52 protein-coding genes are annotated in these 56,842 nt (G+C 63.2%); 22 read left to right on the top strand and 30 right to left on the bottom strand.

What is annotated here, in order from left to right; translation table 11 throughout:
* Positions 1-37: 37 nt before the first annotated feature.
* Complete coding sequence (locus K7H91_RS17595; RefSeq protein WP_230721535.1) at positions 38-823, top strand: ThuA domain-containing protein; 786 nt, start codon at positions 38-40, stop codon at positions 821-823.
* Positions 824-839: 16 nt separating this feature from the next.
* Positions 840-1,931, top strand: a complete 1,092-nt coding sequence (locus K7H91_RS17590) for a Gfo/Idh/MocA family protein (protein ID WP_230721534.1) — start codon at positions 840-842, stop codon at positions 1,929-1,931.
* A 79-nt stretch (positions 1,932-2,010) separates the two neighbouring features.
* Here the strand turns inward: K7H91_RS17590 and K7H91_RS17585 are convergent, their stop codons facing one another.
* Positions 2,011-2,766, bottom strand: coding sequence for a Crp/Fnr family transcriptional regulator (locus K7H91_RS17585; protein WP_230721533.1), 756 nt, complete (start codon positions 2,764-2,766; stop codon positions 2,011-2,013).
* 317 nt (positions 2,767-3,083) lie between these two features.
* Here K7H91_RS17585 and K7H91_RS17580 point away from each other — a divergent pair, with 317 nt between their 5' ends.
* Positions 3,084-4,151: a glycosyltransferase family 4 protein gene (locus K7H91_RS17580; protein ID WP_230721532.1), complete on the top strand. Its 1,068-nt coding sequence runs from the start codon at positions 3,084-3,086 to the stop codon at positions 4,149-4,151.
* Positions 4,152-4,169: 18 nt separating this feature from the next.
* On the opposite strand, the gene K7H91_RS17575 is transcribed toward K7H91_RS17580, so the two are convergent.
* From K7H91_RS17575 to K7H91_RS17545, 7 genes are all read right to left on the bottom strand, one after another.
* Positions 4,170-5,690: an aldehyde dehydrogenase (NADP(+)) gene (locus K7H91_RS17575; protein ID WP_230721531.1), complete on the bottom strand. Its 1,521-nt coding sequence runs from the start codon at positions 5,688-5,690 to the stop codon at positions 4,170-4,172.
* Between the two features lie 12 nt (positions 5,691-5,702).
* Positions 5,703-6,839, bottom strand: a complete 1,137-nt coding sequence (locus K7H91_RS17570) for a fumarylacetoacetate hydrolase family protein (RefSeq protein WP_230721530.1) — start codon at positions 6,837-6,839, stop codon at positions 5,703-5,705.
* A 98-nt stretch (positions 6,840-6,937) separates the two neighbouring features.
* On the bottom strand, positions 6,938-7,888 hold the full coding sequence (locus tag K7H91_RS17565; protein WP_230721529.1) for an alpha/beta hydrolase family protein: 951 nt from the start codon (positions 7,886-7,888) through the stop codon (positions 6,938-6,940).
* Between the two features lie 20 nt (positions 7,889-7,908).
* Complete coding sequence (locus tag K7H91_RS17560; RefSeq protein WP_230721528.1) at positions 7,909-9,111, bottom strand: CaiB/BaiF CoA transferase family protein; 1,203 nt, start codon at positions 9,109-9,111, stop codon at positions 7,909-7,911.
* A gap of 71 nt (positions 9,112-9,182) precedes the next feature.
* On the bottom strand, positions 9,183-10,151 hold the full coding sequence (locus tag K7H91_RS17555) for a Bug family tripartite tricarboxylate transporter substrate binding protein (protein ID WP_230721527.1): 969 nt from the start codon (positions 10,149-10,151) through the stop codon (positions 9,183-9,185).
* Positions 10,148-11,725 (bottom strand): tripartite tricarboxylate transporter permease, encoded by a 1,578-nt coding sequence (locus tag K7H91_RS17550; protein WP_230721526.1) that lies wholly within the window; start codon positions 11,723-11,725, stop codon positions 10,148-10,150. The genes K7H91_RS17555 and K7H91_RS17550 overlap by 4 nt, the downstream gene beginning before the upstream one ends.
* The gene (locus tag K7H91_RS17545) at positions 11,722-12,168 is read right to left on the bottom strand and encodes a tripartite tricarboxylate transporter TctB family protein (protein ID WP_230721525.1); all 447 of its coding nucleotides are present in this window, start codon (positions 12,166-12,168) and stop codon (positions 11,722-11,724) included. The genes K7H91_RS17550 and K7H91_RS17545 overlap by 4 nt, the downstream gene beginning before the upstream one ends.
* A 124-nt stretch (positions 12,169-12,292) precedes the next feature.
* Here K7H91_RS17545 and K7H91_RS17540 point away from each other — a divergent pair, with 124 nt between their 5' ends.
* From K7H91_RS17540 to K7H91_RS17530, 3 genes are all read left to right on the top strand, one after another.
* Positions 12,293-13,240: a LysR family transcriptional regulator gene (locus tag K7H91_RS17540; RefSeq protein ID WP_230721524.1), complete on the top strand. Its 948-nt coding sequence runs from the start codon at positions 12,293-12,295 to the stop codon at positions 13,238-13,240.
* Between the two features lie 155 nt (positions 13,241-13,395).
* Complete coding sequence (locus tag K7H91_RS17535) at positions 13,396-13,938, top strand: biliverdin-producing heme oxygenase (protein ID WP_230721523.1); 543 nt, start codon at positions 13,396-13,398, stop codon at positions 13,936-13,938.
* On the top strand, positions 13,935-16,457 hold the full coding sequence (locus tag K7H91_RS17530; RefSeq protein WP_230721522.1) for an HWE histidine kinase domain-containing protein: 2,523 nt from the start codon (positions 13,935-13,937) through the stop codon (positions 16,455-16,457). Before K7H91_RS17535 ends, K7H91_RS17530 begins: the two co-directional genes overlap by 4 nt.
* Before the next feature lie 17 nt (positions 16,458-16,474).
* On the opposite strand, the gene K7H91_RS17525 is transcribed toward K7H91_RS17530, so the two are convergent.
* The 3 genes from K7H91_RS17525 to K7H91_RS17515 are packed head-to-tail and all read right to left on the bottom strand — an operon-like array spanning position 16,475 to position 18,137.
* Entirely contained in the window at positions 16,475-16,837 is a 363-nt protein-coding gene (locus tag K7H91_RS17525) for a helix-turn-helix domain-containing protein (RefSeq protein WP_230721521.1), read from the bottom strand.
* Positions 16,834-17,391, bottom strand: coding sequence for a Smr/MutS family protein (locus K7H91_RS17520; protein WP_230721520.1), 558 nt, complete (start codon positions 17,389-17,391; stop codon positions 16,834-16,836). The genes K7H91_RS17525 and K7H91_RS17520 overlap by 4 nt, the downstream gene beginning before the upstream one ends.
* 44 nt (positions 17,392-17,435) lie before the next feature.
* Entirely contained in the window at positions 17,436-18,137 is a 702-nt protein-coding gene (locus K7H91_RS17515; RefSeq protein WP_230721519.1) for a Tim44/TimA family putative adaptor protein, read from the bottom strand.
* Between the two features lie 172 nt (positions 18,138-18,309).
* Here K7H91_RS17515 and K7H91_RS17510 point away from each other — a divergent pair, with 172 nt between their 5' ends.
* Together K7H91_RS17510 and secB are read left to right on the top strand one after the other, a co-directional pair.
* Positions 18,310-18,834, top strand: a complete 525-nt coding sequence (locus K7H91_RS17510) for an FxsA family protein (RefSeq protein WP_230721518.1) — start codon at positions 18,310-18,312, stop codon at positions 18,832-18,834.
* 105 nt (positions 18,835-18,939) lie between these two features.
* The gene (secB, locus tag K7H91_RS17505) at positions 18,940-19,425 is read left to right on the top strand and encodes a protein-export chaperone SecB (protein WP_230721517.1); all 486 of its coding nucleotides are present in this window, start codon (positions 18,940-18,942) and stop codon (positions 19,423-19,425) included.
* Positions 19,426-19,526: 101 nt separating this feature from the next.
* Here the strand turns inward: secB and K7H91_RS17500 are convergent, their stop codons facing one another.
* From K7H91_RS17500 to betI, 13 genes are all read right to left on the bottom strand, one after another.
* Positions 19,527-20,963: an aldehyde dehydrogenase family protein gene (locus K7H91_RS17500; protein WP_230721516.1), complete on the bottom strand. Its 1,437-nt coding sequence runs from the start codon at positions 20,961-20,963 to the stop codon at positions 19,527-19,529.
* 28 nt (positions 20,964-20,991) lie between these two features.
* Positions 20,992-22,062: an ABC transporter ATP-binding protein gene (locus K7H91_RS17495; protein WP_230721515.1), complete on the bottom strand. Its 1,071-nt coding sequence runs from the start codon at positions 22,060-22,062 to the stop codon at positions 20,992-20,994.
* 42 nt (positions 22,063-22,104) lie between these two features.
* Complete coding sequence (locus tag K7H91_RS17490) at positions 22,105-22,812, bottom strand: GntR family transcriptional regulator (protein WP_230721514.1); 708 nt, start codon at positions 22,810-22,812, stop codon at positions 22,105-22,107.
* Positions 22,813-22,850: 38 nt separating this feature from the next.
* The gene (locus tag K7H91_RS17485) at positions 22,851-23,705 is read right to left on the bottom strand and encodes a carbohydrate ABC transporter permease (RefSeq protein WP_230721513.1); all 855 of its coding nucleotides are present in this window, start codon (positions 23,703-23,705) and stop codon (positions 22,851-22,853) included.
* Entirely contained in the window at positions 23,702-24,643 is a 942-nt protein-coding gene (locus K7H91_RS17480) for a carbohydrate ABC transporter permease (protein ID WP_230721512.1), read from the bottom strand. Before K7H91_RS17480 ends, K7H91_RS17485 begins: the two co-directional genes overlap by 4 nt.
* 84 nt (positions 24,644-24,727) lie before the next feature.
* Positions 24,728-25,192, bottom strand: a complete 465-nt coding sequence (locus tag K7H91_RS17475) for a hypothetical protein (protein ID WP_230721511.1) — start codon at positions 25,190-25,192, stop codon at positions 24,728-24,730.
* A 7-nt stretch (positions 25,193-25,199) separates the two neighbouring features.
* A complete protein-coding gene (locus K7H91_RS17470; protein WP_230721510.1) occupies positions 25,200-26,798 on the bottom strand; it encodes a GMC family oxidoreductase in 1,599 nt (532 codons plus the stop codon).
* Between the two features lie 31 nt (positions 26,799-26,829).
* Positions 26,830-28,056 carry a mandelate racemase/muconate lactonizing enzyme family protein gene (locus K7H91_RS17465; protein WP_419197493.1) on the bottom strand — a complete coding sequence of 409 codons (1,227 nt, stop codon included), beginning with the start codon at positions 28,054-28,056 and terminating at the stop codon, positions 26,830-26,832.
* A gap of 177 nt (positions 28,057-28,233) precedes the next feature.
* Positions 28,234-29,580, bottom strand: a complete 1,347-nt coding sequence (locus K7H91_RS17460; protein WP_230721555.1) for an ABC transporter substrate-binding protein — start codon at positions 29,578-29,580, stop codon at positions 28,234-28,236.
* A 214-nt stretch (positions 29,581-29,794) separates the two neighbouring features.
* Entirely contained in the window at positions 29,795-31,474 is a 1,680-nt protein-coding gene (betA, locus tag K7H91_RS17455; protein WP_230721508.1) for a choline dehydrogenase, read from the bottom strand.
* Positions 31,475-31,822: 348 nt separating this feature from the next.
* Positions 31,823-33,286 (bottom strand): betaine-aldehyde dehydrogenase, encoded by a 1,464-nt coding sequence (betB, locus tag K7H91_RS17450; RefSeq protein ID WP_230721507.1) that lies wholly within the window; start codon positions 33,284-33,286, stop codon positions 31,823-31,825.
* Between the two features lie 3 nt (positions 33,287-33,289).
* Positions 33,290-34,807, bottom strand: a complete 1,518-nt coding sequence (betC, locus tag K7H91_RS17445; protein ID WP_230721506.1) for a choline-sulfatase — start codon at positions 34,805-34,807, stop codon at positions 33,290-33,292.
* Positions 34,804-35,394: a transcriptional regulator BetI gene (betI, locus tag K7H91_RS17440; RefSeq protein WP_230721505.1), complete on the bottom strand. Its 591-nt coding sequence runs from the start codon at positions 35,392-35,394 to the stop codon at positions 34,804-34,806. Before betI ends, betC begins: the two co-directional genes overlap by 4 nt.
* A 185-nt stretch (positions 35,395-35,579) precedes the next feature.
* Between betI and choX the strand changes: the two genes are divergently transcribed.
* The 3 genes from choX (at position 35,580) to choV (ending at position 38,576) form a co-directional block, all read left to right on the top strand.
* Positions 35,580-36,521, top strand: a complete 942-nt coding sequence (gene choX / locus K7H91_RS17435) for a choline ABC transporter substrate-binding protein (RefSeq protein ID WP_230721504.1) — start codon at positions 35,580-35,582, stop codon at positions 36,519-36,521.
* 178 nt (positions 36,522-36,699) lie between these two features.
* Positions 36,700-37,536: a choline ABC transporter permease subunit gene (gene choW, locus K7H91_RS17430; RefSeq protein ID WP_230721503.1), complete on the top strand. Its 837-nt coding sequence runs from the start codon at positions 36,700-36,702 to the stop codon at positions 37,534-37,536.
* Positions 37,536-38,576, top strand: coding sequence for a choline ABC transporter ATP-binding protein (gene choV, locus K7H91_RS17425; RefSeq protein WP_230721502.1), 1,041 nt, complete (start codon positions 37,536-37,538; stop codon positions 38,574-38,576). Before choW ends, choV begins: the two co-directional genes overlap by 1 nt.
* A gap of 57 nt (positions 38,577-38,633) precedes the next feature.
* Here the strand turns inward: choV and K7H91_RS17420 are convergent, their stop codons facing one another.
* From K7H91_RS17420 to K7H91_RS17395, 6 genes are all read right to left on the bottom strand, one after another.
* Positions 38,634-39,626 carry a WavE lipopolysaccharide synthesis family protein gene (locus K7H91_RS17420; RefSeq protein WP_230721501.1) on the bottom strand — a complete coding sequence of 331 codons (993 nt, stop codon included), beginning with the start codon at positions 39,624-39,626 and terminating at the stop codon, positions 38,634-38,636.
* Positions 39,627-39,780: 154 nt separating this feature from the next.
* The gene (locus tag K7H91_RS17415) at positions 39,781-40,119 is read right to left on the bottom strand and encodes a hypothetical protein (RefSeq protein ID WP_230721500.1); all 339 of its coding nucleotides are present in this window, start codon (positions 40,117-40,119) and stop codon (positions 39,781-39,783) included.
* Complete coding sequence (locus tag K7H91_RS17410; RefSeq protein WP_230721499.1) at positions 40,116-40,856, bottom strand: hypothetical protein; 741 nt, start codon at positions 40,854-40,856, stop codon at positions 40,116-40,118. Before K7H91_RS17410 ends, K7H91_RS17415 begins: the two co-directional genes overlap by 4 nt.
* Entirely contained in the window at positions 40,853-41,503 is a 651-nt protein-coding gene (locus K7H91_RS17405) for an HAD family hydrolase (RefSeq protein WP_230721498.1), read from the bottom strand. Before K7H91_RS17405 ends, K7H91_RS17410 begins: the two co-directional genes overlap by 4 nt.
* A gap of 2 nt (positions 41,504-41,505) precedes the next feature.
* A complete protein-coding gene (locus K7H91_RS17400) occupies positions 41,506-42,132 on the bottom strand; it encodes a phosphodiesterase (protein ID WP_230721497.1) in 627 nt (208 codons plus the stop codon).
* Complete coding sequence (locus tag K7H91_RS17395) at positions 42,132-42,875, bottom strand: glycosyltransferase family 2 protein (protein WP_230721496.1); 744 nt, start codon at positions 42,873-42,875, stop codon at positions 42,132-42,134. Before K7H91_RS17395 ends, K7H91_RS17400 begins: the two co-directional genes overlap by 1 nt.
* A 335-nt stretch (positions 42,876-43,210) precedes the next feature.
* Between K7H91_RS17395 and K7H91_RS17390 the strand changes: the two genes are divergently transcribed.
* The 11 genes from K7H91_RS17390 (at position 43,211) to K7H91_RS17340 (ending at position 56,746) form a co-directional block, all read left to right on the top strand.
* Positions 43,211-44,212 carry a Gfo/Idh/MocA family protein gene (locus K7H91_RS17390; protein ID WP_230721495.1) on the top strand — a complete coding sequence of 334 codons (1,002 nt, stop codon included), beginning with the start codon at positions 43,211-43,213 and terminating at the stop codon, positions 44,210-44,212.
* A 1-nt stretch (position 44,213) separates the two neighbouring features.
* Positions 44,214-45,788 (top strand): acyl CoA:acetate/3-ketoacid CoA transferase, encoded by a 1,575-nt coding sequence (locus K7H91_RS17385; protein ID WP_230721494.1) that lies wholly within the window; start codon positions 44,214-44,216, stop codon positions 45,786-45,788.
* Positions 45,789-45,975: 187 nt separating this feature from the next.
* On the top strand, positions 45,976-46,743 hold the full coding sequence (locus K7H91_RS17380; RefSeq protein WP_230721493.1) for an enoyl-CoA hydratase/isomerase family protein: 768 nt from the start codon (positions 45,976-45,978) through the stop codon (positions 46,741-46,743).
* Positions 46,744-46,745: 2 nt separating this feature from the next.
* Complete coding sequence (locus K7H91_RS17375; RefSeq protein WP_230721492.1) at positions 46,746-48,263, top strand: aldehyde dehydrogenase family protein; 1,518 nt, start codon at positions 46,746-46,748, stop codon at positions 48,261-48,263.
* Between the two features lie 99 nt (positions 48,264-48,362).
* Positions 48,363-49,619 (top strand): ABC transporter substrate-binding protein, encoded by a 1,257-nt coding sequence (locus K7H91_RS17370; RefSeq protein ID WP_230721491.1) that lies wholly within the window; start codon positions 48,363-48,365, stop codon positions 49,617-49,619.
* Between the two features lie 301 nt (positions 49,620-49,920).
* Positions 49,921-50,823, top strand: coding sequence for a carbohydrate ABC transporter permease (locus K7H91_RS17365; protein ID WP_230721490.1), 903 nt, complete (start codon positions 49,921-49,923; stop codon positions 50,821-50,823).
* A complete protein-coding gene (locus K7H91_RS17360; RefSeq protein ID WP_230721489.1) occupies positions 50,820-51,701 on the top strand; it encodes a carbohydrate ABC transporter permease in 882 nt (293 codons plus the stop codon). Before K7H91_RS17365 ends, K7H91_RS17360 begins: the two co-directional genes overlap by 4 nt.
* A 5-nt stretch (positions 51,702-51,706) precedes the next feature.
* On the top strand, positions 51,707-52,816 hold the full coding sequence (locus K7H91_RS17355) for an ABC transporter ATP-binding protein (RefSeq protein ID WP_230721488.1): 1,110 nt from the start codon (positions 51,707-51,709) through the stop codon (positions 52,814-52,816).
* A gap of 2 nt (positions 52,817-52,818) precedes the next feature.
* Positions 52,819-54,303 carry a GMC oxidoreductase gene (locus tag K7H91_RS17350; protein ID WP_230721487.1) on the top strand — a complete coding sequence of 495 codons (1,485 nt, stop codon included), beginning with the start codon at positions 52,819-52,821 and terminating at the stop codon, positions 54,301-54,303.
* The gene (locus K7H91_RS17345) at positions 54,300-55,052 is read left to right on the top strand and encodes a 3-ketoacyl-ACP reductase (RefSeq protein ID WP_230721486.1); all 753 of its coding nucleotides are present in this window, start codon (positions 54,300-54,302) and stop codon (positions 55,050-55,052) included. Before K7H91_RS17350 ends, K7H91_RS17345 begins: the two co-directional genes overlap by 4 nt.
* Before the next feature lie 113 nt (positions 55,053-55,165).
* Positions 55,166-56,746, top strand: a complete 1,581-nt coding sequence (locus K7H91_RS17340; RefSeq protein ID WP_230721485.1) for a GMC family oxidoreductase — start codon at positions 55,166-55,168, stop codon at positions 56,744-56,746.
* The last annotated feature ends 96 nt before the right edge of the window (positions 56,747-56,842 follow it).

The raw sequence follows: 56,842 nt of genomic DNA, 5'->3' as shown, positions 1-56,842 counted from the left end.
CCGCGCCGCGCCAATCCGGAAAAAATGGATATCAGACATGACCATCAGAACCCTTGTTTGGGGCGAAAACGTCCACGAGCAGACCAACGAGACCGTGGCCGAAATCTATCCCCGCGGCATGCATGCCGCCATCGCCGAAAGCCTGAACCGCAATGACGGCATCAAGGCGGACACCGCCGTTCTCCAGGACCCCGAGCACGGCCTGACGGCCGAGCGGCTCGCTGCGACCGACGTCCTGCTGTGGTGGGGCCATGCCGCCCATGGCGACGTGTCCGACGCGGTTGCCGAGCGTGTCTGCGAGGCGGTCTGGAGCGGGATGGGCATGATCTTCCTGCATTCGGCGCATTTTTCCAAACCGTTCAAGCGGCTGATGGGCACGGCCTGCAATCTCACCTGGCGCGAAGCCGGCGAGCGCGAGCGGCTGTGGGTGACCTCGGCCAACCACCCGATCGCCGAAGGCGTCGGCCCGAGTTTCGACCTTGAGAACGAGGAGATGTATGGCGAGCCCTTCGGCGTGCCGGAACCGCTGGAGACCGTGTTCGTGAGCTGGTTCCAGGGCGGCGAGGTGTTCCGCTCCGGCCTCACCTACAAGCGCGGCGCCGGCAATGTGTTCTACTTCCGCCCCGGCCACGAGACCTATCCGACCTATCACGACGCCAATGTCCAGCGCGTGATCGCCAATGCCGTGCGCTGGGCCCATAACCCGGCCCGCCGTATCGCCGATCCCACCGCGGCGCCCAACGTGCCCGTCGACAAGGCGCCCGAAAAGATCACCGAGCGCGGTGCCCGCCTGCACAATCCCGGCGAAGACGGTTTTCGCTGACCACGGAGACAGCCCCATGAACAAGACGAAGAAACCGGTACGAGTGCTGATCGTCGGCACCGGCGGCATGGCGCGCGTTCATGCCGAAGCCTTTGCCGAAATAGACGGCGTCAGCGTGGTGGCGGGCGTCGATCCGCGCGCCGAGGTGCTCGCCGCGTTCTGCGACAAACACGGGATCGAAGGCCGCTACGCCACGCTTGCCGAGGCGATCGAGCAGTGCGATTTCGACGCCGCCTCGGTGGTGACGCCCGACGGCCTGCATTATGCCACGACCATGCCGCTGATCGCGGCCGGCAAGCATGTTCTGTGCGAAAAGCCGCTGAGCACCGACTACGCCTTCGCCTCCGAGATGGCCTCTGCCGCCGAGGCAGCGGGCGTCGTCAACATGATCAATCTCAGCTACCGCAATGTCGCCGCGCTGCAGAAGGCCGCCGACATGATCGCCGCAGGCGAGATCGGCGCGGTGCGCCATTTCGAGGCCTCCTACCTGCAGAGCTGGCTGACGCAGTCCGTCTGGGGCGACTGGCGCACCGAGCCCGGCTGGCTCTGGCGGCTTTCCACCGCGCATGGCTCCAAGGGCGCGCTCGGCGATGTCGGCATCCATATCGTCGATTTCGCCACCTTTGCCGCCGGCTCCGCGCCGCATTCGGTCTCCTGCCGCACCGCCGTGTTCCACAAGGCCCCTGACGACAGGATCGGCGAATATGTCCTTGATGCCAATGACAGCTTCGTCATGCATATGGACCTTGCCAATGGCGCGATCGGCACGATCACCGCATCGCGTTTCGCCTCTGGCCACCACAATGACCTCCGCCTCCGGATTTACGGCGACAAGGGCGGGCTGCAGGTGCTGTTCGAGCGCAATGAGAGCCGTTTGCGCGCGGCCATCGGCCCGGATGCGCTTGCCAAGGAGGAGTGGAGCGATATCGACTGCCCGCCGGTCGCCACGATCTACCAGCGCTTCATCGCCGCGATCCGCGGCGAGGCGCCGGCCGAGCCGACCTTCCTGCGCGGCGCGGAACTGCAGCAGGTCCTCGACCTCGCCGGCCGCTCCCAGGAGATGGGAAGCCGTTCGCTGACGCTCGAGGCGGTCGCGGAACCCTCATGAAACCGTTGCGCCCAGGTAAAATTAACTGGATTTCAGTTTATTTAAACTAACAGGCTGAAAACAAAGAGATTTGACATATTCAAGCCTCGACGGGCGTTCCGTCGGGAAACCAGGATGTGTCGAGCTTGGTATGGCGGTCGGAGAAGTCGCAGATGCGCTTCATCCGGTCCTCCTCGAGGATTTCCACCGAGCCGTTGGAGCGGCGGATCAGGCCGTCCTTTTCGAGCGCGGTGAAGCTGCGGCTAACATAGACATTGGTGAGCCCCAGTACATCGGAAATCTCGGTCTGGTTGAGCGGCAGCCGGAAGGTCGTCGTCATCGTCGTGTTGGTGATGCGCAGCCGGGCCTGGAGGTCGAGCAGCAGATAGGCGATCCGCTCGCGTGCGCTCATGCGGCCGATGGCGCGCAGGAAATCGATCATGATCACCTGGTTGCGCACCGCAAGCGCAAACAGCAGCGCGGCAAGCTGCGGCGCACGCTTGAACACCTCGTCGAGATCCTTTTTCGGAAACGGGCAGAGCCGGACGTCTTCGGCGGCCCTCAGCACCGTCGTGCGTTCGGTAAAGGCGATATCGGGAAAACCGACGATATCGCCCGGATGGTGGATCTCCACGATCTGCCGGCGGCCATCCTTCAGGTCGGCATAGCTGTAGAGCCAGCCCTTCTTAACCACATAGAGGTGAATATTGTGGTCGCCCTCCTGATAGACCTCGTCATTCCTGGCGAAATCCTTTTCCTCGCGTTCGAAGCGGGCGATGCTCTCAAGCGAGGCCTCGTCGAGTTCGGCATAATGCGAGAGCTTCTGGGCCAGACAGCTTTTCGTGTGCGCGTTCATCTTTCCAAAACCTTCCGGCGGAGCGACAGTGGTGACATGCTCGCTGCCACTGCAATTATGGCCGAATGATGGCAGCCTCTGCAATCATCATGCTCGGTTGAGGCGATACTTTATGCGCGCCGTCCTCGTTTTCAACGTAATTTTAGGCGATTTGAAACCAGTTTAATGCGCGCCTTTTCGAAACAGTACAGGTACATGACAAACAAGGAGGGCCTGATGTCGGAACTGCCATCGGGTCACAAGAAGCACTTCGCGGCCGGGCGGGTCCTGTTGATCGCGAAAATCCTTCAAAACGAACAAAGAAAGGAGGCACTCTCATGTCCTCCGCCATTGCTGTTATAGACCCTTATTGCCTTACGCCCTATACGCTCGGCTCGCTGGAAGCCGGGGCACTCAGCGGCGCGGAATCGATCGCCATGCGCGTTGCGAAAGCCCATGGCAGAAATTTCCGGTTTCACTTCTACCAGAACGGCCGCATCGATATCGACCGCGATGCCTGCGGCTTCTACCGGCCGCTCGGTTCGCTGAAGGCGGACGATCTCGGCGGCGTTCAGGCGATCGCGGTGATCAGCTCATGGAAATCGGCGTTGAAGGCGCGCAAGCTCAATGCGCACGCCCCGATCTTCCTCCGACTTCATTCGAACCCGGGACGGCATAACCGCCGCATGGGCGAAGCGCTTGCCGACGCCGACATCGAGATCGTCTGCGTCTCTCATGCGCATGCGCGCCATGTGAGCGAATTTCTGAGCGCGGAAAACGACAGGCTGCCGAAGATCACCACGGTCTACAACCCGGTCGATGATCATCTAGCACCCGATAACACGCGGCGCGACGTGAACCGGCTGTTCTTTCCCGGCGCGCCGCTCAGGGGAATTTCGGAGGTTCTCGCCAAATTTGAATTGGTTCGCCAGCAACGCCCCGAGCTGAAGCTCGATATCGCCGAAGACGGCAACAAGATCTGGCCTGATGGCGCGCCGCCGGTGGGCGTAACCTTTTTGGGGCGGCTCGATCATGGCGAGATGATTGACCGGATGCGTCGATCGCTTTGCGTCTTCTATCCCCAGACACGGTTTTTCGAGCCCTTCGGCCTACCGCTTGCCGAGGCCAATGCGGTCGGCACGCCGGTGCTCGCGGATGAGGGGCTGGCGGTCAATCACGAAATTCTGGGCGGCGACGGCCAATGCGTCGACACCGGCGACATCGCCGCGATTGTAAGCCGGCTCGACGCCTGGCGCGAGACGCCGCCGAAGGTTACGGCCGCGCCGCATTACCGCATTTCCCATATCGCCGAGTTGTGGCGACAGAAGCTGACCGGGTCGCTTCAGTCGCCGCAGGGCGGCCCCGTGCCCATGGATGCCGCGGCTGCAGCACCCGCTTCGCGGTAACTTCAGCCGCCGCCGGTGTTACCCGGTATGCCGCAAATCCTCCGGCAGCAGCGCCGTCGGCATGTTCTGATAGCAGACCGGCCGCAGGAAGCGGCGTATCGCCATGGTGCCGACCGAGGTGCCGCCGAAAATTGTGGTCGCCGGGTAGGGCCCGCCATGGACCATGGCATCGGCAACGGCGACCCCGGTCGAGAATCCGTTGGCGAGCAGCCGGCCGGCCTTGCGCTCCAGCACCGGCAGCAGCGAGCCGGCGAACTCGGCATCATCATGATCCATATGCAGCGTGCAGGTCAGCTGGCCCTCCAGCCGCTCGGCGACAGCCCGCATCTCCTGGGCGTTCGATGCCACGACAATGATGCCGAGCGGGCCGAAAACCTCATGGGCGAGCGCCGGGTTTTCGATGAATGCCGCGGCTGAAACCTTGTAGAGCGCGGGCGCGGCCTTGCGCTGATCCGCCTCCAACTTGACCAGCGTTTCGACCCCGGATGCATGGGCAACAGCATCGCTGCCCTTGCGGAAGGCCTCGGCTATGCCGTCGGTCAACATCGTGGCCGCGCCGACCCTGCCAAGCTCCTCTGCCGCCTCTTCGGCGAACCGGTCGGCCTCGGGACCGGCCAGCGTCACCATCAGGCCCGGATTGGTGCAGAACTGGCCGACGCCCATGGTCAGCGATCCGGCCCAGCCTTTGGCGATCTCGCTCCCGCGATTGGCGAGCGCGTCCGGCAACAGGAAGTTGGGGTTGACCGAGCCAAGCTCGCCGAAGAACGGGATCGGCTCGTCGCGACGGGCGCAAAGATCGAACAGCGCCTTGCCGCCGGCAAGCGAGCCGGTGAAGCCGACCGCCTTGATCAACGGATGGGTGACAAGCATCGTGCCGGCCTCGTGCGAGGCGCCCTGAAGCAGGGAGAACACGCCCGGATGAATGCCGCATTTCTCCGCCGCCGCGGCAATCGCCTCGGCCACGATCTCGCCCGTTCCGGGGTGGGCGGGGTGGCCCTTGACCACCACGGGGCAACCGGCGGCGAGGGCGGAAGCGGTGTCGCCGCCGGCCGTTGAAAACGCCAGCGGGAAATTCGACGCGCCGAACACAGCCACGGGGCCGATCGGGCGCTGGATCATCTTCAGGTCCGGCGTGGGCGGGGTCGCCTCGGGATTGGCGGCGTCATGCCTGCGGTCGAGATAGTCGCCGTCCATGATATGGCGCGCGAACATGCGGAGCTGGCCCGTCGTGCGGCCGCGCTCGCCCTCAAGCCGCGCCTCCGGCAGGCCGGTTTCCGCCATGGCGATCGCGGTGATGTCGCTGCCGCGCTTTTCGATCTCGTCGGCGATCTTGTTCAGGAATTCGGCGCGGGTTCGGCGCGAAGTGTAACCATAGTCCCAGAACGCGGCCTCGGCGGCCTTTGCCGCCTCGTCCACCAGCGCCTCATCGGCTTCGAAGTATTCGAGCGGCTTTCCGGTCACCGGCTGTGAGGTAAAGCGTTTGGCGGTTTCTTTCCATTCGCCGCCGACCAGGTGCCGGCCATGTGGTTCGAAAGTCATAGATGTCTCCATTCAGATGAGGTCGCGTTCGCTAAGATTCGTCATCAGCGCGCGAATGCCAAAAGTCCACGGCGGGCATGCCGTCGAAAGGCGTACGGTATTGGTGAGCCGGCCAAGCCCCTGGGCTTCGATCGTAACCCTGTCGCCGATCTTGTGTGTGAAGCCCTCGCCCTTCACGTCTCGGTCCTCGGTGGGCGCAAACAGCGTGCCGAGGTAAAGCATGAAGCCGTCGGGATATTGATGATGCGTGCCGATGGTCTGGGCGACGAGCAGTTCCGGGTCGCGGCTGATTTCCGACATCGATGAATGTCCCGTCATGGTGTAGCCGTCCTCGCCCTCTACCGTCAGCCTCAATTCCGCCCGGCGCACATCGTCGAGCTTGAAGCGGTCATCGAACAGCCGGATCATCGGCCCGATCGCCGCCGAGGCATTATTGTCCTTCGCCTTGCCCAGCAGCAGGGCCGAGCGGCCCTCAACATCGCGCAGATTGACGTCATTGCCGAGCGCGGCGCCGACGATGCGGCCCGTCGAAGATACAGCGAGAACAATCTCGGGCTCCGGATTGTTCCATTGCGAGACCGGATGAAGGCCCACATCCGCGCCGGGACCGACCGAGGACAAAACCTGCGCTTTCGAGAACACCTCCGCATCCGGGCCGATGCCGACCTCGAGATACTGGCTCCACAATCCTTCCTCGATCAGAGCCTCCTTGACCCGGGCGGCAGCCGGGGAGCCGGCCTCCAGGTTTTTCAGGCTGTCGCCGATCTTCTCGCCGATGCGGGCGCGGATGGTTTCCGCCTTTTTCGGATCGCCGGCGGCCTTCTCTTCGATCACGCGCTCGACCATGGAGCGCGCAAAGGTAACGCCGCACGCCTTGATCGCCTGCAGGTCACAGGGGCTCAGCAGATGGACCGGGTCGCCGGGACGCGCCGCTGCGATGTCATCGAGCGGACCGAGAAACCGGCCTTCTGCGTTGCGGACATAAGCAACGGGGTCCGCCATCTCGCAAATGTCGCGCACCGTTGGCGCCGCTCTGTCGGTTATGTCGAAGAGCGCGCCGTCGCGCAACGTTACGATTGCGGGTCCATTGGCCTCCGCAAGCCAGACGCGGCCGATGTAGACGCCGGTTGGGTCGTCGATAATGCTCATCCCTGCCTCCCTTGGGTATGGCCTGCAAGAATGCGCAAAATCTTAACTGACGCAAGCACCCTCCCCGGTAGTTACGCCTGGCCGGCTGCAGGAAAGCCTTACTTGCGCATGAACTGCGCGGGCCAGTCGACGATGCGGTCTTCAAGCGCGGTAAGCCATGCGCGCGCATTTTGGTCATCCGCAAGATGGGCATCGAGGAAGGCGAGGGTCAGCATGGAGACCGCTTCGCGCTGGTCGGGGTGGCCGGGGGTCGGGTCGTTATCGGTCATGCCGCCGAGAAAATGATCGGCCTCATGCAGCACGGCGAGGTATTTTTCGCCTTCCGGAGCGTGATGAAACGGTTCGGTCTTCCAGTTCCAGTCCTGCCCCTTGGCGCCGCCATCGAGGGTTCCGGTCACCGTCAGCACGGGCCCGTCCATCGCGGCCCAGGAGCCCTCGCGCAGGCCCTGCTGGCCGCGACCCTGGCCGCTCAGCAGCACGGCGGCCGCAAACCTTGGATCCCGAAAGCTGCGCGGGCCTTCGCCCGGCATGTCGATTTCCGCGCCGGCGAGCAGCTGCGAGGTATAGGCGCCGAAGGAATGGCCGGCGATGGCGGTGGGCAGGGTCGTGGACGACGCGCCGATGGTTTTTTCCCGGATTTCCGCCAGATTGTCCATGATGGCGGTGACGATCCGGATCCGCTCCATCCAGTAATGCGGCGTGAGCAGAATCTGGAACATCCGGTCTCTCAGCGGCGGAAAGATGATCCACTTTGAAACTTCCGGCCCGTCGGGCGCGAAGCCGAGCTCGCGCGCCACAGCTTCGAGCGCGGCCACGCCATCGGCAAAGGTCGGATGGATGACGAGATAGCCATGGCTTGCCAGAAACGTGGAAAGTTCGACATGATCGCCGCCGTGGCCGCCGAGCCCGTGGCAGAAAATGACGATGCCCTTCGCCTGCCCTTCGGCGGGAAAACGGCAGACGAGCGGAAGGCGCGCGTCCCGGTCCTTTATGTCAAACCGGACGGTGTTGACGGCGCCGTCCCGGCCCGGCCAATCCTTTGCATCCATTGTCTTTCCTCACTCTCACCTCAGATCGCCCCGGCGCCGCGCAATGCGTCGATCTCGCCGTCCGAAAGGCCGATTCCCTTTAGCACGCCCGCGGTGTCGGCGCCGAGTTCGGGGGGCGGCGCATGCGCGGTCACCGCCTCGCCATTGGCGCGGAAACTCATCGACGGCACATGGATCGGCCCGTCATGGCCTTCGATCCGGAATTCGGAGAGCAGGCCGCGCGCGGCAATATGCGCTTCCGAAAGGGTTTCGTCGAGACTGCGCACCCTGGCGGCGGGAACATCGACTTTTGCCAGCAGGGCCTCCCATTCATCCGCCCTACGCGTGAGGAAGGTGGCGTTCAGCGTTTCGCGCAATGAGGCCGCGTTCTCCTTGACGGCGGTGGGCGTATTCCAGCGCTCGTCGGCGAGAATGTCGTCGCGGTCGATTGCCTTGCAGAGCCTAATGAACTGCGGCGCGTTGTTGGCCGCAAGCATGAGTACCCCGTCCCTTGTCTCGAACGCGCCCGAGGAGGGGCTGGCGCTCCAGGCCTCGTTGCCGCTCTGGGTCGGCATCCATCCGGCGGTCATGTGCTGGGTCATCAGCGAGGCCATCAGCATCAGCGCGGTATCGAGCATGGCGACGTCGACCTCGACCGCCTTGCCGGTGCGGGCGACCTCCAGCAGCCCGGCCATAATCGCCTGCGCGGCATTCATGCCGGTTGCGAAATCGATATAGGGCGCGCCGACCTTGGTCGGGCCATCGCCGGGCTTGCCGGTGGTCAGCATGATGCCGCACATGCCCTGGATGACGTGATCATAGGCGGGCCTGGCGCTCCACGGTCCGTTCTGGCCATAGGCGGAGATCGAGCAATAGACGATATCCGGCTTGATCGCCTTCACGACCTCGAAGCCGAGGCCCAGCCGCTCGGCGACGCCGGGCTTGAAATTTTCCACGAAGACATCCGCGTCCGCGATCAGCTTCTTGGCGATTTCGAGACCCTTCGGATTTTTCAGATCGAGCGTCACGGATTTCTTGTCGGCGTTCTGGGTCAGGTAGCTCGAGGCCATGCGCCGCTCGGTCAGCTCCGGCAGCAGGCCGCCGATGCGGGTCCAGTCGCCCTCGCCCGGCTTTTCGATCTTGATCACTTCCGCGCCCATCAGGGCCAGTTGATAGGTGGCATAGGGGCCGGCCAGAACCTGGCTCAAATCGATCACCCTGACGCCCTTGAGTGGCTGAAACATAACGGATTTCCGGTCTTGGGAGAGGAGCGCCGCGCGATCGCGCGACGCGATTTCGTTTGGCAGGCGGCCTGCTATTGCGCCGCCTGCTTGGCGGTCTCGATGATCTGCCTGTTCTTGTCGTAGGAAGAGTGTATTTCCTGATACGCCTCGTCGACACCCAGGAACTTGATCGGGATATCGGCAGCAGCGGTGATCTTCTGGAAGCTCTCATCGGTTTCGGCGAAGGAAAGCGCTTCGGCAAGGCGGTCGAGGATCGCCCGGGGCGTTCCCTTGGGCAGAAACAGCGTAGTGCGCGAATCCATCGCCATCGGATAGCCCTCCTCATCGATGGTCGGAACATCCGGCGCGGACGGGTGGCGGAAAGTTGTCAGCGCCGAGATCGTCTTCAGCTCTTCCGGATAACGATAGTGAATGCCGCCGGAAAACGCCGCCGCCACCTGGTTGCCGAGCAGTGCATTGATCATCTCGCTGCCGCTCTGCAGCGGAACGATATTGACGTCGATATCATTCTGCTTGCTCAGCGCCTCGATGTAGAGCCGCGCTTCGGGGCTCAGCGCGCCGAAGCTGGAGCCCGGATTCTCCTTGGCCCATGCCAGATATTCGGTGAGGTTGCTGTAGGGGCTGTCCTTACGGGCGGCCATGCCGACCTGATAGGCGGTGATCATGCCGGCATATTCGAAATCGTCCGCGGTGAAGTTGATGCCCTCCATGATGAAGGGCGACGTATTCACCACCGAATTCGACTGGAACAGCATGGTATAGCCGTCCGGCTTGGCCTTGGTCAGCTCGCGCGCGGCGACAGCTCCGCCGGCGCCCGGCTTGTTGGCGATATTGATCGGCTGGCCGAGATGATCGGACATGACCTGAGCGGCCGCGCGAGCGACCAGATCGGTCTGGCCACCGGCGCCGTAGCCCACCAGCATGGTGATCGGCCGGTCGGGATAGGCATCATCGGCGAAAGCCGCGCCGGAGAGACTGGCAAGGCCGATGGCCGCGCCGCTGATAAGGCCGAGCAGGCCCCGTTTGGTAATCGATTTCATCGCTCATCCTCCCTTTTGATTGCGAGAAATTCCTCGTCCTCCCGGTCTTCGCGACCGGTAAAATCATGCGCGTCGTGCCTGCCGACTGACGCCGCCATCTTGCTGCCATGGCCGATCCACCAGGCGACCACCACGGTCAGCACCAGGAACACGACCGCGATCGGGTGCTGCAGCAGATTGAGCGCTTTGTGATCGAGCAGTTGCAGCGACTGGCGGAAGCTCAGCTCCAGATTGGGGCCGATGACGAAGCCGATCAGGAAGGTCACGAAGGAAAAATCGAGCTTGCGCGCGAAGAACCCCACAACCGCGAAGGCGAGCATCACATAGATCGAGAAAATGCTGCCGGTTTCCATATAGGCGCCGATGCTGCACAACAGCAGCACGCCCGGAATGATCAGCCGCATCGGCGCCTTGATGATCTGGGCGAAGACGCGCTGGCCAAGATAGCCGATCGCCAGCATGATCACGCTGGCGCACAGCATCGCGGCATAGACATCGGCAACGAGCCGCGGCTGCTGCTGGAACATCAGCGGGCCGGGCGTCAGCCCGTGCAGGATGAAGGCGGCGATCAGGATCGCGGCGATGACGCTGCCGGGAATGCCGAGCGCGAACAGCGGGATCAGGCTTGCCGGCACGACCGCGTTGTCCGCGCTTTCGGCGGCCGCCACGCCCTCGATCATGCCCTTGCCAAATTTCTCCGGCGTCTTGGAGGCCTTGCGGGTGGCGCCATAGGACATGAACGAGCCGACGCTGGCGCCAAGACCCGGCAGGATGCCGACGACCGAGCCGATCAGCGTGCCGCGCGCGATCGCGGGAAAGCAGCGACGCCACTCCGACCACAGGATCACGCGGTCTTCGCGCCTGTCGCTGTCGCGGATCTGGTCCGTCGCGGAATCGAGCGCCTTGAGATTGCCCGCCTGCACCACCATTTCGGCAACCGCCAGCATGCCGATTGCCATCGGCACCAGCTTGATGCCGTCATCGAGTTCCAGCAGACCGAAGCTCATGCGCGGCACGAAGGTCTCGGTCTCGAACCCGATCGTTGCGAAGAAGATGCCGAGCGCGCCGGCAATCAGCCCCTTGGTCATCGAGGTGCCGGAAAGCCCGCCGATAAAGGTGAGCGAGAACAGCAGGATCGCGCAGAGCTCCACCGGACCGATCAGAAGCGCATAGCGCGCCAGCGGAGCGGCCAGCAGGATCAGGATGATGGTCGAGAGAAAATCGCCGATCACCGAGGCGAACAGCCCCATTTTCAGCGCCTTCTGCGCCTTGCCCTGGCGCGCCAGCGGATAGCCGTCCAGCGCGGTCGGCGCCGAGGACGGTTCGCCGGGCGTGTTGAGCAGGATGGCGGAGACCGCGCTGCCCGCGCCGCTGCCCTTGGCGATGCCGATCAGCATGCCGATCGCAGCCGGCGGCGTAAGATAGAAGGTCAGCGGAATGGCGACCGCCACGCCGGTGCCCTTGCCGAGCCCCGGCAGCGCGCCGACGACATAGCCGATGAACACGCCGAGCGCGACCCAGACCAGCGTGGCCGGGTGCAGGACATCCTGAAAACCGAGAAGGATATGGCTCATAGAATGCCCGTCCCAAGCAGCTTGTAAAACAGCAGCCAGACCGCAATCAGCAGCCCGGCGGTCATGCCGATGATCACCAGCGGTCGCCGCTCGCCCAGAAGCAGCAGGCTCGCCGCCACCAGGAAGATACCGCCGGCAAGCGGGGCGAGAAGCAGGTAAAGCGCGATCGAGATCAGGAACACCGCGCCGATCTTGACCAGCGCCAGCGCTTCCCCGCGCGTGATCGTCGGCTCGGCGTCCTCCGGCGTGGGTTTGGCGCGCAGATTGGAAAACGCCAGAAAGGCCGACAGCACGACCACGACGATCATCATCATGTTCGGCACGAGACGGGGCGACATCATGCCGTCAGGCCCCTCGCCGATCCCTTTCGGAATGATGAAGACAAGCGCAAACAGGCCCAGAAGAGCCAGAACAACGCCGGAAACGATATTGGCGCGTCTCAATTTTTCCTCCCGATCGGTGACGCGTCGGCGACAAACGCCTGCCGTCACTCTCCTCGGTTGCACTATTTGCCGATTTAGCCAAAAGAAATAGTAGAAACTTTCTTCAATATGATAAGTTGTGCTTATGGCTAGTGCATCACACCGACTCGATGGCCTGCGTTTCAGGCATCTGCGCCTCCTCGAACTGATCGACGAGCATCGCTCCCTGCGCGCCGTCGGTCAGGTCCTCAACCGGACCCAGCCCGCCGTTTCGCAAATGGTGAAGGATCTGGAATATGCCTTCGGCGTCGAGCTGGTGGCGCGGTCGGTGCGCGGCGTCGAGCTGACGCCTGCCGGTCGCGTCGCCCTGGAACGAGCCCGTTCGGGCCTCTCCTCCCTCGACCATCTCATGGCCGAACTGAAGACCAGCCCCTCGCCGATCGTCAGGATCGGCGCCAATCCGGCGCTGAACTTCAACCTCCTGCCTGCGGCGCTCAAAATTCTCGATGCCGAAAGGAGCGCCGTCCGCTACCGCATATCGGTCGGCGTCGTCGGCGATGTGTTGCGCGAGCTCTGGGACGGCCGGCTCGACTGCTATGTCGGGAGGATCGACTGGAACCATATCCCGAAAAAGGTGGTGCCGGTGTTGCGCCACGACCCACTGACGCGCTCCGATCTTGTGATTGCCTGTTCGAAGAACCATCCGCTGGCGGGACGAACCGATATCGACATCGCCGAACTGGCAGCGTGGCCGTGGTTGCTGCCGCCCGAAGAGAGCAATAATCGCGTCGAGCTCGAAACGGAACTGCGCAACCACGGCGTGATCCTTCCACAGCCGATGCTGGAGCTCAACGCCGGCCCTGGTTCGCTGCTCACGCTGACCCATGAAATGCAGGTGCTGACGCTCACGCCCCGTTTCATGCTCGAAAGCCGGCTCGCCGGCGGCGAGGTCGTTGCGCTCGATATTCCCGGTTGCACGCTGCCGCAGATTCAGGTCGGCTTCCTTACGCTCGCCGAACACGAAACCATGGCCTCCGTCAGGGCCTTCCGCGAGGCCCTGCGTCAGGCCGCCAGGGCGCTTACGGGCGAATAGAGCCGGCCCTGAAAACCCGCCAATAGCGACCCGTTTTAATCTGGTTTAAAGCCCGCCCCTGCCTGTCTCCCTCATAATCGCAAACGTCTGGCGCGGCCCGCATTATTCGTCTAAAGGTCACGTTTCCCGTATATTAAATTCTTCTAAAGTGGCGAATGGAACTGCTTGCCGAACTGCGAAACAATACCAGCGACCTGCATCAGCGCCTCGATCGCGCGGTCAGCCGCACCCCGTTCGCCTCGCCCGAAGGCTATCAGCGTTTCCTGCTGATGCATGCCCGCGTGCTGCCTCAAGCCGAGCGCTGGCTTGCCGCCCAGCCGCTCTATGCGACGCTTCCCGGCGACAGGCTGCGCACGGCGGCGCTCGCCCGCGATCTTGAGGCGCTCGCGCTTTCAATGCCGGCAGGCGCTTGCGTTGCGGGCAACAGCAGCTCGGTCGCGGGTCTGGCCTATGTGCTGGAAGGCTCGCGGCTTGGCGCGCGTTATCTGCTTGGCCAGTTGGCGAAGGCCGGCGCGTCCTATCCCGTCGCCTTCCTGCGCCATGGCGAGGGCGAGAATCACTGGACGTCTTTTCGGGCCTGGCTTGCCGCCCAACCCGCCAACCAAAGCGCCGTCGCAACGGCCGTAACGTCAGCCAGGGCGCTTTTCGATGCCTATCTGGAGGCCGTTTGCCATCTTGAAGGAGAACAGGCGCAATGAACGACCGGGTCGATCTGACCAATTGCGATCGCGAGCCGATCCATCTTCTCGGCCGCGTGCAGGAATTCGGCTTTCTGGTCGCCGTCGCGCCCGACTGGACGATCTCGCATGTCTCCGAAAACATCGGCAATTTTCTCGCCGTCGCGGCAGCGCCGTTGCTTGGCCGGCAGGCAGAGGCGCTGTTGCCGGCGGAGACGATCCACACCATCCGCAACCGCCTGCAATTCCTCAACCCGCATCGCGGCGTCGAGGTGATCTATGACCTCAGCATCGCCGGTTCCGAGAGCCGGTTCGACGCCTCGGTGCACCGGTTCGAGGACACCATCATCATCGAGTTCGAGCCCGCCACCCCGGTGGAGGGTGCTGCCACCGACATGGCCAATGTGCGCAACGCCATCGACCGCATGGCCGAGCTTCCGTCCTTCGCCGCAGTTTACAGCCACACCGTCCGTTTCGTGAAGCTGATCACCGGTTTCGACCGGGTGATGCTCTACAAGTTCGGCGCGGATGATACCGGCGAAGTGGTGGCGGAAGCCAAAAGGCACGATCTCGAACCATTCCTGAACCTGCGTTATCCGGCCACCGACATTCCCAAACAGGCGCGCGCGCTCTATGTCGAAAACCCGATCCGGCTGATCGCCTCGGTCGCCGACGAGGGCGCGCCGATCCTTGCCCTTGACGGCGAGGTGCTGGACCTTTCGGGAAGCCGGCTCAGAAGCGTGTCGACCATCCATCTCGAATATCTGCGCAACATGAATGTCGGCGCCTCGATGTCGATCTCGGTGATCGTCAACGGCGCGCTGTGGGGGCTGATCGCCTGCCACCACGGCAAGACCCATGTGCCCTCGATGCGCCTTCGAAACGCCGCGCTGCTGTTCGGCCACATGCTGTCTCTGATCCTGCAGACCCGGCTTTCAGCCGAAGAGCGCGCCAATGACGAGGTGGTGCACCGGCTGACGACGCATATTTCCCGCACGCTTTCGAAAGACGCCACCACGCCGGAACTGCTGCATTCTTCCGCCGAATCCTTCGCCGACATTCTCAAGGCCGATGGCTACGCCGTGGTGCAGGAGGAGAGGGTCGTGACCGGCGGCGACGCGCCGGAGCCGGCCAATATCCTCGCGCTCTGCGACCATCTGAACGCGCTGCCCGGCAACGCCGTCTACGCCAATCACGAGATCGGCACATTCATGCCAGACGCGGAGCGCCTTGTCGAAAAGGCGGCCGGCGTGCTGTCGATCCCGATCTCGCGCTCGCCGCGCGACTATCTGCTGTTCTTCCGGGCCGAACTGGTGCAGCAGGTCAACTGGGCCGGCAATCCGGAAAAGCCGGTGAGCTACGGCCCGAACGGCGCCCGGCTGACGCCGCGCAAGAGTTTCGAGACCTGGCAAACGACGGTGCGCGGCCAGAGCGCGCCGTGGTCCGCCGCCGATATCCGCGCCGCCTCGCAATTGCGGATCATGCTGCTGGAAGTCGTGCTGCGGCTGACGGAGGAGGCCGGGCGCGAGCGCAAGCTTGCCAATGAGAAGCAGGAACTGCTGATCGCCGAACTCAACCACCGGGTCCGCAACATTCTGGGCCTGGTGCGCGGCCTGATATCGCAGACCAGCGTCGGCGCGATCTCCACCAGCGAACTGGTCGCCAAGCTCGATGGCCGGGTGCAGACGCTGGCGCGCGCCCACGACCAGATCACGCGCCACCACTGGGCCCCGGCCGCGCTGACGGAACTGATCGAGGCGGAGGCAGAAAGCTACCTCCTCGACAGAAAGACGCGGCTGGAAACCACCGGCCCCAACGTGCTTCTGACGTCGAAAGCCTATACCGCGATGGCGCTGGTGATCCACGAGATGATGACCAACTCCGCCAAATACGGCGCGCTGTCATCGGCGCGCGGCACGGTCAGGGTCGACTGGAGCCTCGGCCCGGACGAAAGTCTCCAGATCGACTGGCGCGAGATCGGCGGACCGCCGGTGAAAGCGCCAAAACGCCGGGGCTTCGGTTCGACGATCATTGAGCGCACCATACCGTTCGAGCTTTCCGGCCGGGCCGATATTTCCTATCGTCTGGAAGGCGTGACGGCCGCGTTCTGGCTGCCAGCCGAACATGTGGTTGCCGAGGAGCCGGAACCGGCGCCCGCCGCCGTTGAACAGGTCTCCGCGCCGAGCGCCTTCACGCCGCCGAAATCGGTTTTAGTGGTCGAGGACAATCTGATGATTGCGCTGGATGCCGAGATGATCTTCGAAAGGCTCGGCAGTCTGGAGACCGTTATCGCGCCGACGGTGGAAGCCGCGGTGGGCATGCTTGACCGGCGTGACAGCCCCTTCGACTTCGGCCTTCTCGACATCAATCTCGGCAACGAGACCAGCTTCGAGGTGGCGCGCCGGCTGCAACGGGATGGCGTGCCCTTCGTGTTCGCCTCCGGCTATGGCGACAGCCTGACGCTTCCCGAAGGCCTCGAGGATATCCGCATCCTGTCCAAGCCCTACGACAAGGACATGATCAGGGGGCTGTTCGGTTAATCGAGACCGGCAACGCCTCAGCGTTTCAGGCGCTTTTGAAGAACGGCTTCCAGTTCCGCCACTGCATCCTCATCCAGCCGGCCGATACTGCGCGACAGATGGTTGGCGAAGGCGGTGTGGGCGGAGGGCAGGCCGATCGTGTCGATCACGACGCGCGGATCGGACTGATCGGCGATTTCGAAGAACGCCTCGGCATCGTCCCAGATGATGTGGAAATAGCCGGCGACCCGCTGCAGGAAATCGAAGCTCGGCTTGCCGCGCCGTCCGTGCTCGAGCGCGGATAGATAGGCGGGCGAAACGCCGATCGCCTCGGCCATCTGCTTTTGCGTCACGCCGCGCTGTGCCCGCAATGCGCGCACGGCATCGCCGAAGGGGGTCATGCCGCCCCTCCCTTCCGACGGGCAAGACGCACATAAAGCGCGCCTTCGCCGCCATGCTGGCGGGCGGCGGTCTCATAGGAGGAAATCAGCGGCCGAAAATCCGGTAGCGAGAACCACAGCGGCACGGTGCGCTTCAGCACGCCATCGCTGCCAAGCGACGCGCCCTTGCCGGTGATCACCAGGATATGGCGATGGCCGCGCTCATGGGCGCGGCGCAGAAAGGAGAGTAGCAGCGCATGGGCCTCGTCCTGAAACAGGCCGTGAAGATCGATGCGGGCATCGATGCCGATGCGCCCGCTGGCGAGCTTTCTCTTCACCGGCCGCTCCAGCGGATGGTGGCGCGGTTCCTTTGGCTGCCGGAGCGCAAGCGGCGAGACGCCGGCGCGCGGCGGTTCGGCCTTTATGGGTGCGGGCGCCTTCGGGCTCATCATTTCCGCGAAACTCTCGGCGGCCGCCTCGGGCCTTTCCGCCTTGCGGCCGGGAAGCGGCCGCGCCGTGCGGGCCACCTTGTTCCACAATTCGCGTTCCTCGGACGAGAGCTTGCGCCGGCTCATCAGTCGAACTCCCGTCAGGCGGCAGGCGCCGCCGGATCAATCGCCTATTCGGAGGCCGTGGCGATCAGCTTCCAGTTCGGATCGCGCGCCTTGGTGTCGCGGGCGAAGGTCCAGAGATCCCGGATTTCCGCGATTTCCTCGGGGTCGCCGTCGACCACCTCGCCATCCCGGCCATAGGTGGCGGAGATCATCTGGCTGACAATACGGAGCGTGATCCGGGCTTCGGTCTTTTCGACCTCGGCCTCGGTAATCTCCGCCTTTTCGATGCCGACGAAATTCGCCCTGACGGTCTCACCCTTGGCCTCGCGCTCGCTGATGGCGGCGTTGAAGCCATCATAGACTTCCTTCGACAAAAGATTCTTGAGGCTGCGGCGATCGCCTTCGGCAAAGGCCATCACGATCATCTCGTAGGCCGAGCGCGCGCCCTTGAGGAAGGCGTCGGGATCGAATTGCGGATCGGCCGCGGCAATCGCCTGGAGGCCGGAATTGACGTCGCTTCCCGCTGGCGCGATCCTGTCGATCGCGGCCTTGCGTGCGGCTTCCTGTTCTTTCTCGACGCCCGGCAGCGTGATCACTTTGCCCTCGCCGCGCGCCGCCTCCGACGCATCGGCGCGCGAACGCACGGGCGTCTGCTCGTAGCGCGGCTTTTCATTGCCGGTGCGGCGGCCGAGAACGTTGCGAAGCTGGAAGAAAATCACCACAGCCGCAATCAGGAAGAAGAGGGTTATCAGATCGCTTGTGCCCATTTCGTCGTACCCGCGGCTTTCCTTGTTGTTTTCCTATCCCCATATAGACTTCACAGGGCCATGATTCAAATGTAACACATCGGATTATCAAGCGCATTTCCCATGGGCCGCGAAAAGGGAAAGAAAGCCAGAAAAAACAAGCTGGAAAAGACAAGCCAGACAGGAAAACGACTTGCCGCTTCTTATTGCCATCATTCTCTACCCGTTCATTGAAATCGCGGGCTTCATCATCGTCGGTCGCGCGATCGGCCTGTTTCCGACGCTCGGCCTGATCATGCTGACCGCCGTGATCGGCGCGATCCTGTTGCGCATCCAGGGTTTCAGCGTTTTGCAGAGGCTCAACCAGGATGTCCGCGACGGCGGCAATCCGGGCCGCGACCTCGTCCATGGCGGCATGATCGTGCTCGCCGGCATCCTGCTGCTGATCCCCGGTTTCGTCAGCGATATCTGCGGTTTCCTGCTGTTTGTCCCGCCGTTTCGCGATTTCGTGTGGAAGCGGATGAGCCGCAACATGGTGGTGGTTTCCGAGCGCTCCGCCGGGTTCAGCTACACGACGCGCGAGCCACCCCGCCGCGAAGGTCCGCGCGAGGGGCCGAAAGTGGTCGATCTCGATGCCGATGATTTCTCCCACGATCCGGATCCGAACTCGCCCTGGGCGGGCAAGGACAAGCCCGACGACAACGACAAGCCCAAATAGGCTGAAATGCAGGCCTTCACGGCCCGAACCGCCGGCACGAAGGGTTGTACGCCCGCCGGCGAGATGCTAATTCGCACACAACGACATTACTCGAAAGGACGCGCAATGGCCGAGGAAAACGGAGCGGCGGAGAAGAAGCCGAGCCCTGCACTGAGCATTCTCACCCAGTACATCAAGGATCTTTCCTTTGAAAATCCGGGAGCTCCCGCCTCGCTGCAGAAGCGCGACGGCCAGCCGGCAATCAATATCTCGGTCAATGTCAACGCCAATCCGCTCGGCGACGACACCTACGACGTGCTGCTGTCGCTGAAGGCGGAAGCCAAGTCGAACGACAAGCCTATGTTTCTGTGCGAACTGGTCTATGGCGGCGTGTTCCGCGTGGCCGACTTCCCGAAGGAGCATGTGCTGCCGATGCTGTTCATCGAATGCCCGCGTCTGCTGTTCCCCTTCGCCCGCCAGATCGTCGCCGACGCCACCCGCAATGGCGGCTTCCCGCCGCTGCTGGTCGACCCGATCGACTTCGCGCAGATGTTCCAGAAGCGCATGGCCGAGGAACAGGCCCGCGCCAAGGTGCAGCAGCCGGCCAACTGAGCCGCGCAGGTTTTTCCGAATTGAAAAACCCGGTCGCGAGGCCGGGTTTTTTGTTGGGTACGCTCCTTGGCGGCGATGGTGGCCGAGGAGCGTCGGCCCGGCTACGACGACCAGCCCGAGACCGATTTCACGGTCATGTATTCCTCCAGCCCCCAGATGCCGCCCTCGCGCGCGCCGCCCGAATGGCCGACGCCGCCAAAGGGCGAGCCGGCGCCGCGCGGCTGGCCATTCATCTCGACCATGCCGGAGCGCAGGCGTCGCGCCAGCCGGTTGCGCCGCGCGCCATCGCCGCTCTGGACATAATTGGTGAGGCCGTAGCGCGTGTCGTTTGCGATCGCCACCGCCTCGTCCTCATCGGAAAAGGGAATGATGCTGAGAACGGGGCCGAAAATCTCCTCGCGCGCGATGGTCATTTCGTTGTCGACATCGGTGAACACCGTCGGCTGGACGAAATAGCCGCGGTTAAAGCCGGCCGGCAGGCCGGTCCCGCCCGCCACCAGCCGCGCGCCCTCGCGAATGCCGGTCTCGATCAGGTCCTGGATCTTGTCGAACTGTCCCTTTGAGATCACCGGTCCCATATGCTTCCCCTCTGCCGATGAGGGGCCGACCGCGATGGCGTTGGCCGCCGCGCGCGCCTTGTCCACGGCGGTCTCGTAGACCGAACGCTCGACCAGCATACGGGTCGGGGCGTTGCAGTTCTGGCCGCTGTTGATGAAGCATTGCCGGACGCCGCGCGCGACGGCATCCTCATCGGCATCGGCGAAGATGAGGTTGGCGCCCTTGCCGCCCAGTTCCAGCGCGACGCGTTTGAAACTGTCGGCTGCGCCGCGCATGATGCTGGCTCCTGCGCGCGTCGACCCGGTAAAGCTAATCATGGCGACATCGGGATGTTCGACGAGCCGCGCGCCGGCGGTCGCGCCGTCGCCCTGAACGAGATTGAAGACGCCGGCGGGCGCGCCCGCCTCGTGAATGATCTCGGCCAGCAGGTTGGATGACAGCGGCGCGAGCTCCGACGGCTTCAGCACCATGGTGCAGCCGGCAAGAAGCGCCGGTATGACCTTCAGCGCGACCTGGCTCATCGGCCAGTTCCACGGCGTGATCAGGCCGACGACGCCGATCGGCTGCATCAGGATGCGATCGTCCGGCGCATGCGGCCCGAGCGGCCTTACGAAATCGAAATGCTCCATGGCGGTGAGAAAACTGGTCATGTGGCGCAGGCCGGCCGCCGCCTGTCGGGTGCGGGCAAGCTCGATCGGCGCACCCATTTCCTGAGAGATGACGCGCGCCATCTCTTCGACGCGGCCGGCATAGATGTCGTGGATGCGCCTGACGAGCGCGATCCGGGCTTCGGGATCGCTCTCCGCCCATGCCGGCAAGGCGCGTTTGGCGGCCATCACCGCGGCATCAACCTCGTCTGTTCCGGCAAGCGCGATCGTGCCGAAGGGCTGTTCGGTGGTGGCGTCCACCAGCGTGTGGCTTGCTGTCGAAGTCACTGGCGTCCAGCGACCGTCGATATAGAAATTGCTGAGTTCAAGCATGGATCTCGCTCCCTTTCTTTTCGTGCGGTCAAACCGGATCTTCCAGCGCCAGTTCCGGCACCGGGGCGGCGTCGAAGAAATGTATCGCATCCGGCGCGACCTGAAGATGGATCGTATCGCCCGGCTCCGCATCCGTGCGTCCGCGCACCAGGATGCGGATCACCTCGTCGGCAAGCCGGGCCGTGATCTGGGTTTCCGAACCCGTCGGCTCGACAATCGTGACGATCGCCGGCCAGCCGCTTTCGGCAAGCACGAAATGCTCGGGCCGGACGCCGACGGTGACGCGCTGCCGGGCCTTCGGATCGGCGGCGGGCAGCGGCAATATCCGCCCGTCGGCAAGCTTCAACCCGTTCCTGGCGACGATATCGCCCTGCAGGAAGTTCATCGGCGGCGAGCCGATGAAGGCCGCGACGAACAGGCTGGCCGGCTTGTCATAGAGTTCGAGCGGCGGGCCTTCCTGCTCGATCACGCCGCCGTTCAGAACGACGACCCGATCGGCAAGCGTCATCGCCTCGATCTGGTCGTGGGTCACGTAAATGGTCGTGGTCTTCAGCCGCTGATGCAGCTCCTTGATCTCGGAGCGCATCTGCACGCGGAGCTTGGCATCGAGATTGGAGAGCGGCTCGTCGAACAGGAAGACATTGGGATCGCGCACGATGGCGCGGCCCATGGCGACGCGCTGGCGCTGGCCGCCGGACAATTGCCGCGGCTTGCGGTCCAGCAGGGGCTCAAGCCCGAGAATGCGCGCGGCATCGCCGACGCGCCGCTCGATCTCCGCTTTCGGCACACGCCGCTGTTTCAGCGCGAAGCCCATATTGTCGCGGACATTCTTGTGCGGATAGAGCGCGTAGTTCTGGAATACCATGGCGATGTCGCGATCCTTCGGCGCGACATGGTTGACCACGCGGTCGCCGATCACGATGTCGCCGCCGGTAATGCCTTCAAGGCCGGCGATCATTCTGAGCAGGGTCGATTTTCCGCACCCGGAGGGACCGACCAGCGCGACGAATTCGCCATCCTCGATATCGATCGAGACGCCGTGCAGCACCTCGACGGCACCGTAGGATTTGCGCACATTGCGGATTTGAACCGTACCCATTCCAAAACTCCTCCCTTTACCGCCCCTTCCGGCACGGCTGATTTATGGCGCGGACGCGCGGCGGCCTTCCGACCGTCGGTTCACACCCTTGGCCGGCGCGGCCTCGATCAGGTCGATCAGGAAATCGCCGGTGTTCTTTTCGTGCTGATTCACCAGCGCGGACGCAGCGGTGAAATCGCCCTCGCGCAGCCGGTCGCGGATGGCCTTATGCTCCTCCAGGGCATCGGCGAGCCGCCCCGGCTGCGGCGGAATGCCGTGGCGCTGCGCCGACATCAGCCCGTGCATGTTCTCAAGCAGCCTGCGGCACCAGGGCGATTCCGGATTGTCGCAGAGCAGCAGGTGAAACTCGTAGTTCTTGGCCCCGAACAGGTCGAAATCCTCGGCTTCCAGCGCCGTGGCCGAGATCGCGATATTCTCGTCGATCTTCGCCAGCCGGTCGGCGTTGAAGTTTCCAGCGCCGAGTTCGACCGCGAGCCCGCAGATCAGACCGCGCAAGGCGCTGATCTCGCGGATCTGCTCGGCGCGCAGGCCCTGCACCACGGCGCCGATATGGTTCTGCACCTCCAGCCAACCATCGGAGGCGAGGCTGCGGATCGCCTCGCGGATCGGCGTCTCGCTGATGCCGAGCGCGAGCGACACTTCCCGCGTTGTGATCCTGTCGCCCGGCCCGACCGTTCCGGAAAGCACCATCTCCTGGATATGCTGCCGGGCATGTTCGGCCTTGGTCATGTAGGTCTTGGGGTGGTCCATGGTTTCCGTCCAGTTCCGGTTTTGAGGCTCCGGCGCAATTATCCCTTGGTCGCGCCGTCCGCCAAGCCCTTGATCAACCACTTCTGCACCAGAAGGGCGAAGATCACCACCGGAACGACGGTGATCGTGCCGACGGCGGTGAGCGCGCCCCAGTTCGCGCCGTTGACGGTGTCGCCCGCAATGCCGGCGATCGCCACCGGTATGGTCGAGGCGTTGCGGTTGGTGAGCACGAGCGCGAACAGCAGTTCCTCCCAGGCGAGGATCATGCTGAAGATCAGGGTCGACAGCAGGCCGGGCAGCGAGATCGGCAGGATGATCTTGAAGAAGGCGCCATAGCGCGAGCATCCGTCGATCATGGCGGATTCCTCAAGCTCCTTCGGCAGGGAGAGGAAAAAGCTGCGCATCAGCCACATCACATAGGGGATCAGGAAGGTGCTGTAGGCGAGGATCAGGGTGATGTGCTTGTCGGTCAGGCCGAACTTGCGCGCGACCAGGAACATCGGCACCGCCAGCGCGATCGGCGGCACGCCGCGCGACAGCAGGATCAGCAGCCCGATCGTGCCGGCCCCGCGCAGCCGGATGCGGGCGAGCGCGTAACCCGCCATGGTGCCGACCACGATCGACAGCAGCCCGGAGCCGGTGGCGACGATGACGGTGTTGATCAGCCGCCGGACGATATCAGCCCGCGCGATATATTCGGTGTAGGTCGCAAGCGTCGGCGTGAAGAAGAAGGTCGGCGGATTGGTGAAGATGTCCACCTGCTGCTTGAACGAGGTCAGCACCATCCAGTAGATCGGAAACAGGAAGAACAGGCTGACGATGATGGCGGCGGCGATCCGCAGCCTGTGCCCGAAGGCGCTTGCGGGCGCTGACGATGGGACGGGGGCGCTCAAAACAGTTCCTCCAGTTTGCGGCTGCCGCGGAGGAAGATGCCGGTCAGAACCATGGTCAGGATCAGCACGATGACGGCCATTGCCGCGGATTCGGCAAAGCGCAGCGAGCGGAACGCCTCCTCGTAGATGAACAGGTTGATCACATTGGTGGCCTTGCCCGGCCCGCCATAGGTGGCGGCCAGCACGATGTCGAACATCTTCACCGCGCCGAGCCAGCGGATGACGAAGGTGGCCGCGATCACCGGCACCAGAAGCGGCACGGCGACGGACCAGAGCGTGGACCACCAGCCGGCGCCGTCGATCTTGGCGGCCTCGAACACATCCTTCGGCAGGGCAAGCAGCGCGGCGGTGGCGATCAGCACGATGAACGGGGTCCAGCGCCATGTGTCGATGATGATGATCGAGGCCATCGCCAATCGCGCATCGCCGAACCAGTCGAGCGGGCCGAGGCCGACAAGGCCGAGCCAGTAATTGGCGATGCCCCAGAGCGGATCGAGGATCATCCGCCACATGCCGCCGGCGACCACGGGGGCGACCACCATGGGAATGATGAACAGCGCGCGCAATATGCCCCGGCCCCACCATTCGGCATTGATCAGATAGGCGATGCCGAAGCCGAGCACGACCTGCAGTGGCAGGGCGATCACCAGATAGATCAGCGTGACCTTCAGCGATTCCCAGAACCGGTAGTCGCCGATCACCTCGCGGTAATTCTCCCAGCCGACCCATTGATCGGCGCTGAAGCTCGCAAGATCGAAGGAGGAAAAGCTGATCTCGATCGTGTAGAAGATCGGATAGGCGAGCATGACGATCAGCACCAGCATGCTCGGCATCAGGAACGACCAGCGGCTCAGAAGGTCGGCCAGCGCATGCCGCCGGGCATGGCGCGCTGCCTCGCCGCCTGCGGCATCGCGGCGCGATACGGTCTCTGTCGTCATCCCGGTCTCCTCCCTCATGCTTCCTCGTCCTCTCCGCCCCTTATCTGTCGGGGCCTTTCTCGCGGTCGGCGCGGCGCGCTTCGTTCAGGGCGCACGCCAGATCGGGCCGCGCGCCCGCACGGGATCAAGCAGCGACAAGTCCCCTTCCTCGACCGCATAGCCTTCCGGAAACGGCGGACGGACCTCTATGCCGATCGACGCCATGACCCGGTCATCGCGATAATAGCAACGCGCAGTGACGGCCTCTATCACGCCGGCAAGCGCCGGCTCATCGGCGCGGAATTCCCGCAGGATCGTGGCCTGCTCCTCGCGCGAAAGCGCCGCGAAGCCTGCTCCGGCGCGCGTCTCGACCGCTGCGAGCGCCTCGGCGAGCGCCTGCCGGTCGCGGCCGACCGAGCGTAGGATATCGGCATAGATCGCCGGATCATCGGCGCCGGGCACGCCGTGGCGCGCGCTTGCCGGGATCATGTGCCCGACGATTGCGAACAAGATCTTTTCGTTATCTTCGAAGGGCGGCGGTTCCGCCCGGTCTGTCATCGTCTGTGTCATGGCCGGTTCAATCGAAAAGCTCGTAGAGGCGGGTCTTGATCTGATCGGCGACATAGAGCGCCACCGCCTGGATCGTCGAGGTCGGGTTGACCCCGCCGGAGGTGACGAAAACACTGCCGTCGACGATGAACAGGTTCTTCACATCGTGGCTGCGGCCCCATTCATTGACGACGGAGCGCTCGGGGTCCGTGCCCATGCGGGCGGTCCCCATCAGATGCCAGCCGGCATAGGGCAGCGGCACGCGGGTGGTGATATCGCGCGCGCCGGCGGCCTTCAGGATTTCGACGCCGCGTTCCACCGAATGGTCGAGCATCAGGCGCGAATTCTCGCTCAGCCGGTAGCTGATCTTCGGCGCGGGAATGCCGTTTGCGTCCTTGAGCTCCGGATCGAGCGTGACGCGATTGTGCTCCTCTGGCAGATCCTCGCAGATCGCCAGCATGCCGGCGCTGTGGCCGAACAGCCGGCGGAAGGCATCGTGATGATCCTCGCCCCAGGGCAGCAGCCCATCCGCCATGCCGGTCATCGCGGTGCGAACCGGGCCCATGCCGCGCGAAAACTGATAGCAATAGCCGCGCACGAAGCCGCGCGCCGCTTCGGTCTCGTAGAACTCATGGCTCCAGATGCAGATCGGCGAGCCGCGATGGCCATCCATCGGCTGGTCGAAATGGCCGCGTATCTGGGCATAGGGGTGGAGCATCAGGTTGCGCCCGACGAGGCCGCTGGAATTGGCGAGACCATGGGGAAAGCGGCCGGAGGCCGAGTTGAGCAACAGGCGCGGCGTGCCGATGCCGTTGCAGGCAAGGATCACGATTTCGGCCGGCTGGAACTGCTCCTTGCCGTCCGCGTCGAAATAATGAGCGCCCGTCGCCATGCCGTCCGGACCGGTTTCGACCCGGCTGACGCGACAGCGCGGCCGTATCTCGACGCGGGCGCGCTGCGCCTCCGGCCAGTAGGTCAGATCGGTCGTGCCCTTGGCGCCCTGGGCGCAGCCGGAGCCGCATTGGCCGAGATTGATGCAGGGCGCCCGGCCCTCATATTCGCGCGTCGCGATCGCCGCATCCGACGGCCACCAGTGCCAGCCGAGATCGTTCATGGCCTTGCCGAGCACCTGACCCGTGCGGCCAAGCGGGATCGGCCCCATGACCTGATCTTTCTCGGGATAGGCCGGATCGCCCGCCAGGCTGGCAACGCCCATCATCCGGTCGTTGAGGGCGAAGAAAGGTTCCAGCGTCTCGTAGTCGATCGGCCAGTCATCGGCGACGCCGTCCAGGCTGCGGACCCTGAAATCGGAGGGGTGGAGCCGGGGATAATGCCCAGCATAGAGGATGGTGCCGCCGCCGACGCCATTGAAATTGGAGATCTTGATCGGCGAATCATCGTCATTGACCGGATAGTCGGCGGCGAGCCGCCGACGGTTGGGGCTGAGGGCGAAGTCCTCCGTCAGGCGCGCTTCCCAGTCCCGCCCGTTGCTGGGGAAGTCGGAGGTGTTCTGCCAGTCTCCCTGATCCAGGCACAGGATATGCATCCTGGTATCGGCCAGGCTCCAGGCCATGGCCGCGCCGGAAGCGCCCGCGCCGATGATCAGGACATCCACTTTCTCATTCATGATCGAAGCCCGGGCCTCCCCTCATCCGCCATTATACCGAAAGCTTCGAGGCTTCGGTGCGCTGCCACATGCCGGCGCCTGGAACCGGCGGATGGTCGGCAAGCGCCGCCTCGATCGGCTCGGTGCCCCAGCCCGGCCTGTCGGGAAGGATGAGATAGCCATCCTGGAATTCCGGCAGGTGGGTGAAGATTTCCGCATCCCAGCCGATCCGGTCGATATCGGTTTCCATGATCGTCAGGTTCGGCACCGCCGCGCAGAAATGCGCGTTCATCATCGTGCAGAGATGGCCGTAGAAATTGTGGCAGGCGACATTGGTCTCGTAGGCTTCCGCTGCGGCGGCGATCTTCATCGACTGCCAGACGCCGTTCCAGGGCGTATCAATGATCGCGACATCGACGGCCTGGGCGCGGAAGAAGGGCAGGAACTGCTGGAGCCCGATCAGGGTCTCGCACGAGGCGATCGGGTGCCGGCTCTGCGAGCGGATATAGGCGAGCGCCTCGGGGTCGAGCGTATCGAGTTCGACCCAGAACAGGTCAAGGTCGTCGATTTCGCGCAGGATTTTCAGATAGCCGTCGGTCTTGGCGTTGAAATTGAGATCGAGCAGCATGTCGATGTCGGGACCGGCCTCGGTGCGCATGACCTCAAGGTGACGGCGAAGGCCCTCAAGCGTCTTGCGCTCGACATTGCGGCCGGTCTCGTAGGGACGGCCGAAGCCGGGCGACCAGGGCTCGATCCTATCCTCGGCGTCGTAGCGGAAGATATTGGTCTTGAGTGCCGAGAATCCCTTTTCGCCGACTTCGCGGGCGATCTGCTTCACGCCCTCGATATCGGTGATGCCGGGCGAGAAGTGCTGGGTGCGGGTGCGATAGGAAACGCAATGCGACCAGTAGACCCGGATCCTGTCGCGCACCTTGCCGCCAAGCAGAACATGGCAGGGCACGTCCAGCGTCTTGGCCTTGATGTCGAGAAGCGCATTTTCGATCGCCCCCAGCGCCTGGCCGACGACGCCGCCGGAGCCGGGCCGCGTGACATTGCGCAAATCCTCGCGGATATGCTCGTGATGCATCGCGCTCTTGCCGATCATGCGCGGCGCGATCTGGTTGATCGCCGCGCCGACGCCGGGCGAGCCGAAATACTCGTCGAACTCGCTCCAGCCGACGATCCCGTCCTCGGTGGTGATCTTCAGGAAATTGTAGTTGCGCCAGGAATTGCTGCAGGACAGCGTCTTGACGTCACTGATTATGGCCTTCGTTGGCATCATGGTCCTCAGTCGGTATGGGCGCGGATATCTCCGACCCAGGCATTCGATGCCGAAAGCATCGACACGATCGCGATTGCGCCGCGTCTCCGCCGGCAAAAGCTGTTGTAAAATTCTGGAAGGTTGGCGGCGGATGCGGGAAGGCCCGCATCCGTCTTGTCTGCCTGGTTGAACGGCCTAGTTCAGCACCCTGGAGATCTTCTTGGAGGCGGTATCGAGCGCCTCTTGCGCGGACGCCTGGCCGGCAAGCGCGCGGGCGACCTCATCGGCGAGCACCTGCTGGGCGGCGTCCGATTTCGGGCTGCGGATGCGCCACATCTTACCCTCTTCGGCAACTTCATAGGCGTTCTGCAGCGTGGCATAGACCGGCGCCAGCCATGGTTCGCTCGGCTCTCCGGAAAGCGTCGACTTGCGGGCCGGGAACGAGCCGACCAGCGCGGCATTGACGCTTTCGCCCTCCTTCGAGGTCAGCCACTGGAGGAAGGCCCAGGCCGCCTCGGGATGTTCCGTCTTGCTGCTGATGCCGGCAATCCAGATGCCGCGATGGGTGCCGGCGCGGACATCGCCGACGGGAAGCACCTGAATGCCGACCTCATCGGTGGTGAGCGTCGTCGACTGCGGGTCGACGGCGGTCGACTTGTAGACGCTGCCCCAGGTGATCATGTTGGCGACCGCGCCCTGGCGGAAGGCCTGGAGCGATTCCGAGAAGCCGTGGCTGAGACCGCCGGGCGGCGCGTAGTCGAGCAGGCGCTTGTGGGTTTCCAGCGAAGCAACGCCGACATCGTCGGCAAATGCGGGATTGCCATCGTCATCGAGCAGGCTGCCGCCATTGGCGTTGAGGATCGACTGCCAGATGGTCGGCGTCAGCGGATCGCGCACGAAATAGGTATCGATCGCCCAGGCATCGACCTTGCCGTCGCCATCGGTATCCTGAACCAACTTCGGCGCATTTTCGAAGAATTGCTCCCAGGTGAGTTCCGGCGTCGGCTCGGGCACACCCGCCTTGTCGTAGAGCGAGCGATTGTAGAACATCAAAAGCATGTTGGAGCGGACCGGGACCGCATACTGGACGCCCTGCCATTCGCCGGCGGCAAGCGGCGCGGCATTGAAGTCGTCCCAGTCGTAATCCGCGTCGGTGATCGCGGCGATCTCATCTCCCTTGAGATCCATCAGCGCGCCGATCGAGGCAAGCTGCGGCACCCACGGATCGTCGGCCAGCAGGATATCATATTCCGGATCGGGACTGGTGGCATCGAGCATCATCTTGGCGAGCAGTTCCGTATAGGGAACGCCATCGATCCGGACCTCGACATTCGGGAACTTCTTGTTGAACTCCGGAACCAGAATGGTCTGCCAGGTGTTGGCGAATGCCTCATTGGCCATGATCTTGATTTCGACCGGGTCACCCGGCGAGCCGAGGCCCTCCTGCGCATCAGCCGCTGCAAGCGGCATTGCCGCCAGCACCAGAGACGTGGCCATCCCCTTGAGCACGCGCCTTCTTGCGGCACCCTTTCCTCCAATCATGCTTTTCACGACTTGCTCCTCCTCCGCGTTGCGTGTTCTATATTCTATAGAATATTGAAATTACGTTCGTCAAGCGCTCGCGGAACGGGTTTTCACGATCGATGAATCGCCGCATCGCGGCGGAACCGGCGCGCAGAGAGGTCCGAGCCGAACGCCCGGGGCGTCAGCGTTCGGATATCATCCATAAAATCAGTAGGTAAGCGGCGGTGCTGGCCTAGCGATCCGACGTTTGCCGGCGCGGGTTCATCCACGGCTCGGCGTTTTCGGGCGCAAGCGGGTGGCGGCCGAGGATGTGGTCGCTGGCTTTTTCGCCGACCATGATTGAGGGTGCGTTGAGATTGCCGTTGGTGATGCGGGGGAAGATCGAACTGTCGGCAACCCGCAGTCCCTCAACGCCGATGACCCGGCATTCGGGATCGACCACCGCCATCGGATCGCTTGCGGCCCCCATCTTCGCCGTGCCGCAGGGGTGGTAGGCGCTTTCGGCGTGCTCGCGGATGAAACCGTCGATCTCGTCGTCGCTCTGGACGTCGGCGCCGGGCTGAATTTCCTTGCCGCGATAGGGATCGAAGGCGGGTTGCGCGAAGATTTCGCGCGTTAGCCGCACACAGCGCCGGAAATCGGCCCAGTCCTTGTCGTGGCTCATATAGTTGAACACGATCTTCGGGTCTTCCGCCGGATCAGCGCTCTTCAGCGTGATTTCACCGCGGGACGGCGAGCGCATCGGCCCGACATGGGCCTGGAAGCCGTGGCCTTCCGCCGCCGCCTTGCCGTCATAGCGCACCGCCATCGGCAGGAAATGATACTGGATATCCGGATAGTCGACGCCGGCCGCCGAGCGCAGGAAGGCGGCGCTTTCGAACTGGTTCGAGGCGCCGATGCCGTTCTTGAAGAACAGCCACTGCGCGCCCGCCAGCGCCTTGCCGAACAGGTTCCAGTGCTTGTAGAGCGTGATCGGCTGGGTGCTCGCCTGCTGGATATAGACCTCCAGATGGTCCTGCAGGTTCTTGCCGACGCCGGGACGATCGGCGACCACCGGGATATCGTGCTCGGCAAGCTCCGCCGCCGGGCCGATGCCGGACAGAAGCAGCAGTTTCGGCGTGTTGATCGATGAGGCGGCGAGGATCACCTCGCGGCGCGCCCTGACCGTTTCAACCCTGCCGCCGCGCTCGATCTCGACGCCGACGGCGCGGCCGTTCTCGATGATCACCTTGCGGGCGAAACAGCGGATGATATCGAGGTTTTCGCGCTTCAGCGCCGGTTTCAGATAGGCGTTCGCCGCCGACCAGCGCCGCCCCTTCCACACCGTCTGCTCCATCGGTCCGAAGCCTTCCTGCTTCTCGCCGTTATAGTCCTCGGTCAGTTCGAAACCGGCCTGACGGCCCGCCTCGACGAAGGCGTGAAACAGCGGGTTCTTGCGCGGCCCGCGGGTAACATGCAGCGGGCCGGCATTGCCGCGCCAGGACGGATCGCCGCCATGGCCGCTGTCATGCCAGTTTTCCATGCGCTTGAAATAGGGCAGCACGTCGGCAAAGCCCCAGCCGGCAGCGCCGGTCTCGGCCCAGTGATCGAAGTCCATCGCGTGGCCGCGCACATAGACCATGCCGTTGATCGAGGACGAGCCGCCGATCACCTTGCCGCGCGGGGTGGCGAGCCGCCGGTTGCCGAGGTTAGGCTCCGGCTCGGAGGCAAAGCCCCAGTCATAGCGCTTCATGTTCATCGGATAGGAAAGGGCTGCCGGCATCTGGATGAACGGTCCGATATCCGTGCCGCCATATTCCAGCACCAGCACCGAATACTTCCCGTCCTCCGACAGACGATAGGCCATGGCCGCGCCCGCGGAACCCGAACCCACGATGACAAAATCTGCTTCAGCCAATTTAGACCCTTTCATTGTCGCGGTGGGCAAGTGTTCTATGAGACGCCGCTTGCGGCCCTTAACCGGCCCCTCGCTAGCCGGCACCCTCCCCCCCTCTCTGCGTCATCCTCGGGCTTGACCCGAGGATCTAATCACCTTTCCACACGAGACGCGTACCGGCTGTCCCCCCAGGGTATTTCAGGGCAAGACCCGCCTGCTCCGCTCGCGACCGACGTGGTTGGGTCCTCGGGTCAAGCCCGAGGATGACGCCGAAGGAGAAGGAGGGCCTGTTGTGAAAAAGCACCCTTCACACTCTGCCCCTGTCGGGGCATCTCCCCCTCAAGGGGGGAGATTGATTGGTGCGGAGGCACCGCCCGGGCAAACTCAATACGGGCTATCCACCCTGCCCAATGCCACATGCACCGTCTTCACCTGCGAATAAAATTCCATCGCCACCCTGCCGTTCTCACGACCAAAGCCCGAATGCTTCACGCCGCCGAAGGGGATTTCGACGGGGGTCAGGTTATAGGTGTTGATCCAGCAGATGCCGGCCGCGAGCCTGCCCGCCACCCGGTGGGCGCGGGAGATGTCCTTGGTGAACAGACCGGCGGCCAGCCCGAATTCCGTGCCGTTGGCGCGAGCAATCACCTCGTCCTCGGTCTCGAAGGCGAGCACGCTCATCACCGGGCCGAAAATTTCCTCGCGCGCGATGGTCATGTCGTCGGTCACGTCGGCGAACACGGTCGGCTCTATATAGCTGCCCTTGGCGAAGGCATCGCCCGAAGGAACGCCGCCGCCGATGACGAGCCGCGCGCCTTCGGCCTTGCCCTTTTCGATATAGCTCATCACCTTGTCGCGTTGACCTTCGGAGATCAGCGGGCCGAGATGGGTGTCGGGATCAAGCGGATCGCCGAGGCAGATCGCCTTCGTGCGCTCCGCAAGCCGCGACAGGAATTTGTCCAGGATCGATTTCTGCACGAACACGCGGGTGCCGTTGGAGCAGATCTGGCCGGTGGAATAGAAATTGCCGAGCATCGCGCCGCCGATCGCGTCTTCGATATCGGCATCCTCGAACACCACCAGCGGCGACTTGCCGCCGAGTTCCATCGTCACGTGGCGCATGCCGGAAGCGGCCGCGGCATAGACCTTGCCGCCGGTCGGCACCGAGCCGGTGAGCGAAACCTTGGCGGTATCCTTGTGCGTGGCAAGCGCCGCCCCGACATCGCCGAAGCCCTGCACCACGTTGAACAGCCCCTTCGGCGCGCCGGCCTCGATAAAGATCTCGGCGAGTTTCAGGGCGCAAAGCGGCGTCATTTCGGAGGGTTTGAACACCATGGCATTGCCGCAGGCAAGCGCGGGCGCCGCCTTCCAGCAGGCGATCTGGGTCGGATAGTTCCACGCCCCGATGCCGACGCACACGCCAAGCGGTTCGCGCACCGTATAGGCGAAGGCATCGCCCAGCGGCACGCTCTCGCCGGAAAGCGAGGCGGCCTGCGCGGAAAACCATTCGAGGCTGTCCGCACCGGAAGTCGCATCGGCCACCAGCGTTTCCTGTATCGCCTTGCCGGTGTCGAGCGTTTCGAGCTCGGAGAGCGCCTCGTTTCGCTCGCGAATGATGTCGGCCGCGCGGCGCAGCACCCGGGCCCGCTCGACCGGGAGCCATGACGTCCATTCCTGCTGCGCACGGACGGCGGATTCCATGGCTTTGTCGATGATCGCAGGCGTTGCGCTGTGGAGGTTCGCGATCACCTCGCCGGTCGCGGCATAGACGCTCTCGAACGCCTTGCCGGCCGGGTCTTCCACGTATTCGCCGTCGATGAAATGGCTTGCTTTCGGCTGAGCCCGCATAACTTACTCCCCTCGCGGCCAGCGCTGGCTGGCCTCGAGTATGTTGAGATCCATGTGATTGCGCATGAAGCGCTCGGAGGCATCCTTGAACGGCTGGAAATCCCAGGGCCGGTAGTGCCCGGCCCTGAGCGCCTCATAGACGACATGGCGGCGTGCCTGGCTTTCACGCACCTCGTCGTCATAGGCCTTCATGTCCCAGAATTCCCGCACCTTCGCGGCGAAATCCGCGGCCGTTTCGGCATGGGCCGGATCATCGGCGAGGTTGTTCAACTCGTGCGGATCGGCCTCAAGGTCGAAGAGCTGGGGCGGGTCGAGCTCGCAGTGGTTATATTTGAACCGACCCTCGCGGATCGAGACCAGCGGGGCCTGCGAGGCTTCGGCGGCATATTCCATCCGAACCGGCAGCTTGCGCGCCGCCCCGGCGGCGATCGGCAACAGGCTTTCGCCATCGACCCAGGGTTCGATCTCGCCCAGATCAACGCCGGCGATATCGGCGAGCGTCGGTGTAATGTCGACCGAGGAGGCCGGCGTCTTGACGAGGCCGGGTTCGACGCCGGGGGCTGCCACCATCAGCGGTACGCGGGCCGAGCCCTCGTAGAAGCTCATCTTGTACCACAGCCCGCGCTCGCCCAGCATGTCGCCATGGTCGGAGACGAACACGATCGCGGTATCCTCGCTGAAACCGACGCTGTCGAGCGCTTCGAGGATTTCGCCGATCTTGTCGTCGATATAGGAGACATTGGCGAAATAGGCGCGCCGCGCATTGCGGATATCCTGCTTGTCGATCGTGGCCTTGTGCCAGTCATTGGCGTCCAGAATCCGCTTCGAATGGCCGTCCTGCGCGTCGTAATCAAGCGTGCCGATCTCGGGATCGAGATGGTCGCAATCCTCATAAAGGTCCCAGTATTTCCTGCGCGCCACATAGGGGTCGTGCGGATGGGTGAAGGACACGGTCAGCATGAATGGCCGGTCCTCCTTGCGGCGGCCGAGATCGTAGATCTTGCGCACCGCCTCATAGGCGACCTCGTCGTCATATTCGAGCTGGTTGGTGATCTCGCCAATGCCCGCGCCCGTGACCGATCCCATATTGTGATACCACCAGTCGATCCGCTCGCCGGGTTTGCGGTAATCCGGTGTCCAGCCGTAATCGGCCGGGTAGACATCGGTGGTCAGCCGCTCCTCGAAACCGTGCAGCTGGTCGGGTCCAACGAAATGCATCTTGCCGGACAGCGCGGTCTGGTAGCCGGCGCGGCGCAGGTGATGGGCATAGGTCGGGATATCGGGCGCAAACTCCGCGGCATTATCATAGACGCGGGTGCGGCGGGGAAGCTGGCCGGCCATGAATGAAGCCCGCGCCGGCGCGCAGAGCGGCGAGCCGGTATAGGCATTCTGGAACCGCGCCGAGCGGGCGGCGAGCTTCTTCAGGTTGGGGGTGTGCAGAAAATCGGCCGGGCCGTCGGGAAACAGCGTGCCGGCAAGCTGGTCAACCATCAAAACGAGAATGTTCGGTCGCGCACTCATGAGGACATCTCCTTGGCGAGTGTGAGTTCGAGATATTCGAGGGTCATAGCGACGGCATCGCTCCGGCTCATGCCGAAATCCTTCAGCGCGGCGCGCAGGTAAAAGCCGTCGATCAGGGAGCCGAGCCCGGTGGCGATCCGCCGGGCGGCTTCGAGGGGCACAAGCTGGCGCAGGGCATAGACGAGGTTGGAGCGCAGCCGCGCCTCGTAGATCGAGAGCAGCCGGCTGGCATCGCCCTTGCGCTGGGCCTGGACGTAAAAGGCGAGCCATGCAGCGACGACGGCGGGATCGAACTGATCCGGCCCGAACGAGGCCTCGATGATCGCCTCGAGACGCTCTCTGGGCGTGGCCGCATCCTTGTAGCGGGCCTTGACCGAGCTGCCGAACTCGTCAAGGATACGGCGCATGGCCGCAAACAGGATCTTTTCTTTGGAGCCGAAATAGTGATGCGCGAGCGCAGGCGAAACGCCCGCCCGCTTGGCGATCTTGGCGACCGTAACCTCGACCATGCCGACCTCGCCGACTTCGGTGATAGCCGCACGTACAAGCGCTTCGCGACGTATGGCTTCCATTCCGATCTTAGGCATTGGCTGAACCCGCTGAAAAAATGCTCACTGGCGCTGTCTGGCGAATTTCTGGGCAACCCGCCGTTTACATGACTTAGCATATGTTATATTGATTGACCGATCAATCAAGGAAGCCGCCAGTTTATTTTGACACGCCGAACGATCCACTACGGCCTTCGACAAACGAACCGAAAGGAAACGCTGACATGTCTTATAACTTGAAACTGTCCCTCGCCGCGCTTGCCGCCGCGACCGCCCTTTCCGCCGGCGCCGCCAAGGCGCAGGAAGCAACCGCCTGCGATAGCGTCAGCTTCTCTGATGTCGGCTGGACCGATATCACCACCACTACGGCAACCGCCAAGCACCTGCTGGAAGGCCTCGGTTATACGGTCGACGTCAAGGTCCTGTCCGTTCCGGTCACCTTCGCGTCGCTGAAGAGCGACGATGTCGATGTCTTCCTCGGCAACTGGATGCCGGCCCAGACCAGCGCCATCACGCCTTATCTCGATGAGGGCGAAATCGATGTTATCGCCACCAATCTCGAAGGTACCAAGTACACGCTCGCTGTCCCGACCTATACCTATGAGAAGGGTCTGAAGACCTATGGCGACATCGCCAAGTTCGCCGATGAGCTCGATCACAAGATCTACGGCATCGAGCCCGGCAATGAAGGCAATGCCTATCTGGTTTCGCTGATCGAGGAGAACAAGCACGGGCTTGAGGGCTTCGAGGTTGTCGAAAGCTCCGAGCAGGGCATGCTCGCCATGGTCGGCCGCAAGTACCGCCAGGAACAGCCGATCGTGTTCCTCGGCTGGGAACCGCATCCGATGAACGCCAGCTATTCGCTGAAATACCTCACCGGCGGCGAGGATTTCTTCGGCGGCGAGGGCATCGTGCGCACCGTCACCCGCAAGGGCTATGCCGAAGAGTGCCCGAATGTCGCCAAGCTGCTTGAAAACCTGAAGTTCACCCTGCCGATGGAAAATGAAGTCATGGGCAAGATCCTGAACGACGGCGAAAACGAGGGCGATGCCACCGCCGAATGGATCAAGGCCAATCCGGATGCCCTTGACGCCTGGCTTGAGGGCGTGACCACCACCTCCGGTGAGCCGGGGCTGCCGGCGGTCAAGAAATCGCTCGGTCTCTAAAATACTCCAAGCCCGGCAAGCCAACGCTTTCCGGGCTTTCCTTTTTCGATGATGATATTTTGGCCGCGGACATCGCGGCGCGGGCCCGAGGCAGAATGCCGGGGCCGGACCGCATTGCGTCGCCTTGGCCGGCCGCGCGGTTCGACACGCTGAATTTGGGGAACAAAGGAGCAGTCTCTTGCACTGGCTGACGGATTACAAAATCCCGCTGGGACGATGGGCCCAGGATATTTTCGACTGGCTGCAAATGCATGGCGGCTGGTTTTTCGATGGTCTGGCGGAGGTCATGGGCTGGCTGATCGACCAGCTCTTGTGGATCCTGCAGGCGCCGGGACCGATCGTGATCGCGGTGATCGTGACTGCCGCCTCCTACTGGATGCAGCGCAACTGGAAGGTGTCGCTGTTCGTCTTTCTCGGCTTCCTGTTCATCGTCAATCAGGGCTATTGGGAGGAAACCACCGAAAGCCTGGCGCTGGTGATCTCGTCCTGCATCATCTGCATGGCGATCGGCGTTCCGATCGGCATCTTCGCGGCCCACCGGCCCCGCCTCTATCAGGTCCTGCAGCCGATCCTGGACCTGATGCAGACGCTGCCGCCCTTCGTCTACCTGATCCCGGCGATCGTGTTCTTCGGCATCGGCATGGTGCCCGGCCTGCTGGCAACGGTCATCTTCGTCGTTCCCGCCTCGATCAGGCTCACCTATCTCGGCGTCTCCTCCGTGCCCAAGCCCCTGCTTGAGGCCGCGGACGCCTTCGGCGGCACCGGTTGGCAGAAGCTGACCAAGGTCGAACTCCACTATGCCCTGCCGCAGATCATGGCTGGCCTGAACCAGACCATCATGCTGTCGCTGTCGATGGTGGTTGTCGCGGCGCTCGTCGGCGCCGACGGGCTCGGCGTGCCGGTCGTGCGCGCGCTCAACCAGGTCAATCCGGCGCTCGGGTTCGAAAGCGGCTTCGTCATCGTCGTCGTCGCGATCATCCTTGACCGCGTTCTCAAGATCGAGAGGAAAAGGTAATGGCCGATTCAGTCGTTTTTGAAGATGTAAACATCGTGTTCGGCGACCGGCCGCAATCAGCCCTGCCGATGATGGACGAGGGCAAGAGCCGCGCCGAGGTGCAGGAGGAAACCGGCCAGGTGCTCGGCGTCCACAATTGCTCGCTTTCCGTCGGCGAGGGCGAGCTTCTGGTGCTGATGGGCCTGTCCGGCTCCGGCAAGTCGACCCTGCTGCGCGCCGTCAACCGGCTGAACCCGGTCTGCCGCGGCCGCGTGCTGGTCAATGACGGCAACGGCATGACCGACGTGACGGCTGCGGACGCCAAGACGCTCCGCAACATCCGCCTGTCACGGGTTTCCATGGTGTTCCAGCAATTCGGCCTGCTGCCATGGCGCACCGTCGTGGAAAATGTCGCGCTCGGGCTGGAATTCGCCGGCATGAGCCAGAAGGAGCGGCTTGAAAAGGCCAGGGCCCAGCTTGAGCTGGTCGGCCTGCAGGACTGGGGCGACAAGCTTGTCGGCGAATTGTCGGGCGGCATGCAGCAGCGCGTCGGCCTTGCCCGCGCGTTTGCCACCGAGGCGCCGATCCTACTGATGGACGAGCCGTTCTCCGCGCTCGACCCGCTGATCCGCACGCGGCTTCAGGATGAGCTGATCGAGCTGCAGAGGAACCTGAAGCGCACCATCATCTTCGTCAGTCACGACCTCGACGAGGCCTTCAAGATCGGCGACCGGATCGCGATCATGGAAGGCGGCCGGATCGTCCAGTGCGGCACGCCGTCGGAAATCGTGCGCAAGCCGGCCGACGCCTATGTCGCCGACTTCGTCGCCAATGTGAACCCGCTGGGCGTATTGCGCGCGCAGGACGTGATGAGCGAGGACGAGGCGCTTGCGGATTCGCCCACCGTCGAGGCCGAAACCAAGCTTGCGGCGATGATGGATGCGCTCGGCGATGGCAAGGTGCTGCGCGTGGTGAGCAAGGATGGCAAGACGCTCGGCAGCATCCGCCCCTCCGACGTGGTCACCGCGCTCAATCCGGAAAGCAACCAGGAATCGGCGTGACGCCTTCCTGACCCTCCAGACCGCGTGCCCCGGCCTTGCGCCGGGAGCGCGGTCGCCTCAGCGCGGCAGCAGGAAAAACTCCAGCACGCCGGTGCGGATTTTCCGGCGGCGGACCTTGCTCTTGAATGGCAGCGAGATGACGTTGCCGATCAGACGACAGATTTTGTAGGGCTTGTAGAACTTTTCAATCCGCTCGCGCTCGGGGTCTTCGGCCGGAACCGGCGTGCTGGCGTCGACATGCTTGCGGTAAAGCCCGATCCACTCATTATGGGTGTAGCAGGTCATGAACGAGTTCGGATGCACCTTCATCACGAAGGTCGGCTTGGAGGGCATCAGGTCGAACTGGTCGAAGGTGAGGAAGACGAAATTCGAGGCGAAATATTTCTCGGTTTCGAGGATCGCCTGCGGATTGGCGTCCTTGTAAAACGCGCAGGGCACATGCCGGCCGTCGCGGCGCAGCGCGTTGACGAAAATATGCTGCTCGGGCGTATAGCGGTTATAGCGCTGGCCGCCGGTATCCCAGTTCGCCTCCTCCTCGGTCATCAGCGGCACGTCGAACATCTTGCGGATGTCGTCGGTGTAGCCGAAAAAGGCAAGGTCCGAGGGGTGGAACGGAAAGCTTACCCGCGAGCGCGGATTGCGCGAAAAATAGCAGGCCGCCAGCAGCTTGTGCGAAAACACCTGATAGGCATCGACGCTGTCCGGATAGGCATCGAAAAACCGCAGGAACCCGTCGCCCGTCAGCCTGAAATCGGTGCGCATGCGGAAGCAGAAACGGGTATCGACCTTCTCCAGCCCGGCGCGGGTGCCGACAATCTGGCGGTTGACATTATTGGGTTTTTCGCCGGCGCGCGGGGAATAATAGAAAAAGCCCGGATCCTCGCACAGCACCACTTCATCACAGTCGAGACCCGACGTATCGGTCCCGACCCAGGTCGACAGAATGATCCTGGAGGAGGGAAAGAAGCGTCTGACCGCGGCGAAGCTGCCGCGCAGAAAAGACTTGTCCACCACGCCCTGGAACAGAAATGTGATTTCGCCTTTGTCCATCTTCTCACACCCTACGATCAGCGTGCCCCAGCTTGATAAACTCATACATTACACGGAACCCAAACGGATGTAGAGCTACGAAATATAACGCCGTTACGGAGCACCCGAGAACTATTTCCCGCGCAGTTCGCCGGACTTTCAGTCCCGATACACGTCAATCCTGCCGGGCAATTCCCATATATTTGTCGTCCGTTGCGCCCGGAAGCTTCACCACGACATTGATACTGTCATTCTCCAGACATTCGAAATCAGTCGCCTCTCCCGGCTCCATCACGATGATGTCGCCAGCGCCATACTCGATCCCGTTCATCCGGATCCGCCCCTGCACCACGACGGTGTATTCGGTGGCGACCTTGTGAAAATGCATGGCCTCGCTGTCGCCGCGATCATAACGCTTGACCGCGACCTCCACATCCTCGGTCTTTGCAAGGCTGGGGTCGAAATTGCCGATGAACCAGCCCTTCACCATGTCGTCAAGGCGCGCGGTCTTCAATGCAGCAGTCCCTCCTTGTGGTCGTTGAGCTGGGAGATGTACTGCGCAAGCTGCATCTCCGTCTTCAACGGATGAAACCTGTCATTGCTGATGAACTCGATGCCGACCTTGGCGTGACGCAGGATCATCTCGTTGATGGTCTGGCTGATATAGAAGGCATTGTTGATCTTGCGATCCTTGCGCACGACGTTGAGCGCCGCGCGCACGAAATCCTTGCCGCTGCGGAAATAATAGAAGCTCACCAGCGCATGCTTGCTGATCGGCCGCTTTTCGGCGACCTCGCAGACATCGCCGTCCTCACCAAGCAACGCGAAGGAATAGCGCGGATGCACCGAGCGGAAGGCCAGCACGCCGGCATCGCAATCACCCGCGCGGAAGGCTTTGACGATACCGTCAAGATCGGCCTCGACCAGTTCGTCGGCGGCGACCAGCACGATCTCCTCGTTCTCGTCGATATGTTCAGCCGCCAGAAGCGCGGTGCAGACCGAGCCCGCCGTCGGGCCAGCGACCTCGACGCAGAGGCCGTTATCGGTGGTCTGGCGGATCACGTCGTCGACATTGAACTTGCGGATATCGGCGGACCTGACGCAGAAGATAATCTCGCGCGGGGAAAGCTTCTGGAGGCCGGCGATCTGGCGCTCCAGAACCAGCTCCTCGTTGAACTCCGTCATGTAGAGCGGATAGAACTCGCTCTTGATGTCGAGGTTTTCACCGCCCATCAGCACAACGATCTTCATGCCGCCGACCCCACTGACTTGGCTGCCTGATCGATCTCGGCGATCCGCGCCTTGATCCCGGCATAATTGACTTCGTCCACTTCCTTCACCACCATCACATGCGCGCCGGAAGCGGTCGCGGCCTGGATGCCGTTGGGATTATCCTCGACGATCAGGCATTCCTTGGGGGAAAGCCCCATGCGCTCGATCGCCTTCAGATAGATTTCCGGGTCCGGCTTGCTCTTGGTGACGTCCTGGTTGGAAAGCTTGAAATCGAGATAGGGCGCTAGGCTCGCCTTTTCCATCATCAGCATCACGGTATCGCGGGTGGAATTGGAAGCGACGGCGAGGTGATAGCCTTCCATCCTCAGGCGCGACAGCGCGTATTCGTGATCAAAGCGCGGCCGGCAGCGCTCATAGATGATCTCCATCGTGTAGCGCTGCTTCATTTCGTTGATGAAGCCGTGCAGATAGGGCGGCAGCTTCTTCTCCACGCTCAAACGCTGCAGCTTGGTGCGCGTCGGCAGGCCGTCATAGACGGTGCGATGCTCGTGGCGCTCGATGGTGAAGCCGAACAGGCCGAGCGCCCGGTTGAGCGCGTCATAGTGCCATTCCTTGGCCTCGATCAGCACGCCGTCCATGTCGAAAATGACTGCCTTGATCGCCATCTTCACTCTCCCGAAAAATAATCCCGCGCCGCCTCGGGCGCGTCGGTGCACAAATAGAGCCGGCTGCTATCGATGCATTTGGCCGATTTTATGATCGACCATTGCAGCGCCGTATCGCGCCGGTGCAAGTCGCTCGACACCACACAGACCCGTTTCCCCTGGCCAATCAACCCCTCGATAAGGCCCGGCCCGAACCAGTCGGAACGGAAACAGTCGAGCCAGACCCCGTCGCATTCCTCCAGCAACGGCGCATTGGGCTGAAGATCGCTCAAACCCGTGAACGCGGTCAACCCGTCCGCCACCTGCCGCACCAGATCGGGCAGCGACATGTCGAACACGAAATAATTGGTGTGACCATAGGCCGCCAGTATTTCCTTGACCTTGCCGCTCAACCCGTCCGCCTTGATGTTCAGCGCCAGCATCAGATTGCGGCCGGCCATGACATCCAGAACGTCCGTAAGCCGCGGCTCGTTCCCTGTCGGCATGTCATGGGCGATGACAATCTCGCCCGCATGGTCGCGCAGGTCCGTTTCCGTGCCGAAACCGCGATCGAAGGAGCGGGCGAAGGCCGTCATGGCGTTCTTTTCCGCGACGCTCTCCCAAAGCCCCCTGTGCGAGAGAACTTCCATCAGCGCACCTTTTCCGAAACGGGATGGGCCAGAAACAGATCCAGATCCGCGGGTATGCCGAGGCCATACATGCCGTCGGCCTCGTTGCCGATCGAATAATGACCGATCCTGCGGCCCTGCCGGATCAGGTAATTATAGGCCGGACAGATGTAGAACTCGCCATTGACGCGTTCGTCGTCGCCGATCATCGCCTTCGTCGCCGCCATCAGATCGCGTCCGGTCTTGAAGTTATAGACGCCGACCGTGGCGTCGTTGGAGATTACCCGCTTTTCCGCGGTCTCAACAACCCGGCCATTTTCCTCACGCACGAACGACCATTTCGGGTCGTCCGCCTTCATCGTCATGATCATCCCGTCATAGCCGCCGTCATCCATGAAACGGAGATAATCATTGATGTCGATGTCGATATACTGGTCCGAATTGGCGGTCATCACCGGATCGTCATTGTCGATCAGATGTTCGGCAAGCATAACGGTCGAGGCCTGGCCTTCGGTGATATGATCTATGCCGATGATCTCGACATTTCCGGCAAGCGCTTTCAGCTTTTCCTCAAGCCCGTAATCGCGGATATGGCTGGACTGGCAGATGAAGATGAAGCGGTGATCGACGGCCGGCGTCAGATTTTCGACGACCACCTGGATCATCGGCTTGCCATGCACCGGAATAAGCGGCTTCGGGTCGCTATAGCCCGCATCGGCAAAACGGCTGCCGCGACCGGCCATCGGTATCACAATATTCAGCACTCAATCATCCCTGCCGGCTTGTTTGCCGCCTATGCCTCTGCCGCCACAAAAGCATGTTCCTGATCATAACAGATCAGCTCAACCCATGTTCTCAACAAAGCTTACCTGTAGTCGCACAATATGAACAGTGATTGCGTTACCGCGCGGTCTTGTGGCCTGAGAACATGGCTTCCCCAGATTTTAGGTAGTCCATGCGAAAGACACGGGCAACCATGCATGGCTCCTTCGCCCGATTATCCCAAACTATACTAAATTTTCGGGCACGGATTGACGTGGCGCAACCGATGGCATAGAAATCGGAAAAATTTGGAACGTGCCAAATCGGGAGGAAGAGCATGCAGTGGGGGCTTATCGGCGCCAGCACGATCGCGGCAGAATATGTCATCGCCGCAATCAGGGCGCAGTCCGGCAACAGCGTCAACGCCGTGCTCTCGTCCAGCCGCGCGCGCGCCGATGCCTATGCCGCCGCCCATGACATCCCCAACGCCGACACGGATCTCTCCGCCCTTCTGGCGCGTCCGAAGATCGACGCGGTCTATATCTCGACCACCAATGAAAAGCATCGCGACCAGGCGCTGGCCGCCATTGCCGCCGGCAAACATGTTCTGTGCGAGAAGCCGCTGGCGATGAGCGTCGCGGACGCAAGGACGATGGTGGAGGCCGCGCGCGCGGCCGGTCTCGTGTTTGCCACCAACCATCATTTGCGCTGCGCCGGCGCCCATCGCGCCGCCAAGGCGCTGATTGCCGCAGGCCGGATCGGCAAGGTGCTGTCGATGCGGGTATTCCACGCCGTCATGCTGCCGGAGCACCTGCGCGGCTGGCGCATCGACAATCCGGCGGCCGGCGGCGGCGTGATCCCGGACATCACGGTGCATGACGCCGATACCGTGCGCTTCTACCTTGATGAGGACCCGCAGCGGGTCGTGGCCCAGGCCGTCAGCTCCGGTCTCGGGCAGGGCGTCGAGGACAGCGTGATGTCGGTCTGGACCATGCCGTCCGGCATCATGGTGCAGAGCCATGAGAGCTTCACGCATCCGTTTGCCGGTTCCGGCCTCGAAGTTCATGGCAGCAAGGGCTCGATCTTCGCCCGCAACGTCATGTCGCAGCGACCGACCGGAACCGTCACGCTGGTGACGGAGGCCGGCGAAACTGATGTGCCTTACGAAAGCGAAGGCCTCTACGAATACGCGATCGCGGCCTTCAACCGCGCCGTTGCCGGCGAAGACCGTCCGGCCGCGGACGGGGTCGACGGCGTGAAATCGCTCGCCATCGCCATGGCCGTGCGGCAGTCGGCGCTAGAAGGCCGGGCCATCGACGTCAATTACGAAGGATACTGAAATGCCGGGCAAAATCGTCACCGCCGAGGCCGCCGTCAGCCATATCGCCGACAATGCCGTCGTCTCGGTCTCCTCCTCCTCGGGTCTGGGCTGCCCGGACAAGGTGCTGGAAGCGCTGGGCGCGCGGTTTGCTGCAACCGGCCAGCCGCGCCGGCTCACCACGATCCACCCGATCGCCGCCGGCGACATGTATGGCATCAAGGGCATCGACCATATCGCGCAGGACGGTCTGCTCGACACCGTGATCGCCGGCTCCTATCCGAGCGGCGCCTCGTCGCTGCCGATGCCGGAAATCTGGAAGATGGTCGTCGAAAACCGGATCGCCGCCTATAACGTGCCCTCCGGCATTCTGTTCGACATGCAGCGCGATGTCGCGGCCAAACGCCCCGGCGTGTTGACAAAGGTCGGCCTCGACACCTTCGTCGATCCCGAGCGGCAGGGCTGCGCCATGAATGACCGCGCGGCGGAAAGCCCGATCGTCTCCCGCGTCGACTTTGCCGGCGACACCTGGCTGCACTTTAAAAATTTCGCCCCCGACGTGACCATCCTGCGCGCCACCACGGCCGATGAACACGGCAACCTCACCTATGAGCATGAGGGCGCCTATCTCGGCGGGCTCGATCAGGCGATCGCCGCGCGCAACAATCGCGGCATCGTGATTGCCCAGGTCAAGCGCGTGACGGCGGCCGGCACGTTGCGGCCGCATGATGTGCGGGTTCCCGGCCATCTCGTCGATTTCATCGTGGTCGATCCCGGCCAGTACCAGACCACCGAGACCTTCTACGACCCGGCGATCTCCGGCGAGATCATCCATCCGCTTGAGGATTTCGAGCTTGCCGAACACGGCGTCGAAAAGGTCATTGCGCGCCGCGCCGCGATGGAACTCGGCGCGGGCGAGACCGCCAATCTCGGCTTCGGCATCTGCGCGCTGGTGCCGCGCATTCTGCTTGAGGAAGGCCATGCCGGCAAGGTGACCTGGGCGATCGAGCAGGGCGCCGTCGGCGGCGTGCCGCTGACGGGCTTCGCCTTCGGCTGCGCCTCCAATGCCGATGCCTTCATGCCGTCCCCCAATCAGTTCACCTATTTCCAGGGCGGCGGCTTCGATGTTTCCTTCCTGTCCTTCCTCGAGGTCGACCGCGAGGGCAATGTCAATGTCTCCAAGCTTGGCAAGAAGCCCTACCTGACTGCCGGTTGCGGCGGTTTCGTCGATATTACCGCCAACGCCCGCAGGATCGTTTTTGCCGGGCTTTTCGAAGCCGCGGCGGCGCTTGTCCTCTCCGCCGACGGCCTGAAGGTCGAAAAGCCCGGCAAATTCTCCAAGATGGTCGACGAGGTCGAGCATGTCACCTTTTCCGGCCGCCGCGCCCGCGAAACCGGCCAGGACGTGCTCTACGTCACCGAACGCTGCGTGATGCGGATCACCGATGACGGTCTTGTCGCCACCGAAATCATGCCGGGCATCGACCCCGAGCGCGACATTGTAGCGGCCTCCGGCGGCAGGGTGCGGGTTGCGGAGAACGCAACCATGATGCCGCTGTCGCTGCTGGATGAAAAGCCGATGGGGCTGGTGCTGTGAGCGCCATGGCAAAAAATGGCGTAAAGCCGTCCCCGGCCGCCCTCCATTTTTATTTTAAACCTAAACTATTATGGCCAATCACTCCGGAAGGCGGCATAGTCGCGTCTGTCAATAACATTGCCCGTTGCGGCGCCGGCGCGGTTTGCGCGCCGCCCCTGCAACTGGCCACAGGCCCGGAGTATACAATATGAGCGCCCTTCATCTCATCCGCCACGATGCCATTGCCGAACTCAGGCTCGACAATCCGGCCAAGCTCAATGCGTTCACGCCGGACATGCTGACAGCGCTCGAGGCTCACCTCGACGCGATCGATGCCGACCCCGAAATCCGCTTCGTGATCCTCACTGCCGAGGGCGACCGTGCGTTCTGCGCCGGCGCGGACATTCAGGCCTGGGGCGATCTGCCGCCGGCCGAATTCGCCCGCCACTGGGTGCGCGATGGCCATCGCCGGTTCGACCGGCTGGCGCGGCTGTCGAAGCCGACGATTGCGGCGCTTAACGGCCATACGCTGGGCGGTGGGCTGGAGCTTGCGGCAGCCTGCGATATCCGGGTCATGACCCCCAATGCCACGATCGCGATGCCCGAGCCGAAGATCGGCATGGTGCCGGGATGGTCGGGCACGCAGCGGCTGGCGCGGCTTCTCCCGGAGCCGGTGATCAAGGAAATGGCGCTGTTCGGGCGCAGGCTCGATGCGACACGCGCGGTTGCGCTCGGCTTCGCCGCCGAAATCGCCGAAGACGCGCGCGCCGCCGCCTTCGATATCGCCGATGGCGCGCTCGCCGCCTCGGCCTACGCCACCGAAATCGCCAAATACATGCTCCATGCCGGCTTCGGCGAGGACAGCGCCGCCATGATTGAAACGCTCGGCAGCGGCATGATCGCCGCCTCCGCCGACAAGGCCGAGGGCGTCGCCGCCTTCCGCGAAAAACGCAAACCCGCATTCAAGGGCAGATAGGCATGACCGATCTTACCATTATCCCCGCTGTCAAAAGCCTCGACGAGCCCGTCTTCGAGGCCAGACACCTGATCAACGGCACGTGGCAGACCTCTGCCGATGGCGCAAGTTTCGAGCGTCAGTCGCCGGCCCATCTCGTGACCGTAACCCATGCCGCAAAGGGCGGCGTTGCCGAGACCGAGGCCGCGATCGCCAGCGCCCGAACCGCCTTCGACGACGGCCGCTGGTCGCGTATTTCCGGCAAGGAGCGCGCCGGCGTGCTGCTCAAGGTCGCCGACCTGATCGAGCGCGATCTGGAGCGGATCGCGCTGCGCGACACGCTGGAAAGCGGCAAGCCGATCGCCCAGGCGCGTGACGAGATCACGGGCGCCGCCGATCTCTGGCGCCACGCCGCGGCCCTTGCCCGCACGCTTTCCGGCGACAGCCACAACACGCTTGGCGACGACATGCTGGGCGTGGTGCTCAAGGAGCCGGTCGGCGTCGCCGCGCTGATCGCACCGTGGAACTTCCCGTTCCTGATCGTATCGCAGAAACTGCCCTATGCGCTGGCCGCCGGCTGCACCGCCGTGATCAAGCCCTCCGAAATGACGCCGTCCTCGACCGTCATCCTCGGCGAACTGCTGATCGAGGCCGGCATTCCCGATGGCGTCGTCAATATCGTTCTGGGCTATGGCGACCCCGTCGGCACGACGATGTGCGAGAGCCCCGATGTCGACATGGTGTCGTTCACCGGCTCCACCGGCGTCGGCAAGGCGATCGTGCGCGCCAGCGCCGGCACGCTGAAAAAGGTCTCGCTCGAACTCGGCGGCAAGAACCCGCAGGTCGTGTTTCCCGATTGCGATCTCGACGATGCCGCCGACGCGATCGTCTTCGGCGTCTACTTCAATGCCGGCGAATGCTGCAATTCCGGCTCGCGCATCATCGTTCATGAGGATGTCGCCGAGGCGCTGACCGAGAAGGTGGTCGCGCTTTCGCGGAAGGTCGCCTTCGGCGATCCGCTCGACTCTAAGACTAAAGTAGGGGCTATCATTTCCGAGGCGCATTTTGCAAAAATCGATAGCTATGTGGAGGCCGCGCGCGAGGCCGGAGCGGAGATCCCGCTCGGCGGCGGAGCGCTTGAAATCCCGGGGTTGTCAGGCCGTTTCTATGGGCCTACAGTTGTAACAAATATCAGTTCAGGCATGGCGATCGCACGGGAGGAGGTCTTCGGACCGGTGCTGTCGGTCCTGACCTTTAAATCGATTGAGGAGGCAATCGCACTGGCCAATGACGCAAGCTACGGGCTGTCGGCCGGCGTCTGGAGCAGGGATGTTTCGACCTGCCTCGCCTTCGCCCGCCGCGTTCAGGCCGGCACCGTGTGGACCAATACCTGGATGGATGGATATTCCGAGTTGCCGTTCGGCGGCGTTAAGCAGTCCGGCCTCGGCCGCGAGCTGGGTCGCTACGGGCTTGAGGAATACCTGGAGGTGAAAACCGTGACGATGCGCATCGGTCGCTCGCGCGCGCCCTGGGTGGAATGAACTGTTCCCTTCCAAGGGGAACATGAGGAGGAAATGCCTGCCGGGCCCCGTGGAGCAATGCTCCCCCGGCGGGATTGTAAACGCAGACAGGAGGACACTATGCGTTTGAATTTTGCGAAAAGTGCAGCCGTTATCGCGATCGTCGCGGCCTCGGCTTCGGCGACTTCCGTAAAGGCAGAGGATGTGGAAGTCCTGCACTGGTGGACGTCCGGCGGTGAAGCCTCGGCGCTCAACGTGCTGAAGGAAAACCTGCAGGATCAGGGCATCGGCTGGCAGGATATGCCGGTTGCAGGCGGCGGCGGCGAACAGGCCATGACCGTGCTGCGCGCCCGGGTGACCGCCGGCAATCCGCCGGCCGCCGTGCAGATGCTCGGCTTCGACATCACCGACTGGGCCGAGGAAGGCGCGCTTGCCAACCTGAACGACATCGCGGCCGAGGAAAACTGGGACGAGGTCGTTCCGGAAGCGCTGCAGAAGTTCTCGAAGAATGACGGTAACTGGGTCGCAGCGCCCGTCAACGTCCATTCCACCAACTGGGTCTGGGCCAACAAGTCGATCCTCGACGAGCTTGGCATCGAACAGCCCCAGACCTGGGATGAGCTGGTCGCGGCGCTCGACAAGGTCAAGGAATCCGGCAAGGTGGCGATCGCCCATGGCGGCCAGCCCTGGCAGGATGCCACCATCTTCGACGCCGTGGTGATGGCGACCGGCGGACCGGAATTCTACCAGGCCTCGATGATCGATCTCGATCCGGAAGCCCTCGGCTCCGACACGATGAAGGAAGTCTTCGACCGCATGACCGTTCTGCGCGGCTATGTCGACGACAACTTCTCCGGTCGCGACTGGAACCTGGCATCGGCCATGGTCATCAACGATGAAGCCGCCTTCCAGTTCATGGGCGACTGGGCCAAGGGCGAGTTTCTCAAGGCCGGCCTGACGCCGGGCGAGGATTTCCTGTGCTTCCGCTTCCCCGGCACGCAGGATCAGGTGACCTTCAACTCCGACCAGTTCGCCTTCTTCAACCAGGGCGACGAACCGACGGCACAGCAGGTGGCGCTCGCCAAGGCGATCATGTCGCCGGAATTCCAGTCGGCCTTCAATGTCGTCAAGGGCTCGGTTCCGGCGCGCACGGATGTTTCCGACGCCGATTTCGACGCCTGCGGCAAGCAGGGCATGAAGGATCTGGCGGCGGCTTCGTCGTCGGGTAACCTGTTCGGCTCCATGGCCCACGGCCACGCCAACCCGGCCTCGGTCAAGAACGCGATGTACGACGTGATCACCGCCCAGTTCAACGGCGAATATGATTCCGAAACGGCAACGGACGAGCTGGTGACGGCGGTTCAGATCGCGCAGTAAGCGGGTGATCTTACCGGGCGACGCAATAGCGCCGCCCGGTAAGCAAAACGACGCTTCATCCTCAGGCGACGTTGGTTGGGCGCGATGATCCCGCCGCGCGCCGATCTCCCCCCTTGAGGGGGAGATGCCCGGCAGGGCAGAGAGGGGTGCAGCGCCAGCCCGAAACTCTGAACAAGCGGTGAGGGTTTACCCCTCTCTGTCGCTTTCGCGACATCTCTCCCTTAAGGGGAGAGATTGATTGGTGCACGTCGCACCGTCTCGAATAACACCGGCGGCAAAGCCGCCAATCCGGAGGGTTTGAATGGCTTCGTCCGCGCAAAGAAGCGGGAGAGCGGGGGATTTTCTACGCGATGCCCTGCCGAAGATCGTGCTCAGTCCGTCGCTGGCGATGGTGCTGATCTTCGTCTACGGCTTCATCGCATTCACCGTCTATCTCTCCTTTACCGACAGCCGCATCCTGCCGAGCTTCGATCTCGTCGGCTGGAAGAACTATATCAACCTGTTCCGGCTCAGGGCCTGGACGATCGCGATCAAGAACGTCGCGATCTTCGGCTCGCTTTACATCATCTTCTGTTGCGCGATCGGCCTGATGCTGGCGATCTTTCTCGACCAGAAGATCCGGGCGGAAGGCTTCATCCGCTCGATCTATCTCTATCCGATGGCGCTGTCCTTCATCGTCACCGGCACCGCCTGGAAATGGTTTCTGGACCCCGGCATCGGGCTTGAGGCGGTGATGCATTCCTGGGGCTGGACCAGCTTCCAGTTCAACTGGATCAAGTCCAACCAGATGGCGATCTACACGATCGTGATCGCGGCTGTCTGGCAGACCTCCGGCTTCGTCATGGCGATGTTCCTCGCAGGCCTGCGCGGTATTGACGGCGAGGTGCTGAAGGCCGCCCAGATCGACGGCGCGTCCAACTTCTCGCTCTATCGCCGGATCGTGATCCCGCAGCTTCGCCCGGCCTTCATGTCGGCGATCGTGGTGCTCGCCCATATGGCGATCAAATCCTACGACCTCGTGATCGCGCTGACCGGCGGCGGGCCGGGGAGGGCGACCGAACTGCCGGCGACCTTCATGTATTCCTACACCTTCACCCGCAACCAGATGGGCATCGGCGCTGCCTCCGCGGTGATCATGCTGATGTCGGTTGCTGCCATCATGGTGCCGTATCTGTGGTCGGAACTGAGGGAGAAGAAGCAATGAGCAGCAATGCTTCCACTCAAGTTGTCTCGACGGGCCGCACCGCACGGTTCTTCATCTACACCGTGCTCCTGATCTTCTGCCTCTATTACCTGCTGCCGCTCTATGTGATGCTGGTCAACTCGCTCAAGCCGCTCCGCGAAATCCAGGCCGGCGGGATGATGAACCTGCCGGAGGCGCTGACCTTCGAGCCGTGGAAAAGCGCATGGTCGACCGCCCAGATCGGCGTGCAGGCGACAGGCCTCAAGCCCTATTTCTGGAACTCGATCCAGATGGTGGTGCCGGCGGTGGCGATCTCCACCGTGCTCGGCGCGCTCAACGGCTACGTGCTGACCAAGTGGCAGTTCCGCGGCCACAACATCATTTTCGGCCTGCTGCTGTTTGCCTGCTTCATCCCGTTCCAGATCGTGCTGATTCCGATGGCGCGCATTCTCGGCATCATCGGCCTCGCTGGCTCGGTGCCGGGGCTGATCTTCGTGCATCTGGTCTACGGCATCGGCTTTTCGACGCTCTATTTCCGCAATTACTACGCCCAGTTTCCAAGCGAACTGGTGCGCGCGGCGATGATCGACGGCGCCGGTTTCTTCACGATCTTCCGCCGCATCCTGCTGCCGTCCTCCGGGCCGATCGCGGTGGTCTGCATCATCTGGCAGTTCACCAATATCTGGAACGACTTCCTGTTCGGCGCCTCGTTCTCCGATTTCAACAGCCAGCCGATGACGGTGGCGCTCAACAATCTCGTCCAGTCGTCGACCGGGGTGAAGGAATACAACGTCCATTTCGCCGGCGCGATCATGGCGGCGATGCCGACATTGCTCGTCTATATCGTCGCCGGACGCTATTTCGTACGCGGCCTGATGGCCGGCAGCGTTAAGGGTTAAGGCCAATGGGTTTTCTGAAAATTGACAAGGTCACCAAGAGCTTCGGTTCCCTGACCGTCCTGCACCAGACCGATATCGAGGTCGAGGAAGGCGAGTTCCTCGTGCTCGTCGGCCCGTCGGGCTGCGGCAAGTCCACGCTTTTGAACATGATCGCCGGTCTCGAGCCGGTCTCCTCCGGCGATATCGTGATCAACGGCCGCTCGATGAACGGCGTGCGCCCGGCGGACCGCAACATCGCCATGGTGTTCCAGTCCTACGCGCTCTATCCGAACATGAATGTCGGCGAGAACATTTCCTTCGGGCTCGAAATGCACGGCGTGCCGAAGGAGGAGCGGGAGAAGGCGATCGACAGCGTCGCCGACCTCCTGCAGATCAAGCACCTTTTGAAGCGCAAGCCCGGCCAGCTTTCCGGCGGCCAGCGCCAGCGCGTTGCCATGGGCCGGGCGCTGGTGCGCGATCCGGACGTGTTTCTGTTCGACGAGCCGCTCTCCAACCTCGACGCGAAACTCCGCGTCGACATGCGCACCGAGATCAAGAAACTGCACCAGAAACTCGGCACCACCATCGTCTACGTCACCCATGACCAGATCGAGGCGCTGACGCTGTCGACCCGGATCGCAGTGATGTTCGGCGGCCATGTGCAGCAGCTCGGCACGCCGAAGGAGATCTACGACAATCCGGCCAACATGTTCGTGGCCGGTTTCATGGGCTCGCCCTCGATGAACCTGTTTCCGGCGAAGGTCACGGTCGAAAACGGCAAGGCGGTGGCGAAATTCGCGCTTGCCGATGGCAGTGACGCCGAGCTGCCCTTCCCCGAAGGGGCGATGACCGATCATGGCGGACGCGACATCATTCTCGGCATCCGGCCGGAGGCGATCACCGACGAGTTGGGGGCCGACCGCTCGTCGAATGCCGTGCATATGATCAAGGCCAGGGTCGAGGTGACGGAACCCGCAGGCTCCGATACCTTTGCGGTCGCCGAAATGGGCGGCAAGGAGGTCACGGCCCGGTTCCGCGCCGATGTCGAGGTCAAGCCGGGCGATGTCTTCCCCTTCGCCGTCAATATGGACAAGGCCGTCGCCTTCGACCCCAAGACCGAAGAGCGGCTTCGATAGAAATGCGGGTTTCGCCTGATGTGGTCATCATCGGCTCCGGCATGGGCGGGGCGACGCTTGCCGCAAGCCTCGCCCCCACCGGGGCCGAGATCCTGATCCTGGAACGCGGGCAGCAGATCCCCGACGATGCGCCGGCGCGCGATCCGGACCGGATCTACAGAAACAGCGCCTTCCGCTCGGATGAGACCTGGCTGGACGCGGACAGCAAGCCGTTCTCGCCCGGCAATTATTACAATGTCGGCGGCAATACCAAGCTTTACGGCGCGGTGCTCTACCGCTACCGCTGGCAGGATTTCCAGGCGATGGAGCATCTCGGCGGCATCTCTCCCGCCTGGCCGTTTCCCTATGAGACGCTCGCGCCCTATTATGATGCCGCCGAAGCGCTCTATCAGGTGCGCGGCGATTTCACCGAGGACCCGACCGAGCCGCCCCATGCCGGGCCATACCCTTATCCCGCCGTACCGGACGAGCCGGCGCTCGCGGCCGTTCGCCGCCGGCTGGAAAAGGCGGGGCTGCACCCGGCGGCGCTGCCGCTCGGCGTCGATCTCGACCGCTGGCTTTCCCACGGCAATGACGGCTGGGACGGCTATCCCGATACCCGCTCCGGCAAGATGGATGCGGAAACCTGCGCCCTCGCCGCCGCATTGTCTCATAACAATGTGCGCATGGAAACGGGCGCCCGCGTGACCCACCTGACGGCCGAGCCCGATGGCCGCCGGATCGCCAGCATCACCTATGAGCAGGCCGGCGAAACCATCACGGTGACGCCGAAGATCGTGGCGCTCGCGGCGGGCGCGGTGCAGACCGCCGCGCTTCTTCTGAAGTCCGGGCTTGCCAATTCCTCCGGCGCGGTCGGCCGCCACTTCATGAACCACAATGCCACGGCGATGATTGCCTACGATCCGCGCTTCGTGAACGATGCCGTCTACCAGAAGACCTTCGCAATCAATGACTGGTATCTCGCCGACGGCCATAACGGCCCGCCACTCGGCAATGTGCAGTTGCTCGGCCGCGTGGTGCCGAGAATCCTGAAGGCGACGACGCCCTCCATGCCGATGGCGCTCGCAACGCATCTTTCGCGCCATTCGGTTGATTTCTACGCAATCTCTGAGGACCTGCCGGACCCGGAAAGCCGGGTTGTGCTGAAGGGCAACGACATCCAGCTCCTGTGGCGGCGCTCCAACATGGAGGCGCACAACCGGCTGGTAAAGCGGATGAAACAGGCGCTGCGGCGCGCCGGCTTTCCCGTCGTGCTGTCGCGCCTGTTCGATGGCCGCGTGCCCTCGCACCAGTGCGGCACGGCGCGGCTCGGCGATGATCCGGCGACCGCCGTGCTCGATCCCGATTGCCGCAGTTTCGACCATGACAACCTCTATGTCACCGATGCATCGGCGCTGCCGACATCCGCCGCCGTCAACCCGTCGCTGACGGTTGCGGCCCTTGCGCTGAAGGCCGGCGACGCCATCAAAAGGGAGCTTGCATCATGAAAACCGCGCTGATCACCGGCGGCCAGCAGGGCATCGGCCTCGGCATCGCCAGGGCCCTGGCCGGTGCAGGCTATGCGGTCGCGATCGCCGCCGAGGCCGATCCCGACAGCCCCGCCGTGCTTGAGGCACTCTCCGTTCTTGGCGACAGGGCCCGCTACTATCGCCACGACGTGCGCGATATCGCCGCGATCCCGGCCCTTCTGGACCGGGTGGAGGACGATCTCGGCCCGCTCACCACCTTCGTCTCCAATGCCGGCGTCGGCGCGCCGATCCGCGGCGATATGCTCGACCTGTCGCCCGAAAACTTCGACTTCGTGATGGATGTGAACCTGAAGGGTGCATTCTTCCTAGCGCAGGGGGCCGCAAAGCGCATGCTCGGCCATGACCGGGGCTATCGCGCAATCATCTTCATCACCTCGGTCAGCGCCGAAATGGTCTCTATCGAGCGCGCCGAGTACTGCATCTCCAAATCCGCCGCCGCCATGGCCGCAAAACTGTTCGCGGCGCGTCTTGCGCCGGAAAATATCGGCGTCTTCGACATCCGCCCCGGCATCATCGAAACCGGCATGACGGCGGGCGTGAAGGACAAGTACACCGCCCGCATTGAAGCCGGCCTCGTCCCCGCCGCCCGCTGGGGTACGCCCGAGGATGTCGCGAGCGCCGTGTTGCCGCTCGCCGAAGGCCGCTTCGCCTTCGCCACCGGCTCGGTGATCGCGGCGGATGGCGGGCTTTCGATTTCGCGTTTGTGAGGTATCACAGCCGACTGCATTCCCTGCATCTCAAGCACCCCGATCTTGATATGTGGAATTTATTTGGAACGTTCCTAAAGATATGCTAAGCCCCGTCCCGGGAGGATCATTGCATGGCCTATGATTTCATCATTGTTGGCGGCGGTTCGGCCGGGTGCGTGCTCGCAGCAAGGCTTTCCGAGAACCCGGAGGTCAAGGTTCTGCTCTTGGAAGCGGGCGGCGCGGATCGGCATCCGTTCTATACGCTGCCGGCCGGATTCGCCAAGATGACCAAGGGCATCGGCAGTTGGGGCTGGCACACCGTGCCGCAGCGACACATGAACAACATGTCGATCCGCTTCACCCAGGCCAAGGTCATCGGCGGCGGCTCGACCATCAACGCCCAGATCTATACCCGCGGCAACCGGCTCGATTACGACGAATGGCGGCAAATGGGCTGCGCCGGCTGGGGCTATGACGATGTGCTGCCGTTCTTCCGCGAGGCCGAGGACAACGACACCTGGGACAACGACTATCACGGCAAGGGCGGGCCGCTTGGCGTTTCCAAGCCTTCGGCACCGCTGCCGATCTGCGAGGCCTATTTCCGCGCGGCCGGCGAACTCGGCATACCCTTCAACCCGGACATGACCGGCGAGAAGCAGGACGGCGTCGGCTATTACCAGTTGACCCAGAAGCATGCGCGACGCTCCTCCGCCTCCAAGGCCTATCTTGGCCAGGCGCGCCATCGCGCAAACCTCACCATCCGCACCGGCGTCGAGACCCGCCGCATCCGGATCGAGAACGGCCGGGCGACCGGCGTGGAAACCGCCGCCGGCGAGGTGCTGACGGCGGGCCGCGAGGTGCTGCTGTCCTCGGGCGCGATCGGCTCGCCGCGTCTGCTGATGCTCTCCGGCATCGGCCCGGCCGCCCATCTGCGCGCGGCCGGCATCGAGACGGTCTTCAACCATCCGGAGGTCGGCGAGAACCTGCAGGATCATCTTGATCTCTTCACCATTCTCGAATGCGCCGGCGATTTCACCTATGACAAATATGCCCGCCCCTTCTGGTCCGCGGTGGCCGGCCTGCAATATCTGCTCACCCGCAAGGGCCCCGTCGCCTCCAGCCTGTTCGAGACCGGGGGCTTCTGGTATGCGGAACAGGACGCGCGCTCACCGGATATCCAGTTTCATCTGGGCCTCGGCTCCGGCATCGAGGCGGGCGTGGAGAAGATGGTCAATCCCGGCGTCACGCTGAATTCCGCCTATCTCCGTCCCCGCTCGCGCGGTTCGGTGCGGCTGAAGTCCGCCAATCCCGCCGATGCGCCGCTGATCGACCCGAATTACTGGGCCGATCCCCACGACCGGGACATGTCGATCCGCGGGCTAAAGCTTGCGCAGGAGATCATGCATCAGGATGCGCTGAAACCGTTCATCAAGCGCGAGATGCTGCCGGGGCCGGCGGTGAAGACGGATGACGATTATTTCGCCTATGCCTGTCGCCACGCCAAGACCGACCACCACCCCGCCGGCACCTGCCGCATGGGCGCGGACGAGCGCGCCGTGGTCGATCCCGAGCTGAAATTCAACGGCATCAACGGCCTGCGCGTGGTCGACGCCTCGATCATGCCGACGCTGATTTCGTCCAACACCAACGCCGCCGCCATCATGATCGGCGAAAAGGCCGCCGACATGATTGCACGTGAGCATGGGTTGTGAGGGCTTGCGGAGAATACGGAAAGGCGTCATGACGGGCTAAAGCCAGTCAATGGCTACCGTCTTTCATGGCCTTTCCTTTCGGAAAGCCTTGCCGCC

Origin of the sequence: Martelella mediterranea, from assembly GCF_021021415.1 — a bacterium.
Classification (GTDB): domain Bacteria; phylum Pseudomonadota; class Alphaproteobacteria; order Rhizobiales; family Rhizobiaceae; genus Martelella; species Martelella mediterranea_C.
This window is presented reverse-complemented; position numbering and strand designations above follow the sequence as displayed.

Excerpts from the sequence above, each read along its gene's own strand:
- K7H91_RS17590 (WP_230721534.1), top strand. The coding sequence starts at position 840 with ATGAACAAGACGAAGAAACCGGTACGAGTGCTGATCGTCGGCACCGGC.
- K7H91_RS17345 (WP_230721486.1), top strand. The coding sequence starts at position 54,300 with ATGAAAACCGCGCTGATCACCGGCGGCCAGCAGGGCATCGGCCTCGGC.
- K7H91_RS17575 (WP_230721531.1), bottom strand. The coding sequence starts at position 5,690 with ATGACTTTCGAACCACATGGCCGGCACCTGGTCGGCGGCGAATGGAAA.
- K7H91_RS17490 (WP_230721514.1), bottom strand. The coding sequence starts at position 22,812 with ATGGACCACCCCAAGACCTACATGACCAAGGCCGAACATGCCCGGCAG.
- K7H91_RS17560 (WP_230721528.1), bottom strand. The coding sequence starts at position 9,111 with ATGTTTCAGCCACTCAAGGGCGTCAGGGTGATCGATTTGAGCCAGGTT.
- K7H91_RS17470 (WP_230721510.1), bottom strand. The coding sequence starts at position 26,798 with ATGAATGAGAAAGTGGATGTCCTGATCATCGGCGCGGGCGCTTCCGGC.
- betC (WP_230721506.1), bottom strand. The coding sequence starts at position 34,807 with ATGAGTGCGCGACCGAACATTCTCGTTTTGATGGTTGACCAGCTTGCC.
- K7H91_RS17390 (WP_230721495.1), top strand. The coding sequence starts at position 43,211 with ATGCAGTGGGGGCTTATCGGCGCCAGCACGATCGCGGCAGAATATGTC.
- K7H91_RS17565 (WP_230721529.1), bottom strand. The coding sequence starts at position 7,888 with ATGGATGCAAAGGATTGGCCGGGCCGGGACGGCGCCGTCAACACCGTC.
- K7H91_RS17410 (WP_230721499.1), bottom strand. The coding sequence starts at position 40,856 with ATGAAGATCGTTGTGCTGATGGGCGGTGAAAACCTCGACATCAAGAGC.
- K7H91_RS17370 (WP_230721491.1), top strand. The coding sequence starts at position 48,363 with ATGCGTTTGAATTTTGCGAAAAGTGCAGCCGTTATCGCGATCGTCGCG.
- K7H91_RS17525 (WP_230721521.1), bottom strand. The coding sequence starts at position 16,837 with ATGACCCCCTTCGGCGATGCCGTGCGCGCATTGCGGGCACAGCGCGGC.
- K7H91_RS17580 (WP_230721532.1), top strand. The coding sequence starts at position 3,084 with ATGTCCTCCGCCATTGCTGTTATAGACCCTTATTGCCTTACGCCCTAT.
- K7H91_RS17500 (WP_230721516.1), bottom strand. The coding sequence starts at position 20,963 with ATGCTTGAACTCAGCAATTTCTATATCGACGGTCGCTGGACGCCAGTG.
- K7H91_RS17360 (WP_230721489.1), top strand. The coding sequence starts at position 50,820 with ATGAGCAGCAATGCTTCCACTCAAGTTGTCTCGACGGGCCGCACCGCA.
- K7H91_RS17535 (WP_230721523.1), top strand. The coding sequence starts at position 13,396 with ATGGAACTGCTTGCCGAACTGCGAAACAATACCAGCGACCTGCATCAG.
- K7H91_RS17400 (WP_230721497.1), bottom strand. The coding sequence starts at position 42,132 with ATGGAAGTTCTCTCGCACAGGGGGCTTTGGGAGAGCGTCGCGGAAAAG.
- K7H91_RS17385 (WP_230721494.1), top strand. The coding sequence starts at position 44,214 with ATGCCGGGCAAAATCGTCACCGCCGAGGCCGCCGTCAGCCATATCGCC.
- K7H91_RS17420 (WP_230721501.1), bottom strand. The coding sequence starts at position 39,626 with ATGGACAAAGGCGAAATCACATTTCTGTTCCAGGGCGTGGTGGACAAG.
- K7H91_RS17550 (WP_230721526.1), bottom strand. The coding sequence starts at position 11,725 with ATGAGCCATATCCTTCTCGGTTTTCAGGATGTCCTGCACCCGGCCACG.
- secB (WP_230721517.1), top strand. The coding sequence starts at position 18,940 with ATGGCCGAGGAAAACGGAGCGGCGGAGAAGAAGCCGAGCCCTGCACTG.
- K7H91_RS17520 (WP_230721520.1), bottom strand. The coding sequence starts at position 17,391 with ATGAGCCGGCGCAAGCTCTCGTCCGAGGAACGCGAATTGTGGAACAAG.
- K7H91_RS17405 (WP_230721498.1), bottom strand. The coding sequence starts at position 41,503 with ATGGCGATCAAGGCAGTCATTTTCGACATGGACGGCGTGCTGATCGAG.
- K7H91_RS17540 (WP_230721524.1), top strand. The coding sequence starts at position 12,293 with ATGGCTAGTGCATCACACCGACTCGATGGCCTGCGTTTCAGGCATCTG.
- K7H91_RS17555 (WP_230721527.1), bottom strand. The coding sequence starts at position 10,151 with ATGAAATCGATTACCAAACGGGGCCTGCTCGGCCTTATCAGCGGCGCG.
- K7H91_RS17375 (WP_230721492.1), top strand. The coding sequence starts at position 46,746 with ATGACCGATCTTACCATTATCCCCGCTGTCAAAAGCCTCGACGAGCCC.
- K7H91_RS17475 (WP_230721511.1), bottom strand. The coding sequence starts at position 25,192 with ATGACACAGACGATGACAGACCGGGCGGAACCGCCGCCCTTCGAAGAT.
- K7H91_RS17495 (WP_230721515.1), bottom strand. The coding sequence starts at position 22,062 with ATGGGTACGGTTCAAATCCGCAATGTGCGCAAATCCTACGGTGCCGTC.
- K7H91_RS17380 (WP_230721493.1), top strand. The coding sequence starts at position 45,976 with ATGAGCGCCCTTCATCTCATCCGCCACGATGCCATTGCCGAACTCAGG.
- betB (WP_230721507.1), bottom strand. The coding sequence starts at position 33,286 with ATGCGGGCTCAGCCGAAAGCAAGCCATTTCATCGACGGCGAATACGTG.
- K7H91_RS17365 (WP_230721490.1), top strand. The coding sequence starts at position 49,921 with ATGGCTTCGTCCGCGCAAAGAAGCGGGAGAGCGGGGGATTTTCTACGC.
- K7H91_RS17350 (WP_230721487.1), top strand. The coding sequence starts at position 52,819 with ATGCGGGTTTCGCCTGATGTGGTCATCATCGGCTCCGGCATGGGCGGG.
- K7H91_RS17355 (WP_230721488.1), top strand. The coding sequence starts at position 51,707 with ATGGGTTTTCTGAAAATTGACAAGGTCACCAAGAGCTTCGGTTCCCTG.
- K7H91_RS17460 (WP_230721555.1), bottom strand. The coding sequence starts at position 29,580 with ATGATTGGAGGAAAGGGTGCCGCAAGAAGGCGCGTGCTCAAGGGGATG.
- K7H91_RS17595 (WP_230721535.1), top strand. The coding sequence starts at position 38 with ATGACCATCAGAACCCTTGTTTGGGGCGAAAACGTCCACGAGCAGACC.
- K7H91_RS17570 (WP_230721530.1), bottom strand. The coding sequence starts at position 6,839 with ATGAGCATTATCGACGACCCAACCGGCGTCTACATCGGCCGCGTCTGG.
- K7H91_RS17515 (WP_230721519.1), bottom strand. The coding sequence starts at position 18,137 with ATGGGCACAAGCGATCTGATAACCCTCTTCTTCCTGATTGCGGCTGTG.
- K7H91_RS17480 (WP_230721512.1), bottom strand. The coding sequence starts at position 24,643 with ATGACGACAGAGACCGTATCGCGCCGCGATGCCGCAGGCGGCGAGGCA.
- K7H91_RS17530 (WP_230721522.1), top strand. The coding sequence starts at position 13,935 with ATGAACGACCGGGTCGATCTGACCAATTGCGATCGCGAGCCGATCCAT.
- betA (WP_230721508.1), bottom strand. The coding sequence starts at position 31,474 with ATGAAAGGGTCTAAATTGGCTGAAGCAGATTTTGTCATCGTGGGTTCG.
- K7H91_RS17340 (WP_230721485.1), top strand. The coding sequence starts at position 55,166 with ATGGCCTATGATTTCATCATTGTTGGCGGCGGTTCGGCCGGGTGCGTG.
- choX (WP_230721504.1), top strand. The coding sequence starts at position 35,580 with ATGTCTTATAACTTGAAACTGTCCCTCGCCGCGCTTGCCGCCGCGACC.
- choV (WP_230721502.1), top strand. The coding sequence starts at position 37,536 with ATGGCCGATTCAGTCGTTTTTGAAGATGTAAACATCGTGTTCGGCGAC.
- K7H91_RS17465 (WP_419197493.1), bottom strand. The coding sequence starts at position 28,056 with ATGCCAACGAAGGCCATAATCAGTGACGTCAAGACGCTGTCCTGCAGC.
- K7H91_RS17585 (WP_230721533.1), bottom strand. The coding sequence starts at position 2,766 with ATGAACGCGCACACGAAAAGCTGTCTGGCCCAGAAGCTCTCGCATTAT.
- betI (WP_230721505.1), bottom strand. The coding sequence starts at position 35,394 with ATGCCTAAGATCGGAATGGAAGCCATACGTCGCGAAGCGCTTGTACGT.